Origin of the sequence: Pseudomonas sp., assembly GCF_046581935.1 — a bacterium.
In the GTDB taxonomy this organism is placed as follows: Bacteria; Pseudomonadota; Gammaproteobacteria; order Pseudomonadales; family Pseudomonadaceae; genus Aquipseudomonas.
On the sequence record NZ_JAYGFK010000023.1, the window covers coordinates 1 to 57671 of the forward strand.

Annotated in this window: 44 protein-coding genes and 3 pseudogenes (1 of these 47 running past the window's edge); 14 read left to right on the forward strand and 33 right to left on the reverse strand. The window is 56.0% G+C overall.

Going from position 1 to position 57671, the window contains the following annotated elements:
- Positions 1-832: 832 nt before the first annotated feature.
- Positions 833-946 (forward strand): annotated as a pseudogene (locus VCA57_RS19960) (helix-turn-helix transcriptional regulator); the annotation flags it as partial.
- Positions 947-1304: 358 nt separating this feature from the next.
- On the opposite strand, the gene VCA57_RS19965 reads toward VCA57_RS19960, so the two are convergent.
- From VCA57_RS19965 to VCA57_RS20015, 11 genes and pseudogenes are all read right to left on the reverse strand, one after another.
- A complete protein-coding gene (locus VCA57_RS19965; RefSeq protein ID WP_411186917.1) occupies positions 1305-1604 on the reverse strand; it encodes an antitoxin Xre/MbcA/ParS toxin-binding domain-containing protein in 300 nt (99 codons plus the stop codon).
- 239 nt (positions 1605-1843) lie between these two features.
- The gene (locus tag VCA57_RS19970; protein ID WP_411186919.1) at positions 1844-2047 is read right to left on the reverse strand and encodes a hypothetical protein; all 204 of its coding nucleotides are present in this window, start codon (positions 2045-2047) and stop codon (positions 1844-1846) included.
- Between the two features lie 168 nt (positions 2048-2215).
- Complete coding sequence (locus tag VCA57_RS19975) at positions 2216-7297, reverse strand: ATP-binding protein (protein WP_411186921.1); 5082 nt, start codon at positions 7295-7297, stop codon at positions 2216-2218.
- Between the two features lie 333 nt (positions 7298-7630).
- Positions 7631-8987: pseudogene (locus VCA57_RS19980) on the reverse strand (IS1182 family transposase).
- A gap of 232 nt (positions 8988-9219) precedes the next feature.
- A complete protein-coding gene (locus VCA57_RS19985; protein WP_411186923.1) occupies positions 9220-9960 on the reverse strand; it encodes an SDR family oxidoreductase in 741 nt (246 codons plus the stop codon).
- 21 nt (positions 9961-9981) lie between these two features.
- Complete coding sequence (locus tag VCA57_RS19990; protein WP_411186925.1) at positions 9982-11115, reverse strand: alkene reductase; 1134 nt, start codon at positions 11113-11115, stop codon at positions 9982-9984.
- Between the two features lie 40 nt (positions 11116-11155).
- Positions 11156-12624, reverse strand: a pseudogene (locus VCA57_RS19995) (NAD-dependent succinate-semialdehyde dehydrogenase).
- Positions 12625-12727: 103 nt separating this feature from the next.
- Positions 12728-13411: a type 1 glutamine amidotransferase domain-containing protein gene (locus VCA57_RS20000; RefSeq protein WP_411186927.1), complete on the reverse strand. Its 684-nt coding sequence runs from the start codon at positions 13409-13411 to the stop codon at positions 12728-12730.
- Positions 13412-13469: 58 nt separating this feature from the next.
- Positions 13470-13952, reverse strand: coding sequence for a hypothetical protein (locus tag VCA57_RS20005; RefSeq protein ID WP_411186929.1), 483 nt, complete (start codon positions 13950-13952; stop codon positions 13470-13472).
- A gap of 243 nt (positions 13953-14195) precedes the next feature.
- Positions 14196-14798, reverse strand: a complete 603-nt coding sequence (locus tag VCA57_RS20010; RefSeq protein ID WP_411186931.1) for a TetR/AcrR family transcriptional regulator — start codon at positions 14796-14798, stop codon at positions 14196-14198.
- A 259-nt stretch (positions 14799-15057) separates the two neighbouring features.
- A protein-coding gene (locus VCA57_RS20015; protein ID WP_411186933.1) for an IS3 family transposase occupies positions 15058-16199 on the reverse strand; the annotation gives its coding sequence in 2 pieces (ribosomal slippage) (positions 15058-15947 and positions 15947-16199; 1143 coding nt in all).
- Positions 16200-16338: 139 nt separating this feature from the next.
- Between VCA57_RS20015 and VCA57_RS20020 the strand changes: the two genes are divergently transcribed.
- Positions 16339-16968, forward strand: coding sequence for a hypothetical protein (locus VCA57_RS20020; protein WP_411186935.1), 630 nt, complete (start codon positions 16339-16341; stop codon positions 16966-16968).
- Positions 16969-17141: 173 nt separating this feature from the next.
- Here VCA57_RS20020 and VCA57_RS20025 read toward each other — a convergent pair whose 3' ends face one another.
- From VCA57_RS20025 to VCA57_RS20050, 6 genes are all read right to left on the reverse strand, one after another.
- Complete coding sequence (locus tag VCA57_RS20025; protein ID WP_411186937.1) at positions 17142-17789, reverse strand: peptidase M15; 648 nt, start codon at positions 17787-17789, stop codon at positions 17142-17144.
- A 35-nt stretch (positions 17790-17824) separates the two neighbouring features.
- Positions 17825-18400, reverse strand: a complete 576-nt coding sequence (locus tag VCA57_RS20030; protein ID WP_411187053.1) for an NADPH-dependent FMN reductase — start codon at positions 18398-18400, stop codon at positions 17825-17827.
- Positions 18393-19574, reverse strand: coding sequence for an acetyl-CoA C-acetyltransferase (locus tag VCA57_RS20035; protein WP_411186939.1), 1182 nt, complete (start codon positions 19572-19574; stop codon positions 18393-18395). The genes VCA57_RS20030 and VCA57_RS20035 overlap by 8 nt, the downstream gene beginning before the upstream one ends.
- 60 nt (positions 19575-19634) lie before the next feature.
- The gene (locus VCA57_RS20040; protein ID WP_411186941.1) at positions 19635-20150 is read right to left on the reverse strand and encodes a cupin domain-containing protein; all 516 of its coding nucleotides are present in this window, start codon (positions 20148-20150) and stop codon (positions 19635-19637) included.
- Positions 20151-20213: 63 nt separating this feature from the next.
- Positions 20214-21329 (reverse strand): alcohol dehydrogenase catalytic domain-containing protein, encoded by a 1116-nt coding sequence (locus VCA57_RS20045; RefSeq protein WP_411186943.1) that lies wholly within the window; start codon positions 21327-21329, stop codon positions 20214-20216.
- Positions 21330-21402: 73 nt separating this feature from the next.
- Positions 21403-21984, reverse strand: a complete 582-nt coding sequence (locus tag VCA57_RS20050; protein WP_411186945.1) for an amino acid synthesis family protein — start codon at positions 21982-21984, stop codon at positions 21403-21405.
- Between the two features lie 118 nt (positions 21985-22102).
- Between VCA57_RS20050 and VCA57_RS20055 the strand changes: the two genes are divergently transcribed.
- From VCA57_RS20055 to VCA57_RS20070, 4 genes are all read left to right on the forward strand, one after another.
- Positions 22103-22954 (forward strand): fumarylacetoacetate hydrolase family protein, encoded by an 852-nt coding sequence (locus tag VCA57_RS20055; RefSeq protein WP_411186947.1) that lies wholly within the window; start codon positions 22103-22105, stop codon positions 22952-22954.
- A gap of 41 nt (positions 22955-22995) precedes the next feature.
- Entirely contained in the window at positions 22996-23553 is a 558-nt protein-coding gene (locus VCA57_RS20060) for a VOC family protein (RefSeq protein WP_411186949.1), read from the forward strand.
- A gap of 63 nt (positions 23554-23616) precedes the next feature.
- Entirely contained in the window at positions 23617-25047 is a 1431-nt protein-coding gene (locus VCA57_RS20065) for an aldehyde dehydrogenase family protein (protein ID WP_411186951.1), read from the forward strand.
- A gap of 36 nt (positions 25048-25083) precedes the next feature.
- On the forward strand, positions 25084-26643 hold the full coding sequence (locus VCA57_RS20070) for a bifunctional 3-(3-hydroxy-phenyl)propionate/3-hydroxycinnamic acid hydroxylase (RefSeq protein WP_411186953.1): 1560 nt from the start codon (positions 25084-25086) through the stop codon (positions 26641-26643).
- 199 nt (positions 26644-26842) lie between these two features.
- Here VCA57_RS20070 and VCA57_RS20075 read toward each other — a convergent pair whose 3' ends face one another.
- Together VCA57_RS20075 and VCA57_RS20080 are read right to left on the reverse strand one after the other, a co-directional pair.
- Positions 26843-27604: a GntR family transcriptional regulator gene (locus tag VCA57_RS20075; protein WP_411186955.1), complete on the reverse strand. Its 762-nt coding sequence runs from the start codon at positions 27602-27604 to the stop codon at positions 26843-26845.
- A gap of 48 nt (positions 27605-27652) precedes the next feature.
- Complete coding sequence (locus tag VCA57_RS20080) at positions 27653-29569, reverse strand: methyl-accepting chemotaxis protein (RefSeq protein WP_411186957.1); 1917 nt, start codon at positions 29567-29569, stop codon at positions 27653-27655.
- A 153-nt stretch (positions 29570-29722) separates the two neighbouring features.
- Between VCA57_RS20080 and VCA57_RS20085 the strand changes: the two genes are divergently transcribed.
- From VCA57_RS20085 to VCA57_RS20110, 6 genes are all read left to right on the forward strand, one after another.
- Positions 29723-30145, forward strand: coding sequence for a GlcG/HbpS family heme-binding protein (locus VCA57_RS20085; protein ID WP_179527526.1), 423 nt, complete (start codon positions 29723-29725; stop codon positions 30143-30145).
- A gap of 92 nt (positions 30146-30237) precedes the next feature.
- Positions 30238-31869 (forward strand): DUF1302 domain-containing protein, encoded by a 1632-nt coding sequence (locus tag VCA57_RS20090; RefSeq protein WP_411186959.1) that lies wholly within the window; start codon positions 30238-30240, stop codon positions 31867-31869.
- 18 nt (positions 31870-31887) lie between these two features.
- Entirely contained in the window at positions 31888-33237 is a 1350-nt protein-coding gene (locus tag VCA57_RS20095) for a DUF1329 domain-containing protein (protein WP_411186961.1), read from the forward strand.
- Between the two features lie 57 nt (positions 33238-33294).
- On the forward strand, positions 33295-34395 hold the full coding sequence (locus VCA57_RS20100; protein ID WP_411186963.1) for a WD40/YVTN/BNR-like repeat-containing protein: 1101 nt from the start codon (positions 33295-33297) through the stop codon (positions 34393-34395).
- A complete protein-coding gene (locus tag VCA57_RS20105; protein WP_411186965.1) occupies positions 34385-36796 on the forward strand; it encodes an efflux RND transporter permease subunit in 2412 nt (803 codons plus the stop codon). The genes VCA57_RS20100 and VCA57_RS20105 overlap by 11 nt, the downstream gene beginning before the upstream one ends.
- A 68-nt stretch (positions 36797-36864) precedes the next feature.
- Positions 36865-38046, forward strand: a complete 1182-nt coding sequence (locus VCA57_RS20110) for an acyl-CoA dehydrogenase (RefSeq protein WP_411186967.1) — start codon at positions 36865-36867, stop codon at positions 38044-38046.
- A 146-nt stretch (positions 38047-38192) separates the two neighbouring features.
- Here the strand turns inward: VCA57_RS20110 and VCA57_RS20115 are convergent, their stop codons facing one another.
- Together VCA57_RS20115 and VCA57_RS20120 are read right to left on the reverse strand one after the other, a co-directional pair.
- A complete protein-coding gene (locus VCA57_RS20115) occupies positions 38193-39554 on the reverse strand; it encodes a sensor histidine kinase (RefSeq protein ID WP_411186969.1) in 1362 nt (453 codons plus the stop codon).
- Positions 39551-40225: a response regulator gene (locus tag VCA57_RS20120; protein ID WP_411186971.1), complete on the reverse strand. Its 675-nt coding sequence runs from the start codon at positions 40223-40225 to the stop codon at positions 39551-39553. Before VCA57_RS20120 ends, VCA57_RS20115 begins: the two co-directional genes overlap by 4 nt.
- Positions 40226-40350: 125 nt before the next feature.
- On the opposite strand from VCA57_RS20120, the gene VCA57_RS20125 reads away from it, so the two are divergent.
- The gene (locus VCA57_RS20125; protein ID WP_411186973.1) at positions 40351-40938 is read left to right on the forward strand and encodes an SDR family NAD(P)-dependent oxidoreductase; all 588 of its coding nucleotides are present in this window, start codon (positions 40351-40353) and stop codon (positions 40936-40938) included.
- Between the two features lie 321 nt (positions 40939-41259).
- Here VCA57_RS20125 and VCA57_RS20130 read toward each other — a convergent pair whose 3' ends face one another.
- The 7 genes from VCA57_RS20130 to VCA57_RS20160 all read right to left on the reverse strand — a co-directional run bounded on the left by VCA57_RS20130 (position 41260) and on the right by VCA57_RS20160 (position 49373).
- Positions 41260-42027: an SDR family oxidoreductase gene (locus VCA57_RS20130; RefSeq protein ID WP_411186975.1), complete on the reverse strand. Its 768-nt coding sequence runs from the start codon at positions 42025-42027 to the stop codon at positions 41260-41262.
- 102 nt (positions 42028-42129) lie between these two features.
- Entirely contained in the window at positions 42130-42915 is a 786-nt protein-coding gene (locus VCA57_RS20135; RefSeq protein WP_411186977.1) for a crotonase/enoyl-CoA hydratase family protein, read from the reverse strand.
- A gap of 25 nt (positions 42916-42940) precedes the next feature.
- Positions 42941-43807, reverse strand: a complete 867-nt coding sequence (locus tag VCA57_RS20140; protein ID WP_411186979.1) for a ThuA domain-containing protein — start codon at positions 43805-43807, stop codon at positions 42941-42943.
- Positions 43808-43828: 21 nt separating this feature from the next.
- On the reverse strand, positions 43829-45514 hold the full coding sequence (locus VCA57_RS20145) for a GMC oxidoreductase (RefSeq protein ID WP_411186981.1): 1686 nt from the start codon (positions 45512-45514) through the stop codon (positions 43829-43831).
- Positions 45515-45570: 56 nt separating this feature from the next.
- Complete coding sequence (locus VCA57_RS20150) at positions 45571-46176, reverse strand: gluconate 2-dehydrogenase subunit 3 family protein (protein ID WP_411186983.1); 606 nt, start codon at positions 46174-46176, stop codon at positions 45571-45573.
- 46 nt (positions 46177-46222) lie between these two features.
- Positions 46223-47566, reverse strand: a complete 1344-nt coding sequence (locus VCA57_RS20155) for a DUF1329 domain-containing protein (RefSeq protein ID WP_411186985.1) — start codon at positions 47564-47566, stop codon at positions 46223-46225.
- Between the two features lie 10 nt (positions 47567-47576).
- Entirely contained in the window at positions 47577-49373 is a 1797-nt protein-coding gene (locus VCA57_RS20160) for a DUF1302 domain-containing protein (RefSeq protein WP_411186987.1), read from the reverse strand.
- Between the two features lie 445 nt (positions 49374-49818).
- Between VCA57_RS20160 and VCA57_RS20165 the strand changes: the two genes are divergently transcribed.
- Entirely contained in the window at positions 49819-52254 is a 2436-nt protein-coding gene (locus VCA57_RS20165) for a LuxR C-terminal-related transcriptional regulator (RefSeq protein ID WP_411186989.1), read from the forward strand.
- A gap of 458 nt (positions 52255-52712) precedes the next feature.
- On the opposite strand, the gene VCA57_RS20170 is transcribed toward VCA57_RS20165, so the two are convergent.
- The 5 genes from VCA57_RS20170 to VCA57_RS20190 all read right to left on the reverse strand — a co-directional run.
- Entirely contained in the window at positions 52713-52904 is a 192-nt protein-coding gene (locus tag VCA57_RS20170; protein ID WP_411186991.1) for a hypothetical protein, read from the reverse strand.
- A 16-nt stretch (positions 52905-52920) separates the two neighbouring features.
- Positions 52921-53409, reverse strand: a complete 489-nt coding sequence (locus tag VCA57_RS20175; protein WP_411186993.1) for a protein kinase — start codon at positions 53407-53409, stop codon at positions 52921-52923.
- A complete protein-coding gene (locus tag VCA57_RS20180) occupies positions 53406-55391 on the reverse strand; it encodes an integrase (protein WP_411186995.1) in 1986 nt (661 codons plus the stop codon). The genes VCA57_RS20175 and VCA57_RS20180 overlap by 4 nt, the downstream gene beginning before the upstream one ends.
- Positions 55391-56866, reverse strand: a complete 1476-nt coding sequence (locus tag VCA57_RS20185; protein ID WP_411186997.1) for a tyrosine-type recombinase/integrase — start codon at positions 56864-56866, stop codon at positions 55391-55393. The genes VCA57_RS20180 and VCA57_RS20185 overlap by 1 nt, the downstream gene beginning before the upstream one ends.
- 97 nt (positions 56867-56963) lie before the next feature.
- A protein-coding gene (locus VCA57_RS20190; RefSeq protein WP_411186999.1) for a tyrosine-type recombinase/integrase crosses the window boundary here: on the reverse strand, positions 56964-57671 show its 3' portion. It continues 531 nt past the right edge of the window; only the last 708 of its 1239 coding nucleotides appear in the window; its start codon lies beyond the right edge, outside the window; it ends in the stop codon at positions 56964-56966.

Sequence of the window (57671 nt, forward strand, 5' to 3'; positions counted from 1 at the left end):
AGGAACAACTCTTTGCGGGTCTGCTTGCGCTTACCGGCGTACTCGGCGTCGGCGAAGGTCATCTGCTTCATCGGAAAACTCAGCGGGTGGAGTCTGGGTATTTTGCCAAAATCAGGAAGTCTTTTTCAGAGTTTCCCTAAGATTCCAAAAAAAGTCTTACAGCGGGTGCTTATGGCTCCGGTCAGCAAACCCAATATGGTTGCAACAGTTAATGTAATCATGCCTTCAGGTGGCAACATGCAGAGCTCCTTGAAATAACAAAAGCCTGGCCTTATTCATTCGGCCACGGAAATAAGAAAATAACGCCAGCAAGTGGTCGAAACCGCATAGGTGGCAAAACCACCCGTTCGTTCTAATTAATTCAACATCCGAACTCCCGAGTTTCACTCTGTAACACACCAGAACGTTGGTCGACTTCGGTGATGAGGTCCGGAGCAATCGTAAATTTGCTATATACTCATAGTATACTATGAGTATCAGGTTTCATGCTATCCAGATGCCCCCTTTGGGGGAGATCCTTGTGGAAGTGGCATTGGCGTTCGGTAGGGTTGTGCAGATTGCGTACCGCGGCAGGCCTCACCCAAGAGCAGCTCGCCTTTGAGGCCGAATTGCAGCGAAACTACGTCAACACTCTTGAGCATCTATAACCTTAAAAATTCCATTCTCAGCACCCAAACTAGAACTCCGTCCGAACGGGTTCTGATGGGGCTGTTGGGCCAGCCGAAACGATACCGCCTATATTCATAGCATACTATGAAGACCCGGCCGCATGCTATCCAGATAGTTCTCCCCTTTAGGGGAGATCCTTGTGGAAGTAGCATTGGCATTCGGAATGATCCTGCGCAGATTGCGCACCGCAGCGGGCCTCACTCAAGAGCAGCTCGCCCTTGAGGCCGACTTGCAGCGAAACTACGTCAGCATGATGGAGCGCGGAGTTAACCAACCCACAATCACAACCTTGATCAAGCTGTCTAAGCCACTACGATGCTCAGCCGCAGATATCGTCAATCAGGTAGAACTGCTTATCCAAAGTACTGATGGCGAGCAGTAGCGGTTTCCATAGCGAAAGGCTTACACGCATTGGCTGCGATATCCTCTGTTGAGGCTTCTCTATTGAATCTAACCTACAGGCATCAACTGAAGCGCAGGACGCGCTCAGGGTCACGGATGATCGACCATCGCCTGGGAGGCTGCTGACAGGATGTCGGTATGGTCTTGAACAAACCCGCTTCGGCGGGTTTTTTGTTCCTTTCTCAAAAGAGACCTGTTGATTATGGCGTCTCTTGGACTTCCGCTCCCAGCTGTTACGCTACACCGCCCCACTCAATTGCACGCAATACCCTGAGCACCTGTTGAGCGCCAATCTCAGTCTCGCAAAGAGAGACGGGCGTTTTCCCACCCAAGGCATTGTTAGCCGTGGTCATCCATGACGCGACAACGGCCTTGCCTTCGAAAACTTCTTCGGCTAAGACGACAACTTGGGCAAGACAGCCTGGTGCCGTCGCACTGATAGGATTCATCGAGTCGACAGCCCCCGGGATTTCGGGCTTCTTGATCAGCCCTCTGAGTGCTGTGACGCTTCGATCTTCGGCCGGCTTATCCACCGATGCGTTCTCCCTGGGCAACAGGGAAAAGATACGCCATGAATCGCCCCGTGTCCCCGGCGTTTTGCAAGGTAGTTTTGTCGCGTCAGCCGTGTTTTCAGCGCCGCTTGCTCTCTCTAGGGCGCCGACAGGGTGCCAATTTCGCGTTGCACCTGCCAGCGATGCGGGTGTTTATGGCGAGTTTGCTGGTACAGCGCATAACCCCTGATAATCCTCATCGCGGTGCTGCTGCGCCGGAGTTACGAAGCGGATATCAGATCCGCAAGGCGGATAGGATCTGAACCCATCCGCTGCGACCGGCAGCTAATGACCGATTCTGTTGAAAAGTCGGTTTCTGAGAGAGCTGCTTTTCGGCCGCTCAAAAATCGCTCGATTTCGGCGTTGCTACGTAAAAACCAATACAGCTCCGTCTTCTGAGCGAACCAGATTTCAACGTCGCTCACGCTCTTTCATGGGCAAAAATCGCGACGGGACTTTTTCAACAGAATCGACCAAGCATAGGCCGGGGATGTCTACCGGAGCGGGGGTAGTCCAAAAGCGGTCATCGGCTGTCTAGGAAATCCACGGCGGTTCACCTTTCAGCCAGTTCCTTGGCAAAAGGGCCTGGAGCGTCAGGTAGCCGGTGTTACGAAGTCGTCCCGCATTCTGAACGCTGCGGATGAGCCGCTTTCGACGAGCACGTCGAGCACATACAGAATTGCCTCGCGCAGGGTGGGATCACGCTTGAGTTCTAGCGGGCGTGAGTAGACATGCCGTTGGAGCAGGCTTTCGAGTATGAAAACGGTGTTGGACTCGCGCAGCATTTCGGCGTTATTTCCCAGTTTGAGCGCATTTGCGATGTGTACAAAAGCTGCTGGCATGGAGCGCTCGCCTATGTGGTAGAGAAAACGGGCGTAGCTGTCCAGTACGATCGAAACCGGTGGCAAAGCATTGAACAGCGAGTCGACGTTATGCGCGTAGCCTTCCAGACTCCGCCAGTGCCGGACATCGTCCTTCCAATACGCGGTCAGGAAGATCGTCGAGAGTACCTCGCTGCCGTATGGATGTTCCCCTTCCAGATGGGCAAGCCACTTGGAGTGCCTGATCCTCTCGGCAAACAGGTTCCACAATAACCAGTACTGCTTGGTGTTGGGATTGCGATCCTCGTTGCTGGTCAATCCTTGTATGACGCTATGGATTTCGCGCGGATGCCTGTCAACCGCATCCAAGATTGGCTGCAGGACTTGTGCCGCATCGACATCTGTCACATGCATGACAAACTCTTGCATACAGTAGGATATCGACTGTTCACTTTCAAAGTTTCGGTCACGCCGACCGTTAGAGCGGCCGTACTCGCGGTTCCAGCAGTCGACCAAGTATTCACTGGCCCGTCTGTACACAGCCACAGCAAGAGGTTCGTTGGGGGCCTGGCCGAGAATCACGAGGACTTTTGCGAACGCCTCAGCACCGAATGTCTCGGTGATTTCGAGCCGGATGTGCGCATCTTCGGCGATGGCTCCGTCAGTCCAGAAACGCTCACGAACCGCTGAGGCTGCGGCAGCGACGATTGCTTCCAGCGGGTTCCGCTTGTCGTGACGCTTCTTCTCTTCGCCTGTCCAATGACAATTGGAAATAGAGGCCTCTGTAGAAATAGCATTGACAGTGAGGAGGGCGAGAGCGGGATTTGCTGTCCAGAACTGGTCGTCAATGCCCCTGGTGGCATACCAACGGACTTCGTCAATCGGGTGGGTTATTGCAGTGATAAAGGCCAGGCGCACGCGCGGTGTTTGGCTTTGGGTCAGGGGCTTGTATAGAAGCAGCGGCACCACAAAAGCACACGGACGATCAGCCAGCATCGAGAACCTCTGCATCCGATTTATGGTTCCCCATGCGTCCGCGTGCCTGCAGATTTCCGAGCAGATGACATCAATGCACCAGTCCTGCTCTTGCGGTGACATCTCCTCCCAGTGATCACGGACGCAGACCGCAGCGACGAAGCCGGGGGCATTTCGGCAGCTGTCCGGGTATTCATTGGTGCGGTCCATCTCCTGCGCACCTGACAGTATCTCCCTCCATTGTGCCGGTTCAGCAGAGCCAAGTTTGTATTGGAAGATCTGGAGTCCCCAGTTGTAGATGCCTAGCCGGACATTCGTTTCTTCCGTGTCTTTTGCGCTCCCCTCAATGAATTGCTGTACTTCCGGGGCCGCGGGTTTGGGTTCCAGACTGATGTAGCTCTTCGTTGGCTTTTCGCTGTCCACTGTGGATGTCGCGCCCAATGCTGGCTGGGCTTCAGATACGACATACTGGCGCAAGTCCATCCGATGAAGGGCAAGTTGCCATATGAGGTCATCTTCTTTTCGCTTGTCCAATGCAGGCAGTGCAGCCAGGTGCTTGTCGATGATCGCGTGAACCCTTGGGGCAAGAGAGCCGAATTGCAGGTTTGCGATAGCTACTTCGAGGTCATGTTGTCGATGCGGTAGCTCGTTCGACTGCTTCCTTTCCTCTTCGTAGATTTTGTTCTCGGCGTTCAGGGTAGGGAACATTCCCGCAAGCATGGAAGTCTGGTGCTCGCTGGCCATGCGACTGCGGTCGATAAGGATGTAGTCTTCCACAGAAAGCAGTACCAGAAGAGCCTCTCCTGATTGGTGAGGATGAGCGGTTGCCACGCTTGCAACGACAGCTGCGAGTGCTGCGGAATCGCTGCGGTGCAGGATCGCAAGCAGCACGGTGTCCAATCCCTCAGGGTGGGATTTGGCATAGTCGAGCAGCCATTTCTCGAGAGCCATCAGCAGCGACTGCAGTACATAAGGGCTGACGCCCAAGCCTCGGTACATCCCCCAGAGCCGCGGGTTTACCCATTGTTTCCGCACTAGCCCATCTGCGAGCGTCAACTCGACTTCCCAAGCGGGTTCCAGTCGGTCACCAAGGCGTGGATGCGCGTACCACTCGGCACTGTGATTGAAGACTTGTACCAGGAAATCGAGGCCCTTTCCCGGATGGCGCGTGAGCAGGTTGACCCATGGTCCTCGGAACGCACTGGCAGGGAGAGAATGGCGGTTCAGGTATTCCTTGATGCCGAAGTAAAGCTCAATGTCGAGGGATGAACGGCCGAAGGGTTCCTCGCTCAGGTACTCCTCCGTGGCGAGAAAGTTATCTAGTGCGATGGAGATCAAAAGATCCGGCAGGTCGCGGGCCGCAGGTGCGCCGTCGAGACCCGCAAGAAGAATGTCGCGGAACTCTTCGGCGACGGGGTCGTGATTCCAGCCGTCCCTGATCTGTCCGCGCATAACAGCTTCGAAGCGAACAGGGTTGGCCTTCGGAATCTTGGCAATGACCTTGAGAACGCGTTTACGTGCATCGCCCCTTCTGTAGCTGTCAACGCGCGGGAGGAGCCAATGAGCAATCCCGGCGATCTGTTCGGCTCCGTCGATGTCCGGTGCCCACCAACTGACGCCGCGTACGGCATCCTCGATCAATGCAAGTAGCAGTGGAGAATCTTCCGACCCAAAACTGCCAATGTTGCGATGAACCAGCCCTGTAACGGTCGCCCAGACCACGCCGTCCGGCACGTTCAGGATCGAACTATGGCCGCGCACGCCGACAAGCCAGGCAGGCGATGTCATGCAGGCAACCCGCAGTAGGTGGATTACCCGCTTGAGTACGGCGCGGTCATTGGCGAGCAAATCAGCCTCGTGCCGCGCCAGAAATTCGGGGGCTGACGGTGCCTTCAGCAGCGAAACCAGCGTGTCGTCGCGGAATTGAGCGGGAACACCAGCTTGCGTGATAGCTGCTCGGAAGATCCGGTCTGCAGCGGGCGCATCGCGGTCGACCAGTTCGGCAACCCACTTCCGGTAAGAGCGACGCAGTGCGGGATGCGGACCAATCGCGGAGGACAGCACCTTGAATGCTGTTTCATCCGTGAGGTGCTGCTCCTCAATCCATTGGAGGATGGCCCAGTCTTCAAGTACGTCGTGCGCCGTCGCAACGAGCAGGGGTTTCCCGTCTGGAGACGCAACGAGGGAGTCCTGTTTGAGCAGAGTGATGACTGCAGGGTCGAGTCCAGAAGCGGATACATGATCTGAAAGGGCTCGCGCACGTCGTACAGCCAGCTCCTGCAAGGCCTCTTCGCGCAGACGCGGCATGCCGTTGGCGGGGTTGTGATCCGCACGTACGATCTGCCGCCAAAAAACAGCCCGGAAATCCCGCTCGCTCTCTGGAAGTGGACGTCCTGCATCCCAGGGAATCTGGCGTGCCTTGTCGATAAAGTAGGGGTTGCGCAGGATCTTGCGCAGAGCTGGATTGCCCAGCGGGATCGCCATTGATGGAAACGCTGTCTGGATCTCTTCTAGTTCGGAGTCGTCGAGTGCTGGTATCTCGATGACAGCATGATCAATTCCTGCAGGTAGAAGGAAACTGGCCTGTACCTGCTCCACGGAATAGTCGCGACAGGTCATGATGATACCGAGACCGTTGTCTCCCTGGGCAAGCGTCATCAGATCACTGAAAGCGTCGCGTGTGGGTTTTTCGAGCAGGCGTTCGACGCTCTCGATGACGAGGACCTTGCGATCCTGCGCTCCGAGAATGGCCTGTAGCTCTGCAGCGCGTACAGGAATCTGACTGTTGTGCAGGGTTTCATCAATGTGGGCGACGGCGAATTCCTCAACCCGGAAGCCAAAGGCGAAGAATTCGCGGGAAAGAAAAGACACTGCTTCCTTGCCAATGACTGACTTGCCACTACCAGCTGGCCCCGTGATCAGGACAACTTGCTTCGCTTCGAGGGCTTCAAGAACTTTCTGGATAATGCCAGCGCGCTGCAGGTGTAAAGTCGGCCCAATCGTTTTGCGGATTTTCCTCAGGACGAAATCCGTATGGTTTCGCAGGGCTGTCAGTACGTTTTTCTCGTGCGTTCCCACCTCGCTGTAGGAAAGAACAAGAGCATCTGGAAGGTCAGTGCGCTTCAGGCTTCGAGCGGCTGGATTGGCGTCGCTGGTAAAGGACAGAAGCCTGTTCCAGGCTGCAGTTGCGCTTGCGAGCGGATCCAAGTCAGTGGACTTGAGAGCGAGCAATGTCTTGATATGTGCTTCGGTCTGACGTGTCGATGTGTGCAGATCGAGGCTCAGGACGTGTAACACACACAGGAAGGGCCACAGATCTTCGGCAGTGATAGGCGTGTCTTCCAGTGCGCTGACAATCGTGCAGAGTTCGTTGCACTGGGAGACTGACTTCTTGGAGATGAATCCGCTTAAAGACAGTCGCCGCTGGAATTCTTTGCCATCAGCGGCCCCCCTGGCGCAGTCGAGCAACCCAGAGAAGTTTTCGAGGAGCGTGTTCGTACCACGTAGAGTGACGAGGACAAAGCGATCGTATTGGGAGTTGAACGGGGCGGCTTTCTTGAAGTCTTTCCAGAAATCTCCAACAGTCTTCTTGCACTCATCGTCGGCGGCACTAATCGTGAGGCTGCGCTTCACTTGCCCGACAAGTTGTGCCGGTGCTTCACCTTCCCGCTCGCAGACGACGAGGAAGTCATCTGTATTGAAACCGAGATGCTCTGTCTGGAAGTGAACCTCTGCAACACCTCTATCAGTCAGTATCGGTGGGATGCTGCGGACGAGTAGCTGCGCCAGCCAATACGCCTGAACATGCTGCTCGAAGTAAATGCCTGCGCCCCCGGTGGCAGCTGGGCTTGAAACTCGCTCCTGGTTTTGCCCATCCATACTGTCCACCTAAAATATTCACCGTCTTCCTAATCGGGGCGGCAGCTGCGTTCAAGGCTTGCCTTGATAACGACATCATGCGAGCGCTAACGCCGCCCACGCTACGTTTCGATCAAGAATAACAAGAATGTGGGAATATCATTAGTTGGGCGGGGTTCCTACTGAGAGTCCGCTTTTGGCCGATTCTGTTGAAAAAGTAGGTTCAGCGGCAGCCAGCCGGTCAGATTTGCCTGCTGCCGAAGTGGCTGCAAGCCACTTCAAGTTGCCTTTGGGCGTTTCACTGAGCGTCCTCGCTCAGGTTTGAGGGTTAATTTCTGCTCGCCACAGGCGTACCTATCCCGTGAGCGGTGGCCCTTGAGGTAGAAGTTTGGCCATGCGGCGCAGGTTCTGCACCATTGCAGCCAAGGTGAATTCGTCAGTGGCACCTGTTAGGCCACGCAGTCGTAAACGGTCGAGTTTCATGATCCGCTTGAGGTGGGCGAAAAGCATCTCCACCTTTTTTCGTTCGCAACGAGAGATGAGGTATTCCGGTGTCTTGGCGATACGCCGGGCCACATCGCGGGCGGCCTCATGGACGCTACGAACGATCTTCCGATTCGGCGTGTTGGGGCAGCACTTCGCTTTCAACGAGCAGGTAGCGCAGTCGGTTTGGCTGGAGCGGTAGATGATGGTGTTGGCCTTGGTCACCTGCGATCTTTGCTGGGTGAAGGCGCGCCATTCACTGCGTAGCGGTTTGCCGGCTGGGCAGCGATATTCATTGGCTTCTTGATTCCAGTGGAAGTCGTTACTGGAGAGGCTATCGTCCTTGCGCTCGGTCTTGTCCCATACCGGCACATGCGGCTCGATGTCCTTTTCTTCGACCATCCAAGCCAGCATCGGGGCAGTGCCATAGGCGGTATCGCCGATGAGGCGCTCTGGCGTGAGGTCGAACTGCGCTTCGACACGCTCGACCATCGTCCTGGTCGAGTTGACTTCGGCGGTACGGTGCGCCGGAGTCGCTGCCACATCCATGATCACACCGTGCTCAGTGTCGATCAGGTAATTCGTGGAGTAGGCAAGCCTGGCGCTGCTGTCCAACGGGACAGAGGATCGGTGAGCGAAATTTTCTTGGGAAGAGCTTCAGCCAGGGCCTCTTCATCAAGGGCTTCGAGGTACTCCCGTACAGCGCGGCTGCTGAGTTTTGGATCGCTCCAGTCGACCTCATCAACCGCCACGCCACGTTGGCGGCTAGCATCGGCCTTGATGATGCTGGCATCGACGGCGAAACCTTCACCCTTGACCAGACCGGCCGCCATGCAGCCGCAGCACCTCATTGAACAACCAACGGAACAGGCCACTGTCGCGGAAACGGCCGTGTCGGTTCTTCGAGAAGGTCGAGTGATTGGGTACTTCGTCTTCCAGACCCAGCCGGCAGAACCAGCGATAGGCCAGATTTAGATGCACCTCTTCACACAGCCGTCGCTCGGAGCGGATGCCATAGCAGTATGCCGACAACCAGCATGCGCACCATTAATTCCGGGTCTATCGAGGGACGCCCAATGGGGCTATAGAAGTCTGCCAGGTAGGTGCGCAGATCACTGAGATCCAGGCACTGATCAATGCTGCGCAGGAGATGTTGGGCCGGGACGTGATCTTCCAGGTTGAACGAGTAGAACAGGCGCTGCTGCCCTCCCGGTAACTGTCCCATCATGCTGTTCGCCTCCACGCTCGCTGACAAAGCAATTTTGCCAACAGCATGAGGAAGCAGCTAATTTTTCAACAGAATTGGCCGATTGCCGCCTATGGCGAAAGGCAAAACTCATCCAGACCCGACTACTAGAATGTATTCACGCGGGCTTCCCTAAAGGTTTTGCGAAATTTCGATTTAAACGCGGTTTGTCCCCTATTACCGGTATTTTCTTACTGAACAATGGGGGATGGCATCAGAAAGTCTGGTGAGTCGGTCGAAGCACGATTTCATTCACGTCCACATTGTCAGGCTGCTCGATCGCGAACGCGATGGCGCGCGCCACGGATGCAGCGGGAATCGCCTGCTTGTAGAAATCCAGCACGGTGTCTTTCGCGGTACCGGAGGTGCTGTGCTTGAGGTCGCTGTCGACCGCGCCAGGCGCGATGGACGTGACGCGAACTTTATCGCCCACCTCTTGGCGCAAGCCTTCTGAAATGGCACTGACGGCGAACTTGGTTCCTGAATACACCGTACCGCCCGGGGCGAAGACTTTGACCCCGGCCACCGAACTCAAATTGATGATGTGGCCGCTTTCCTGAGCAAGGAAGCGTGGCAGTGCCGACGCAATCCCGTAAAGCGTGCCCTTGAGGTTGACGTCAATCATGGCGTCCCACTCATCAGTATTAACTTCCGACATCGGTCGAATCGGCATCAGCCCGGCGTTGTTGATCAGTACGTCGAGCTTGCCGAAGTCCTTTACGACAGCGGCTACTACGGCCTCGACCTGGTGCTTGTCGGTGACATCAAGAGTGTAGGCTCTGGCGACCCCACCATTACCTACGATCTCGGCCACCACCGCCTCTAGTTTGTCTGCCCGACGCGCAGCAACGGCCACTCTGGAGCCTCGTGCTGCGAGCAATCGCGCTACTTCGGCGCCGATGCCAGTGCTACCGCCGGTGATCAACACCACTTTGCCTTCAATACCTTTATTCATGACAACACCTCTTGCTCAAGTTCAGATCCGGTGGGGGGTATAGCGTGGGTAATCGGTGAATCCTTGCTCGCCGCCGCCATAAAGTCCGGCAGCATTCAACGCGTTCAGCGGCCAGCCATTGGCAATACGAAGAGGCAAGTCAGGGTTGGCAATGAAAGGTCGACCAAACGCGACCAAGTCTGCATAACCGGACTCAATCAGACGAGACGCGCGATCTGCGGTGTACAACCCGGCGTAGATAATCCGGCCGCTGAATGTGCTTCTCACCTCGCGACGAAACGCCTCGGGCAGATCCGGGGCATTCGGCCAATCGGCTTCGGCTATCGACAGGTAAGCGATACCTTCCTGCTCAAGCACCTTGATCGCTTCGATATAGGTCTGGTGCGGGTCCTCTTCGACGAAACCGATATACACACGGTCTTCATCGGTACTGGTGAACAAGGGCGTGAAACGCACCCCGACGCGGTCCGGCCCGACCACCGCGCTGACGGCCTGCACCACCTCACGAAGGAAGCGCAGACGGTTGTGCAGCGAGCCGCCATATTCATCGGTTCGGTGGTTGGCGTGGGTCGAGATGAATTGGTTGACCAGGTAACCGTTAGCCGAGTGAATCTCGATACCATCGAATCCGGCGCTCAGTGCATTGCGCGCTGCCTGAGCATAGAGTTCGACCAACGCCTTGATCTCGTCCAGGTTCAGCTCACGCGGGGTCGAAGGCTCGATCAAAGTTCCGGTGCCAGCCCCCGTTTCGATAAAGGCTTTGACCTTTTGCGCCTGGATCGCGGACGGGGCGACCGGCGCGGCATTGTCCGGCTGCAATGCATTGTGGGAAACGCGACCGACGTGCCACAGCTGGGCGAAAATCACTCCTCCTTCAGCGTGTACGGCATCAGTCACAGTGCGCCAACCGTCGATCTGCGCCTGGCTGTAAATGCCCGGCGTCCATGCATAGCCCTTCCCACGGGGTTCTATCTGGGTGCCCTCACTAATGATCAAGCCGGCACTCGCCCGTTGTTGGTAGTAGCTGGCCATCAGGGCCGTAGGCACGTCACCGGGCTGACCACTGCGTTGGCGGGTCAGGGGCGGCATGACGATTCGATTCTGCAGAGTTACAGGGCCCAACGAGGTGGGTTCAAACAATGAGCGGTGTTCCATGAAAAGATTCCTTGCTGCGTGAGTCTGATAGCCGTTGCGATTACAAACCGCCGAGGCTGAGGTATTTGAGGTTGAGGTATTCATCCAGGCCATGGGTCGAGCCTTCGCGACCAATGCCGCTGTCCTTGACGCCACCGAAGGGCGCTTCAACCGTGGTGATGACTCCGGCGTTGATGCCGATCATGCCGCTCTGCAAGGCTCGGGAGACGCGGAAAGTGCGCGCCAGATCGCGAGTGAAGAAGTACGCTGCCAGGCCGAATTCCGAGGCGTTGGCAGCGTCGATAGCCTCTTGCTCAGTGCTGAAGCGAAACAGCGCGGCTACCGGGCCAAAGGTTTCTTCTTGTGCGATGAGCATGTCCGCTGCGGCGTCGGCGATTACGGTGGGCTCGTAGAAGGTAGCGCCCAGTGCATGGCGTTTGCCGCCCAGCAACACGCGCCCCCCCTTTGCTTGGGCGTCTAGCACGTGGGCTTCAACTTTGCTGACAGCGGCCTGATTGATCAGCGGCCCTTGCTCGACACCATCATCGAAACCATTGCCCACTTTGAGCTGGCGGACCCGTTCGGTCAGGCGCATGGCGAACTCGTCGTAGATGCCGTCCTGAACATAGAAACGGTTGGTACAGACGCAGGTCTGACCACTGTTGCGAAACTTGCCAGCGATGGCGTTTTCGACTGCCAGATCCAGATCGGCGTCGTCGAAAATAATGGTTGGCGCATTGCCTCCCAACTCCATCGATAACTTCTTCATGCTGTCGGCAGATTGTTTGTACAGCAGCTTGCCGACGCGGGTGGAGCCGGTGAAGGTGATCTTGCGCACCAAGTTGTTAGCCGAGAGTTCACCCCCAACCGCGGCCCCGTCGCCAGTGACCACATTGACCACACCAGCGGGGATGCCGACCTTCTGCGCCAGCACGCCATAGAGCAAGCCGGAAAACGGCGTGAACTCTGACGGTTTGATGACGATTGTGCAGCCGGCGGCCAGGGCCGGCCGATTTTGCGAGAGAGCATTGAGAAGGGAAAGTTCCAGGGCGATATCGCCCCCACCACGCCGACCGGCTCACGGGTTACTAGGATCTGCCGGTCATTCCAAGGCGAAGGGATGATCTCGCCATTGATGCGCCGGGCCTCCTCGGCAAACCATTGGATGTAGTCGGCGCCCAGTTTCATTTCGTTGCGGGCTTCGGCCAGTGGCTTGCCTTGTTCGAGGGTGAGCATGCTGGCGAGGATGTCAAGATTGTCGCGAACCAATTGCGCCATGCGGTTTAGCAAGGTGGCGCGTTCTGCCGCAGTGGTCAGTGACCATGAGCTGAAGGCAGCCTGCGCAGCGTCGATAGCCCGGCGTGTTTCAACGGCGCCGCTCCAGGGGATTTGGCCGATCTGAGTTTCGGTGGCAGGGTCGTTAACGCCGAGTGAGCTGGAGTCATCCGCTGATACCCATTGACCATCGATGTAGTTAGCTTCTTTCAGCCAGCCGGCGTCTTTGATTTGTTCCAGGTTGAACGTAGTCATGGTTTCTCCAGAAATGTCAGGGCGTAAACCGAAGTCCCTTGCCGCTGGCATCGGGACTATCAGATGTGTGGGAGACCTGCTAAGTCGCCCGCTAACGGCAGGCTCAGACGTCGTTCAGCAGATCGATCAAGACCCTCGCAGCCTCACTGGACGACCCTGGGTTCTGGCCAGTGATCAGCAGACCATCGCGGACAACGTAAGAAGACCAGTCAGCACCTTTGGAATAGAGGGCACCATTAGCCTTGAGCATGTCCTCGACCAAGAAGGGCACGACGTTGGTCAGGCCGACCGCCTCTTCCTCGGTGTTAGTGAAGCCAGCTACTTTTTTGCCCTGAACCAGCGGTGTGCCGTCAGGCTTTTTCACATGGCGCAATACGCCAGGCGCGTGGCAAACAAGGGCCACTGGCTTGTCTGCGGCCAGGAACGACTCAATCAACCGGATCGAGACTGGATCTTCAGCCAGGTCCCACAGCGGGCCATGGCCTCCTGGGAAAAAGACTGCATCGAAATCATCAGGTGAGACGCTGTCCAGTCGCACGGTTCTGGCGAGCACTGCGCTAGCGACAGAGTCAGCTTCGAAGCGGCGGGTCAAATCTGTCTGAAACGATGGTTCGTTGCTTTTTGGGTCGAGCGGTGGCTGTCCACCCTTCGGCGATGCGAGGACGATATCTGCCTTCGAGTCCAGAAAGGCGTAGTAAGGCGCCGCCAGTTCTTCGAGCCAGAAGCCGGTTTTACGGCCAGTGTTGCCAAGGGTGTCGTGAGAGGTCAGTACCATGAGAACTTTCATTTTGATTTTCCTTTTTCAGATTAGAGTGCAACGATTAATTAGACTGGTCGTCTAGAAATTAAGCAAATCGAAGATTAGTCGCCGCCTTGATGATCAAGTCCGCCACTTGCTGCGGATAAGCCTGCATCGCGACGTAGCCCTCCTGATCCTTGACCAACGATGATTGGCCCGGGCTCTGTGGGTAGCTCTTGATGGTATCGAGCACAGACTTGCCTTCGGCAGGAGCGTCGGCGGCCACGTACACGAGTGAGTGGCCGACCAACACTACTGGACCTGCGGCGCCTACGATGGCGCGATTAGTAGCGGTCACGTCGCCTTCCAAGTAGTCGAGCGAGTTCTGCACGGCGACGACTTTTAACCCAGTCTGTTGCAGCAGCGGGATCACCTTGTTCAAGGAGGAGCCGCCAGCAAAAGCTGCATGTACCAATACGACAGTCTTGCCTAGAGTGCTCGTTGTGACGTCTTGCGCAGAGGCGATGCTGACATGGGCAACGAATGCTAATGAGGATATGAATGCGGCCAGCTTGGTACGGGTTTCCATCAGTGCGCCCCTTACGTTGCGTTGAATTTGAGGCTACATTAACTTCTAATAGACCAGTCGTCTAGTCTTTATTGATATTTTTTGTGTCCCCGCGATTTCGAGGCTCTAAAGATTATGGGGATTGGACGTAAATGCCCTGAGTAATACCACCAGGCGAACGAGGTTTCTCGTCCGGTTTGCTGGCAAAGGATGTGACCAAAGGGAAATCAACGGAGTGAGCGGCGATCCAACGCTCGAGCCCGATCAGGCAAGGCTAAGAGCCTGGCGTGTCGTAGACATCGCTGTGGCGAAGGGCTGCATGCTTTTGCTTATTTTCACCATGACACTGGCGCCGACCCATAACTGATAGAGGCTCTGCGCGACAGCGTGAGGTTCATCGCAAACCTTCAGAGACCCCTCCTCTACCCCAGTTTGTATCGCCCGTGCCAAGCGGTCGATGATCCCAGACGTACCACGCTTGAGGACGGCTCGCATCGCTTCTGATAAATCGGCAACTTCCACGCCTAGCTTCACGGCCAGGCACTTGCCCTGACAATCTTCAAACGACTGAGTGTCCTCCCAGATTGCCCAGTACTTCGTCAGCCGCTGAGCCATGTTCAGTCTAGGCAGGGCAAGGACCTGATCGAGGTCGGCCAGATAGGTTGAAAAGTAATCCTCCAGCAATGCCTCGCCAAAAGCATCCTTGGAACTGAAGTAGTGATAGAAGGACCCTTTAGGCACACCGGCAGTGGCCAGGATTTCATTCAAGCCCACTGCTGAATACCCTTTTGCGGCCATGATACGCTGGCCCACATTAAGGATTTCCTGGCGGACGTCGGAGGTTTCGTGTGTCTTAGGTATGCTCATATCAGCTATGTTAATCCTCACTAGACGATCAGTCTACTAGGAGCTGGGGGGAGATAGATCATCAGGACGGGTATGGCGAGTGGTGGCGAGTGACAAGCACTGGCCTCGCCGGAACAGTGAATCGACACTGCTAGGGCCGGTTGCTGCCTTTCTAGAAGGGCTCCCTGGCAAAGTACCGCGCGGCTTTTTTTAAGATATCCCGCTCTTATTCAAGGCGGCGCATTGTTGTGGTCAACAAAATCCGGACACTGGTTTAGGTTCATCCGGCCACTGATTCGGCTTCCACTGGCGTTTTGTATCCGTTGTAGCTGTGTGGCCGTTGATGGTTGTAGTAGTCCGTCAGGTAACGCAGCACGTCTGCCTCAGCATGCCCTTGACTGGTATAGCCATGCGCCGGCATCCACTCTGTTTTAAGGCTCCTAAAAAACCTCTCCATCGGCGCGTTATCCCAGCAGTTGCCGCGACGGCTCATGCTCTGTTTGATCCGGTAACGCCACAGCATTTGGCGGAACTCGATGCTGGTGTAATGGCTGCCTTGGTCTGAGTGAAACATCAGTTGTGGCGGGCAACCACGCGACTCAAAAGCTACGCGTAGAGCGCGTGTTGTGAGCTGCGAGTCCGGTCGATTGGAGAGCGCCCAGCCCACGATACGGCGCGCATACAAATCAATAACCGCTGCCAGGTATATCCAACGATTACCCGCCCAGATGTAGGTTACGTCGCCACACCACACTTGGTTGGGGCCGCTCACAGTGAATTGACGATCCAGCTCATTAGTCGCGATGGCACTTTCACCATCGGCCCTACGATAGCGATGCTTGCGACATTGCGTACTGAACAATCGGGCCTCTTTCATCAGGCGACCCGCTAGAAAACGGCCCACCGCAACACCCTGTACCCGCAGCGCTGCGGATAGCGTTCGGGCTCCAGCTGAGCCGCGACTCTGAAGGTGAAACTCCGTGGCCAGCTGGCGTAATGCAATCCGCCGATGATCGACACGACGGCGTCGCTTACAGGCGTCGTAGACACTGCTGCGATGCACGCCAAAAACACGGCAAAGCTCGGCTCGTGGATATCGCTCGCCCAACGCCTCAATCAAGCTTACTGATCGAGGGAGTCCGACATTAAGAGAGCGGTAGCCTTTTTTAGGATTTCTTTCTCCCGCTCCAGGCGTCGAACCTGAGCCACCAGGTCTTGTATGCGCTTTTGCTCAGGAGTTATGGCCTTGCTGCGCGCAGGTGTTGTGCCTCCACGCTCACTGCGCAGTTGCTCTACCCATCGACGTAACGCCGTCGGGCCTACGCCCATCGATTTGCAGGCTTCAGGTATGGAATAGCCTTGATCCAAAACAAGGCCTGCTGCTTCAAGTTTGAAATCTGTACTGAATGATCTTCTGGTCACGTAAACACCTCATTGCTGGGCGAAGCTTAACGCCCTATCGGGGTGTCCAGAATCATTGAGCCACAACACAGTCACCTACGCCACATGGCCTCCATGCAGCTTCTACCTGCATGGGCCAAATAAATGAAAAGGAGTCCTCATGACCATATTCAGGAAGTCGCTCGTAGCTCTGGGGCTGATCAGCAGCCTCCCTGCCTTCGCAGAACAAGCGGAATACTTCGATTACACGCCCGCCATGAACGTTATGCTCTGTGACACCAAGATGGAGATCCCGACTCTGGGTCTGAGAAGGGCCGATGGCTCCTTGCCGACCCGCACCGTCTACGACTGTCGACCGTCGGGCAAGAACACGCCCAGCCAAAAGCAGATGGCATTCATCAACCGAGAAACGGGGGAGCGCTTTGTAAAGCACACCGCCGGCACTCTAAACATGCAGTGTGGAGAGCACGGATGCGCCCTTCAAAATGAGGTCGATGGATACACCCCCGGTGCGCTGCTTGGACAGGGACGCCAGGGAAACTACCTCATCGAAAATGGCTGGTATCTGGACTACGACGCTCAAGGCAATACCGTGGCCTATCGCAACGATGTCGGCCCCAAGAAAAACCAAGCGCCGTTCGGTAGCTCGAAGCCACGCCCGAAGAACTATGGAAAGGAAGCCTGCTATGAAGATGCGCTGGATGAGCTCGAACGCAGATTCGGCGTGCCGAACGAAGACTACTATCTAGAGCTTCAGATTCGCGAAGAATGCGGCCTGCCACTCCCATAACAGTCATTGGTATCTTCAGATCCCGCGGCGATTGGCGCGGGATCATTTTATTTTTTGTGCAGTGTTCAATTAAATGCAGTGCCACCGAGAAGATTTATTAACCAAGATTAGTTCTATGCATCCACAAACCATTACCACCCCCGGTTAGCCTGCAGCTAACAGCAGCGAAAAAATCAACTAAAACTTAAGACCCAGTCATTCACCAACTTACACCTCTTGATATAAGGTAGCGACTCCAAGCCATCTATAACAAGAGGCTCGAAATCATCCGCGTGTGGATTAATCACTCTTGTTCCAATATTTTTCTTAACATTAGGGTTAGCACTCCAGCGCAGATTGAACGCTGCTAAATGAGGAAACCAGAACTGGCTGGCATATGGAAGATTGTCATGAATCCACCATGCAAGGGGTGTCCAGTCACCGTAGCGCTCGTACCATGGCAGCAAAGCAGGCACAACGATACAGGCAGTGGCGCCTAGATATCCCTCTGTATCAGGATAATCCCAGATATGCGATGCAAAATTCTTCTCATTGTCGGCACAACTATACTGCCGATTATTAGCGGCTCCTTTTGCATTCACAACTGGAGAGCGATATGCAGACCGGACAGCAATGCGTCCAAATCGCGCCTGTAATGGTTCAAGTAGGTCTTCACATAATTTCTGACCTGCTTCGATTGCTCTTTCAGGGTAGTCAGGAATGTTAGGTATTCCCTCTATCTGGCTAATCTCCGAGTAGAGAAAATCTCGCATGAAAAAATTCTTGGATAACCGTACCCGCCCAAGTTCCTCTAGAGCCCTAACGGTCGTAGGCTTGTTCATTCATCTCGCTCCAGACGACAATCATGTCGCAAAAACTAGACACGCAGAATCGCTGCTCGAAGCTCCAGTAGACCATTCTCAAGAAACTGCCGCGCAGCTGTATCGACAAGGCGCCCCTGCTCAATCTTCGTACCAACACTGCCAATCACGATCTGTGGGTAACGAACCAGTTCTGCGGGGATTGCCCAAAGTGTCTCGTTGAGTTGTTGTTGAGCGCGAACACCCCCCGTGAAAGCAGGAGAGGCAGTGAACGTAAGGACTGGCTTGCCTTTGAGAACCGACTTGCCATGCGGACGAGATAGCCAGTCGAGCGCATTCTTGAGAACCCCCGACATGCCATGGTTGTACTCCGGTGAGCCGATCACCACCCCATCCGCCTCGAGGACAGCTTGGCGAAATCTACGAACCGGCTCTGGAGCTTTAGTGCTCTCCCCGTCCAGATCCTCGTTATACAGAGGAATATCGGACAACCCGTGCACTATCAACGGGCTGTTCTGTGGGCATAATTCCTCGGCGATCGTACGGAGGATCAGGTCGTGGGTAGAGTTACTCCTCAAGCTTCCTGAAAGCCCCAGAAGTCGTATCATTCTCATGTTGTCCCCCTTAATCACGTTCAAGGGCGAGAGCGACGCCTTGACCACCACCAATACACAGCGTGGCGAGACCACGCCGAGCCTCACGCCTGCTCATTTCGTGCAGTAGCGATACCAAGATTCGGCAACCCGACGCCCCCAATGGATGGCCCAGTGCAATAGCACCGCCATTCACATTGACCTTGCCAGTATCCCAGCCCAGCTCTCGCCCCACCGCCAGGGTCTGAACGGCGAACGCTTCGTTCGCTTCGATGAGATCTAACTGATCCAGGTGCCAACCGGCCTTCTGCAGGCACAGGTCAGTCGCAAATACCGGCCCGATCCCCATTACCGATGGTTCGACTCCTACGCTCGCAAAGGCTCTAACAGTTGCCAGCACAGGCAGCCCATAGGCTCGTGCACGATCGGCACTCATGACCATTACCGCAGCAGCACCATCATTGAGTGGCGAAGCGTTTCCAGCAGTGATTGAGCCGTCTTTGTTAAAGACTGGTCGGAGTTTGCCCAGGCCTTCGCGGGTAGGCTCGGTAGGCGCAAGCTCATCATCGGCGAACAGCAGGGATTCCCCTTTTCGCCCTGGGACACTCACGGGAATGATCTCGGCATCAAACCGGCCAGCTAGCCTGGCATTAGCCGCCCGCCTATGAGAGGAGAGTGCATAATCGTCTTGCTGCTCACGAGTGATCCCATACTGCTCGGCGAGATTCTCTGCCGTCATTCCCATGTGATAATCATTGAAGGCATCCCACAAACCATCGTGGATCATGCTGTCACGGAGTTCGCCATGCCCCATGCGTAACCCTTGCCGCACACGCTCCAGCAGATAAGGCGCAGCACTCATATTTTCCTGCCCTCCCGCCAACACGACTTCTGCATCGCCACTTCGAATGGCCTGAACGGCTAGGTGAACGGCCTTTAAGCCCGAGCCACATACCTTATTGAGTGTAAAGGCTGGCACGGTAAACGGCAGGCCCGCCGCTACCGCACTCTGACGAGCCGGGTTTTGTCCCGCCGCTGCGGTCAGAACCTGGCCCATGATGACTTCATCGACATCTTCTACCGGCACTTTGGAACGTTCCAGCAAGGCTCTTAAAGCCACGGATCCCAAGGTAATGGCCGGTACTTGAGACAGCATTCCGCCAAACCGTCCGATAGGCGTACGGACAGCGGCAACAATCACGACATCTGTCATGGCAGTTCTCTAAACGACCCTGCCCCATCAGTAGACGGTGCTCGACAGGGCTCTTGATGATCAATCGGCGGGACGGCCCACCATGAAAAAGACAACCTTGGCGACTTGCTGCGAGCGATTGCGCCAGGCGTGCCGGGTGGCGTTCTGGATAATGACATCACCACTGCGCAGCAGCTTTTCTTGGCCGTCATCGAGCTCCAACCAGAGCTCGCCTTCCAGCAAGATGCCGTAGTCGACAGTTGGCGTTCGGTGCATGCCCGGCTGGTCAGGTTCGAAGCACTGAAACAGCCCTGGCAGAGCGTCGATGAGTTCACCCAACGCGCGCTCAGGATTGAGAGGAGCGGCCATCACAGCATCAGGTGGAAAGCTGACCATTAACAGCGAACTCTCCCCTGGTTCCGGGATGAGAGAGCTGCGAACCAAGGTCGGATCGGCCTCCGTACCGCTGCACCAGACCTGCACCATTCCATGTCCCGGTATATCCTGAAAATCCGTGTGCCGGGGGGCCAGACCATCCGACAGGAAAACTGACCGACCCGACTCATCATGGCCGGTCACCACTCTTCTCACTTGCATGCTCGACACCCTTCGTGGGCAGATGGAAATGTCGGGCAGGACTCAGTCCCACCCGACGTGGGCTCAGGGCGCTATGACGTAGTTGCTGAAGCCACCATTGCGATTCTCGATACCACCAATGGCCTGGTTGACCTGATCGAGCGGGAAGACGTTGTGCTCGAAGAACGACAGGTTCAGTGCTCCAGACTCCACCATGTCTGCCATTTCCTGGCCTTGGCCCGTAGTGAACCAGGCTGACCCACTGACGTTGATGTCGTTATCCATGATCCAGTGCAAGTCCAGCGGCACATCGCCAGCAACAGCACCGATGTTCACAAGGTGACCGGAACGGTTAAGCGAGCGCAAGGCATCGACCAGTGGTTCGAAGGAGGCTCCAGGGCCAAGCGCATCAATCACAGCATCCACACCCTCGCCCCGAGTAACATCTTTTGCCCACTGAGCGATCGGGCCGTTACCCAGGTTATGGATCTCGATGCGGCCGGGTGCTGCCAGCGCCTTTACCTTCTGGAATAAAGACTCGTTGCGCGCTGTACCGAGAATCTTGCGCGCGCCCATGGCTAGTGCCAGGGCAACTGCACCGAGCCCCAGAGTGCCACTGATACCATTGATGAGCACCGTACTACCGGGGCCGACGCCGGCCTTTTTCAGCGCCCGATAAGCAGTCCCCAGGTAGCCCAGCCGAGCTGCGGTTTCGAAATTCATGTTGTCCGGCAGTTTCACCAGGCTGTATTGAGGGGCAGGCATGTATTCGCATAGACCTCCGTAGGGGTAATGCTCGAACATCTGCGGACTACGTGCAGTGAAACCAAAGTAGCCGTTGAAGGTATAGGCGCTACAGCCAGTGGTGTTGCCGGCACGACAGGCACGGCAAGAACCACAGTAGCGTGCCGGGTTTACGTAAACGCGATCACCGGGCTTGAAGTCGTAGACCTGCTCACCCACCTGCTCAATCACTCCGGCCGGGTCAAGACCGAAGATGGCTGGGAGCTTCGGCAGGGGCAGATGAGGGAACCAAGTAGTCCAGTTGGTCAGGATGTTATGCAGGTTCGGCACAATACCGCATGCCTTAACCCTCACCAGTACTTCAGTGGGTCGGATAGCAGGAACAGAAACCTGTTCGATCTCCATCGGTTTGCCACCCTCGTACATCCGCGCGGCACGCATCATCTTGGTAGTCATGCTGTTTCTCCAACTATTGTTCTTGTTTTTGCTGACCGCCCTTGCCTCTGGCGCGGGCGGGTAAATCTGCAGATCAGCGCAAGCCGTCTTCACCTTTGACGTCTGCGGCAGCGAGCCCACCAAGGCGCGCATGAATGCGCCCGCCGCTCGCCATGGCCAGCGCGAAGGCGATCTCGTTGCGGCGCGGGCCGTCCCACAGCGTCACCTCGGCGGAACCGAAATGGCTACGTACATAAGCCGCATGAATATGCCCCAGAGGCATAATCAGCCGACATCCCGGCCCACCGATGGTCTTGGCGGACGGCACGATGGCCTTGGGCTCACCGAGGAGCGCGCGCATCGCCCAACCACCGGCTTCATGCCATACAGCACCATGCTCCAGCTCACCGTCCTCACCGACGATGGCAGCCTTGCCATAGGCCTGCACCTTGTCCGCGCCTCCTAGAGCATCGACCAGGCGCTGGGAAAGATCTGTCCCCAGCACACGCAACTCCTGCATGAACGGCAGCAGATCCTCTTCGTAACGCCCGGCGTAGGGGTTTTCGATTACCGCAGTGGCCACCGCGACCCTCAGCGGTTGGGCAGCTACCGGGCCACGTTCATGAAGGGTGTCTTCGATATCCAGCTTGAATTTGCGGACTTTAACCAATGCCATTGCTCGCTCTCCTACTGAACGCCGGAAATATTTTTATTGGCGTGTTTGCATTATGCACCTTGCACTTTATTGTGCAAGAAATTATGTTTTATGCACAAAACAACAGAGAGACCACACCATGAAACTCGTTTCCTTCCTTCACAATGGCCGAGCCGGGTTCGGTGCTGTCATCAGTGAGCGGGTCATCGACCTGAGCAACCACTTCACTGACACCCCCGATCTGGCGAGCTTGCTCGCCTCCCCTGACAAGCTTGCCCAAGCCCGCGAGCTGGTGACGAAGTCGACCGGAGAATATGCGCTCACCGACGTAACCCTGAGTCCGGTCATCCCTGCGCCAGGTAAGGTCATCTGCGTAGGTATCAATTACGTCGCTCACGCCGAAGAAGCGGGCCGCAAGGTCGGCGAGTACCCGGTGATATTCCAGCGCTTCGCCGAAACCCTGCAGGCACATGGCGCACCGTTGGTTCGCCCGAAAGTGTCGCAAGAGTTCGACTTCGAAGCCGAGTTGGCGGTAGTGATAGGCAAGGGTGGCTCGCATATCGCACCAGAGGACGCCATGGATCATGTTGCAGGCTATACCTGCTTCAATGACGCCAGCGTGCGTGACTGGCAGTTCCATACTCACCAGTACGGTATGGGCAAGACCTTCCGATTCACCGGTGCCCTGGGGCCATGGCTGGTGACTGCAGACGAGATTACCGACTATCGCGAGTTGGAGGTTCGCGGCATTCTCAATGGCGAGCAGTTGCAGCAGGGCAACCTTTCCGAATTGGCATTCGACATCCCGCACCTCATTTCCTATGTCTCCCAGGCACTGGACTGGAATCCCGGCGACATTCTCGCCACCGGAACCCCCAGCGGTATCGGCTTCAAACGCAATCCGCCGATTTTCCTCAAGCCTGGGGATGTATTCGAAGTGACGATCAGCCAGATCGGCACCTTGAGTAACCCGGTTATCGACGAAGCCTGAGCCATCCATCCTCGAACAAGCACAAGATTAGGAATCCGCACATGGCTACCCTGCCCCGCATCAACTTCACCCACACCGGTACCTTCTGCAGCGACTTGGACAACATGGTCGAGTTCTACTGCAGCAAACTGGGCTTCGTCATCAGCGACAAGGGCGTTGCCTCCACCGGCCACCGCCTGTTCTTCATGACCCAAAATCCTGAGATCCACCACCAATTGGTGCTGTTCGACGGCAAGCCAACCGATCTACCTTTCAACCCGATCAACCAGTTGTCGTTCCTGCTCGACAGCCTGGAAGACCTAAGAACCTACTACGCCTTCGCAAAAGCCAATGGCCTTGGCCCGATTGATCAGGTCGATCACGGCAACGCCTGGTCGCTGTATTTCAAGGATCCAGAAGGTAATCCCATCGAGATGTACGTGGACTCCCCCTTCTACACCAACCAGCCATGCCGCGAACCGCTCGATCTTGAACAGAGCAGCGAACAGATTCTCGCCATCACCGAAGCCATGTGCCGTCACCGGCCGGGTTTCCAGACCCGCGAGCAATGGATCGAGTCGACCCGCCAGCGCATCGCCGAGCAGCGCGTTAGCTGGTAGGCCGTCCCGCCCGGCCCTGGAGCCCGCTCCGGGGCCGCACGTCATAGTGGCTAGAGAATCTTCATGCACAAGAACTTCATCGACGGCGTCTGGTGCGAAGGCCAGGCAGTACGCGAAAATTTCAGCCCTTCCGATGCGACCGACCTCGTCGGCCTATATGCCCAGGCAGACGCCCAGGATACCCGGCGCGCCATTACCGCAGCCGAACAGGCGCAACCCATTTGGGCAGCCTACAGCCCGCAGCGACGCGCCGACGCGCTCGACCTGATCGGCAGCGAAATTCTCGCCAGACGCGAAGAGTTGGGCCACCTGCTCGCTCGCGAAGAAGGCAAGGTGCTGACCGAAGCCATCGCCGAGGCCGGCCGTGCCGGGCAGATCTTCAAGTTTTTCGCCGGGGAAGCCCTGCGTGTCAGCGGCGAGCATTTGGACTCGGTGCGCACCGGTATCGAGGTCGACGTGTTGCGTCAGTCTGTCGGGGTAGTCGGCATCATCACCCCGTGGAACTTTCCTATCGCCATTCCGGCCTGGAAGATCGCCCCGGCCCTGGCCTACGGCAACGCCGTACTGTTCAAGCCCGCCGACCTGGTTCCCGGTAGCGCCTGGGCACTGGCCGAGATCATCAGCCGCGCCGGTCTGCCACCGGGTACATTCAACCTGCTGATGGGCCGAGGCAGTGTGATCGGTCAAGCCCTGGCCGATGCACCGGCCGTTCGGGCAATCAGCTTCACCGGCTCTACGGCCACAGGCCGCCGCCTGATGGAAAGCGCCGGCCCGCGTTTCGCCAGATTACAGCTGGAGATGGGAGGCAAGAATCCACTGGTTGTGCTGGCCGACGCCAACCTTGAACAGGCCGTGGAATGCGCAGTGCAGGGTGCTTACTTTTCTACCGGCCAGCGCTGTACCGCCTCCTCGCGCTTCATCGTAGAAAAGGCTATTCACCAGCGTTTCGTCGATGCTGTGACGACTCGCTTGGATAGCCTTCGTGTCGGTCATGCACTATCACCGGACAGCCATATCGGACCAGTAGCCGATGCTGCACAGCTGCAGCAGAACCTGGACTACATAGCCATAGGCCTCACCGAAGGCGCCGTCCTGGCACACGGCGGTCAGTTGCTGAAACGCGACAAAGAAGGCCATTACATGAGTCCTGCGCTGTTCCTCGAAGCGAGCTCTGACATGCGTATCGCCCAAGAGGAAATCTTCGGGCCGGTAGCCTGCGTCATTGCCGTGGACGACTACGAAGCGGCACTACAAGTAGCCAACGATAGTCCCTTCGGCCTTTCTGCCGGTATCTGCACCACTTCACTCAAACACGCTACGCACTTCAAGCGCCATGTACAAAGCGGCATGGTGATGGTCAACACCCCCACCGCCGGAGTCGACTATCACGTCCCCTTCGGAGGCACAAAAGCCTCCAGTCACGGCCCTCGCGAACAGGGGCGTCATGCCATCGATTTCTTTACCACCCTGAAGACCGCCTATACCCAGGCGTGAGCTAGGCGCACCAGACAACAACAAGAGGACAACGCTATGGATTACGACCTGATTATCGTGGGCATGGGGCCTGTGGGAGCAACCGCTGCAAGTCTTGCTGGCCAGTGGGGGTTGCGCACCCTTGTGCTGGACAAGAGCGAGACCGTCTACCAGAACCCTCGCGCGATGGGCTTCGATCATGAGGTAATGCGCACCTTTGACAACCTCGGTCTTGCAGACGATATCGCTGCGCATGTGATGCCCTATCGAGCATCACACTACCTCAATAGCGAAGGTACGTTGATCCGGCGCATAGATGCGGCAAAGCCCCCTTATGCCCTGGGCTGGGCACCTAACTATGTGTTCTCACAACCGCCAGTGGAACGGGCCCTACGTGCTCGCCTGCAATGCTCTGAGTCAGTCGAGATTCTACTTGGCCAAGAAGTCACCGCAATTGAGCAAAGCGAGCAAAGCTCGCTGGTGCACATCCGTGGCAAAGACGGAATCGACTTTAAGGCCCGTGCCGCCTACGTGCTGGCCTGTGATGGCGGCACGAGCCCAATACGCACCAACCTACAACTGAATATGGAAGACCTGGCCTTCGACGAACCATGGCTGGTGGTCGACGTTCTGCTTAAGGAAGGAGCGGGCGCTACGCTGCCCGAGACAAATGTGCAGTACTGCGAGCCGAGCAGGCCCAGCACCTTCGTAGTTGGGCCCGGCCGCCATCGCCGCTGGGAGTTCATGATCAAAGACGACGAAACCCCGACCGACATCGTCCATCCCGAATCGATCCAGCGCCTGATATCACGATGGCTGCCTGCCGAAGACTACGAGATCTGGCGTGCCTCGACCTATCGCTTCCATGCCCTGATCCTCGAACGCTGGCGCGTTGGCAACATCTTCTTCCTCGGCGACGCGGCTCATATGACGCCGCCCTTCCTCGCTCAAGGCATGTGCCAGGGCATTCGCGATGCCATGAACCTTATCTGGAAGCTAGCGCTGGTACGCCGTGGTCTCTCGTCTTCCTCCCTGCTAGACAGCTACCAGCCGGAACGCGCGCCACACGTACGACGCACGACCGAAGTCGCCAAGGAATTCGGACAAACGATCTGCGAACGTGACACAGCCAGAGCAGCAGAGCGCGATATTCGCCTGCTGGAGAGCTTGAAAGCATCCCCAGCAGGCACCATTCGCCAGTCGCTCATTCCAGGCCTGAAGAGCGGCTTCATCGACTCTCGCGCCCCCGCGGGCGAGCTGTTCCCACAACCCCGGGTAACCGACCATCATGGTAGCGAAAACCTCCTCGACCGATTCACCGGGCAGAGCTTGCGCTTGGTGATCGGCGAAGACTTCGCTCAAACCGAAGAGTTGCTCGCCGCATTGGACGACAAGCCTGATTGGCGTGGCCTACCGGTACGGGTAGTTCAACTGACCGAGAACCCCAAGCAGGAAAATCAGTATCGCGAACACGACGCCCTACTCGAGCAATGGATGGCCCTGCGCAACTGCCAAGTACTACTGGTACGCCCCGACCACTACGTCTACGGAGGTGCCAATAATTTACAGGGCGCCTTGGATTTGATCACACACTGCCTAGACCGCTTGAAAAGCTGACGATTGAGCGTTACACGGCCCGCGCAGTGCCACGCTGCTATGCGGGCCGTGCTTTTTCTTTGCAAAGCCCGAAATAGTGCTCCTAGCTGTATCGAACAACAAATACCACAGCAACAAACACGGCCACTCAAGAGGTGCCCCGTGTCCCTATCCAAACAGCAAAAGGCTCTGTACGCCGCCACCCGCGGCGTTGCATCCCTTATTGCAAGGTCGAATGCTGCTGCAGTAATACGTCTGTCACATGAGACAACGTTCCGCCGATATGCTTGTCAAGGAGAGCCACTGCACCATCGACATCTCGCGCCAGGGCAGCGTCCATCAATTTCTGATGCTCATTACCCTTATGACGCTCTACCTTACGGTGTAGCGCTGAGAAGCGTCGGTAACGTTCGGCCTGATCGAATAGCGAGTCGATCAGGCGCAGCAACATAGGCGATGGGCAAGCCGAGAACAGTGCGAAATGAAAGGCCTTATGCCGTTCCGACCAGCCATCGTCCAGCGCCACTGAAATGCTATTCAGCCGTTTCTCGACGACTCCCAATCGATGGAAGGCCCCCAGTACGGTTGCCTCCCAGGCATCGTCACCATGGCGGATCGCCTCGGCCAGCGCCTCACACTCCAACAGGCGGCGCAAGTGGGTGATCTGACGAAAATCTTCGACCGATAGACCGGCGACACGGAACCCCTTGTTCTCGCTCGCTTCAACGATTCCTTCCTGGGCAAGGCGATTGAGCGCTTCACGAATAGGCGAACTGCTCAAGCCATAGACCTGGGAAAGCTCGGACACTTTGAGCTTTTCTCCAGGCGCCATTTCACAGCAAATGATCGACTTCTTCATTTGCTGTAAGGCAACTTCGATCAGGGAACCACTTTGAGGGCTGGACATGGGATAGGTATCCGGAAATTCTGCATTCCTTGAAATTTTATGCACAAAGAAAGATTTGTGCAATTTATCTAACATCAAGAGCAGCCAACACTTGGAATAGAGCGCACCACACGCGGCAATCGGTCAGCTCAAGCGAAAATATTCCAGCGCCTGGCGCAACTGCCCGGCCAAACGTTCCAGCTCACGGCTAGCGCTACGCAGTCGTTCACTACGTTTGCGCTCCTGCTCGGCCGACTCACGCACGCTGTCCATGCGATGGCTGACTTCTCCAGCCATATGACTTTGTTCATGAGTAGCGTCGGCGATCTCCCGATTCATCGCGTCGATGGTCAATACATCCCGGCTCACACCGGCCAGCGCCAGCCCTGCTAGTGCCGAGTGTTCACGGGCGCGCCGAGACTCCTCACCAGCCCGCTCGATACGGCGAAGCCCTTCCTTACTATCACGCTGCAGCGACTCGATCATACCGGCGATCTCGGTGGCCGCAGTCTGGGTGCGATTGGCCAAAGTACGCACCTCGTCGGCAACCACCGAAAACCCGCGCCCCAACTCTCCTGCCCTGGCGGCCTCAATGGCCGCATTGAGAGCCAGTAGGTTCGTTTGCTCAGCCAATCCTTGAATGACCTCCAGCACACGCCCGATGCTGATGCTCTGCACATCCAAAGCCTGCATGCCCTGGCTGGCTAGACGCACCTGCTCGTCCAGCAAATCTACCTGGCGAACTACGGCTCCAACATCCTCGCTGCCGGACTCACTGCCGCGTCGGGCAGAGCCCGCTGCCATAGCCGCTTGCTCGGTACGGCTGGCAACATCTCCTAGGCTTGAATTCATCCGCAGCATGGCCCCAAGAACGCGCTCTGTCTCTGCCGACTGTACTTCTGCTCCTTGTGCCTGCTCCTCGGTAACCTGGGCCAAGTCATGGGCAGCCCTACTCAAACTCAATGAGCCCTGCTCAATACGACTTACGATGCCATGCAGGCTCTCGCGCATACGTCGCATCGCCTCCAGCACAAGGCCCAACTCATCGCCGCGCTGCCCCTCAATGATAATGTCCAAACGACCAGCTGCGACCTGTTCAACCACAGCAGCAGTGGCGCGTAACGGGCGGATAATCTGGCGGCGAATCAGCAACGCAGCAGCGATCCCCAATGTCAGAACCAGCAAGCTCATCGTCGCCAGCCAGACATAGGCATCACGCTGTAGGTGATTCTGGCGTGCTGCGATCTGCTGCCGGGCAGTATCGGAGACTTGCAGCATCCGCTCAGCGCTAACGTCCAGTTCATGCTCAGCCTCGCGACTGGCGATGACGCTTGCGCGGTATTGCTCGAAAGCTGCGCGATACAACTCTAGAGACTCCAAAGCCTCGTCGAGCAGCTCCCTCTGCTGTACCTGAGCTCCACCAGCCAAGGCCTGAGTCGAAGAGCGGAGGTCGCTCAGAAGAAGAGTCCATTGATCATAGCGGGTATCTTCGAAGGACAAACCGTAATCCCACTCGGCGGTGCGAAGCGCCAGCAACTTACGCATCAATGCCGTCGCACTTTCGGTAAGCGCCAACGCTGCCTGCATGTCGCCATGTTGCTGCGTCAGCGATTCAATCAAGTCCTGTTCCACACTTTCGAAACCGACCCGAGCGTTTTCGGCTTCACGGCTCATGGCTTGTCGAGTCTCGATCAGTCGCTCACGCGCGCCGGCCAAGCGGACAAACTGTTCACGATAACGCTGGCTAACCTCATCCAGCGTCTGTCGCCACTCCTCGATACCACTTAGGTGCTCCTCCAGCATCCGGCTGCGACGTAACACATCTTCATATGCCGCACGACCTCCATCCAACCGATAGCTCTTCTCGGCGATACGAGTATCGAGAATGCCGGCATGCATGCTGGCAATGGCCTCCAGACTCGAGCCACCACGCAACACTGCATGTAGGTTCCAGGCAGCCGACGCTGCCAGCAATACGCTAAATCCACATAGCAGGCTGAAACCAAGCGCCAGCAGAGCGCCAATAGACAGGCGCGAGAACACTGTAGGTAGGGTTTTCATCTTGTTGTTTCCCTATGTCGATGGATCGGTCGCCGCCCGTTCGAGCCCCGTTTTTTTCCTTGACTTCTTTTCGGTAAGCGGCCTATTTTTGTGCACAAAGCACCTTATAAAGCAAAATATAAAAATAATGCACAAAAATAAGAGAGCCTACTGATGCACGAACGACTCACTCTCGACGCTCAGGAAATCGAGGAAATACTCGATGCAGCCACCACCGAAGCGCTGCGCAACGACTGGGTAGTGTCCATCGCATTGGTTGATGACGGGGGGCACTTACTAGCCTTTCGCCGGCTATCTGGCGCCACTCCATCTTCGGCACAGATCGCCATCGACAAGGCGCGTAGCGCTGCCCTGACGCGCCGCCCCACTCGTTTCTTCGCCGACATGATCAGTGCTGGCCAACCTGGTGCTGCCTCTCTGCATGGGGTGATTCCAATGCCAGGAGGCCTGCCTGTACTGCAAGACGGTCATTGTCTGGGCGGCATCGCTGCCAGCGGCGTTAGAGCTGACTTCGACGAACAGATCGCGTGCGCAGGCATTGCCGCACTCGCCCTCCCCGAGCAACACCGCACCTGAATCAAGGAGCACCAACAGAACTGCCGATACGAGCATCCGTAAGTACGGATGGAACCACCTGTAACAACAACAAGAATGCAGAAGAGGTATCCATGAACAAGCAACGCCACTCAGCTGTACCCGCATCCCTACGCAATGCCAGTGCCCTTGGCATCGCCATGGCCATGTGTTCGGCCAACGTACTGGCCTTCCAGTTCGACACTGGTATCGAAGGCCTATCCACCAGCTGGGATAACACCATCAAGTACAGCAACGCCTGGCGCCTGAACGAGCGAGCGGACAACATCACCGCGTCTTCCCCCAACCCCAACAGAGATGATGGTGACCGCAATTTCAGCACCGGGTTGATCTCTAATCGCTTCGACCTGCTATCCGAGCTGGATATCAAATACCAGAACGTTGGGGCGCGGATCAGTGGCGCGGCCTGGTATGACACGGTGTACAACAAGAGTAATGACAACAACTCACCAGGCACCGCCAATCCGGTGAGTGTGGATTACAACGAATTCACCAATAAGACCCGCGACCTGCACGGTCGTGATGCCGAACTGTTGGACGCGTTTGTGTACGGAGCCCGCGACATCGGGTCGACCCGCCTGTCTGTTCGTCTAGGTCAGTTCAACCAGATCTACGGTGAAAGCCTTTTCTTTGGCGCCAACGGTATTGCCAGCGCACAAGGCCACGTGGATCTGGTCAAGCTGCAGTCGGTGCCTGGCTCGCAGTTCAAGGAAATCCTCCTGCCCACCGAGCAGGCCTCCTTCAACTGGCAGTTGACCGACACAGTCAGCATTGGCGCCTATTACCAGTTCGAATGGAACAGGACACGCCTGCCAAGCTCAGGTAGCTACTTCAGCACAGGTGACTTTATCGGCGATGGTGCTGAACGGATGTTCTTTGCTGGCGCACCTTTACTTCGTGGCGACGATATCGAAGCCCGTGATTCAGGCCAATTTGGCGGCCAGGTGCGCTTCGCACTGAGCGACTGGGAGTTCGGCCTGTACGCGGCTCGTTATCACGAAAAGACACCTATCTGGTACTTCCGTCCTGGCTTCCTCGGGGGGGACAACAGTTTCATCAACGTTTACCCGGAAGATGTCAAAGTATTCGGTGCCAGTTTCAGCACCACCGTCGGCGAAGCCAACGTCGCAGGTGAAATCTCGATGCGTGTCGACACACCGCTGGCTCCCATTGGGGGCGTAGTGGTAACCGGCGATATGACCGCAGATAACAACAGCAATGCGCTCTACCCGGTTGGCGACTCGCTGCATGCGCAGATATCGATGATCAATGTCTACGGAGGTTCAGCACTCTGGGATGGTGCATCTCTGGCTGGTGAGGTGGCCTTCAACCGTCGCCTCAAGGTCAAGCAGAACTCCCAAAACCTCGATCCCAACACCACGCGTGATGCCTATTCACTGCGTTTCACCTTTGAACCGCAGTACTTCCAGGTGCTGCCAGGTGTCGACGTACAAGTGCCCATTACGGTCGGCTACACCCCCTATGGCCGCTCTTCAGTAACCCCACAGGCATTCGCACCAGAACACGGAGGCGACTTCACCGTAGCGCTCAAGGCTGACTACCAGAAGCAATGGTACGCCTCGCTCAGCTACACCAATTTCTTTGGCGATGGGGGGCCGGTTATCGATGGCAACAACATCTACACATTTGAGCAATCGCTCAAAGACAGGGACTTCATTGCCTTCTCGATCCAGCGCACTTTCTGATCCACGGAGAACAACAAGATGAAAAGACAAGTTCTGCTGTTGACTGCCCTTGCCGCCAGCCTGCTCGCAGGTCAGTCACTCGCTGCTGTGACGCCTCAAGAGGCTGAAGCATTGAAATCCACGCTTACACCACTAGGCGCCGAACGCGCAGGTAACGCCGACGGCAGCATTCCAGCCTGGACTGGCGGACTGACAACTGATCTAGCGGGTGCCAAATTTGGCGATGTGCCAGCAGACCCTTTTCCCGGTGAAAAACCTCTGCTGCGTATTACTGCGGCCAACGCCGACCAGTACGCCGACAAGCTAAGCGAAGGCACCCAGGCCTTGCTGCAGAAGTACCCAAACAGCTTCCACCTGGATGTCTACCCCACTCACCGTACAGCTGCCGCACCACAGTGGGTGTATGACAACACCATGACCAACGCCACGCGCTGCCAACTGACCGAGAACGGTTTGTCAGTACAAGGCTGCTACGGTGGTATCCCGTTCCCGATTCCGCAGAACGGCAACGAACTGATCTGGAACTTTCTACTACGGGTTGAGGCCGAGTCCATCGAAATGGGCTACCGCAACACCATCGGTAACGCCGATGGCTCGCGAACCATGGCCAGCCGCGGCGTGGAAAACTGGCAGTACCCTTACTACTACCAGGATGGCAGTGCGGAAAAATGGCCAGGTCGCTACGTACTACTGCGCTTCCTCACCAACGAACCTCCGTTCAAGGCTGGTGAATCGCTGGTCACCCACGACAGCATAAACGCCGCCAATCCACGTGATGCCTGGCAGTACCTGGTCGGCCAGCGAAGAGTGCGCAAGGCTCCTACCGTCGGCTACGACACGCCGGACTTCGTTGCGTCAGGCGCCAACTACTTCGATGAAGTGCATGGTTTCATCGGCCATCCGGATCGCTACGAGTGGAAGCTGATTGGCAAGAAGGAAATGTACATCCCTTACAACCTCAACAACTTCCACTCGCTCAAGCCAGACGAGGTCAACACCAAGGACGTGCTCAACCCCGAGAAAATGCGCTGGGAGTTGCACCGCGTCTGGGAAGTGGAAGCCACGGTCGCACCAGGCAAACGCCATGCGGTACCGAAGCGCCGCTTCTATATCGACGAGGACAGCTGGACCATCGCTCTAGCTGACGGCTACGACGCTCAGGGCAAGCTGTGGCGGGTAAACCAAGCCTTGCCGTTCGTGGTTCCGAAGATCCCTGCCGTGGTGGTCAAGCCAGTAGTCATCTACAACCTGCAGGCCGGCACCTACAGCGTGGTGCAAGGACTCAACGGCGAGCGCTACTCGGTGGTGCCACGCAAGCCGGAGAACTTCTTCACCGGCAATGCGGTCGCGTCGGACTCCGTCCGCTGACCAGTAAGTAGTAAAGGTGGGCACTCGCTGCCCACCCTCCGCTCGAGGTAATTACAGATGCAAAGATTCAGACCCGGCCTCCTGGCCTTGGTGCTATGCCTCGGCGCAGCCGCTAGTGCCAACGAGCAGGCGGTACCAACCGATCCGCTGCAGCAGCCGGCCCTGCACAGCACGATGGCGCAACGCGCCTTGATCCTCGATGTCACCCAGGCTGGTGATGCACTAGTCGCCGTTGGCGAGCGCGGCTTCATCCTCCGCTCGAGAGATAAGGGCCAATCCTGGCAACAGGTAGAGGTACCGGTCAGTGTCACCCTGACGCGCGTTGATTTTCCCACTCCAGATAAAGGCTGGGCCATCGGTCACGCCGGTACGATCCTGCACAGCGATGACGCCGGGCTCAGCTGGAAGGTACAGCTGGATGGCCGACAAGCCGCCCGCCTGGTGCTGGAAGAAGCCGAACAACGGCTGGCCGCGCAACCGGGCCAGGCAGCTGAACGGCGCCTGCGCGATGCGCAGAACCTGATGTCCGACGGGCCTGACAAACCCTTCCTGGCCGTGCACTTCAGCGACGAAAAGCGTGGCCTAGCGGTCGGCGCCTACGGCCTGGCCTTCGCCACCGATGATGGCGGCGCTACCTGGCAACCGGTCGACGAGCACCTGGACAACCCCGGCGCACTGCATCTGTACGCCATCGAGTCACTGGGCACCGACTTATTCATTGCAGGCGAACAGGGCCTGCTATTGCGCTCGCGCGATGGCGGTGCCAGCTTCCAGACACTGGATTCCCCAGCCAGCGGCACGCTGTTCGGTCTGGTAGCCAGCGGCCGGAATAGCCTGCTCGCGTATGGCCTGCGCGGCAAGGCCTATCTCTCCGAGGACGGCGGAGACAGCTGGCAGGCCGTGCCCAATCCGCAGCCCATTACCATTACCGCCGGCACCCGGCTGGACGATGGCCGCGTTCTACTGCTCGACGAGTCCGGCCGATTACTCGCCAGCCGCGACCCGCTCCAGGGCTTCAGCACCACAACACTGGACGAACCGACCTACCTGACAGGCCTGACCGAACTGGTCGACGGTCAGCTCGTACTCAGTGGCGCACGTGGCCTGTCGCGCCTGAATCTAGATGCCTTGAACCGGAGCGCCACCCGTGAACAGTAAAGCCACCACCCTGCAGAACGGCAGCGAAAACTCCATCGGCCTGTTCGACGCCCACTCCGGCAGCCTGCCCGAACGCCTGCTGTTCAAGTACCGTCAAGTGGTGATCGGCCTCTGCCTACTGATCAGCACAGTGCTCGCCTGGCAGGCGCAGGATCTGCGCCTGAGCGCGGCGTTCGAAAAGATGATCCCGATCGACCATCCGTACATCGAGAACTACTTCCAGTACCGCGGCCAGCTCGGCGAAGGCGGCAACACCCTGCGCATCGCGTTGCGCGCCAAGACCGGCAACGTCTACGACGCCAAGTACCTAGAAACCCTGAAACAGCTCAACGATGAGTTGTTCCTGCTACCTGGTGTTGATCGTCCCTACATGAAATCGTTGTGGACGCCAGCCACCCGCTGGATCGGAGTGACCGAGGAAGGCTTCGACGGTGGCCCGGTGATCCCCGAGGACTATGACGGTTCGCCAGCCAGCGTCGAGCAGGTGCGGCAGAACGTCGAGCGCTCCGGCGAGATCGGTCGCTTGGTGGCGCCCAACCTGCGCTCCACCGTGATCACCCTGCCGCTACAGGACGCCGCCACCGCTGGCTCCGACCACGGGCCGCTGGACTACCGGGCACTGTCGCAAACGCTCGACGAACTGCGCGAGCGCTACAGTAACGACAGTACCGACGTGGCCATCACCGGCTTTGCCAAGGTGGTCGGCGATCTGATGGAAGGCTTGGCGCTGATGCAACTGTTCTTCGCCGGCACGCTGCTGATCTGCGCCTTGGTGCTGTACTGGTACACCCGTTGCGTGCGTAGCACCCTGCTGGTGCTGCTTTGCTCGGTGGTCGCCGTAGTCTGGCTGCTAGGCCTACTGGCGACGCTCGGCTACGACCTCGACCCCTACTCGATCCTGGTGCCCTTCCTGATCTTCGCCATCGGCCTGTCCCACGGTGCGCAGAAGATGAACGGCATCATGCAGGACATCGGCCGTGGAGCCGACAAGCTCACCGCAGCGCGGTTGACCTTCCGCCGTCTGTTCCTCACCGGCGCCATGGCCCTACTGGCCGACGCGGTGGGCTTCGCAGTACTGATGATCATCAACATCCCGGTGATCCAGGATCTGGCCGTCACTGCCACCATCGGCGTACTGGTGCTGGTGCTGACCAACCTAGTGCTGCTGCCGGTGCTGCTCTCCTACACCGGCGTCAGCAAGACCGCCGCACGCCGTGAGGCCGAAGCCGAACAGCGCGCCACCAGCGATCTACTGCACGAACGTCATGCCCTGTGGGCCTTCCTCGACCGCTTCACCCAGCCCGGCCGCTGGAGCAAAGGAGCATTGATCGTTGGCGCTGCGCTGGCGTTTGCTGGTTTTGCCGTAAGCCTCAACCTCAAGGTCGGCGACCTCGACCCCGGTGCGCCCGAACTGCGCCCCGAGTCGCGCTACAACCAGGACAACGCCTTCATGGTCGGAAACTACGCGGCCAGCAGCGACAAGTACGTAGTGATGGTCAAGACGCCGGAATATTACTGCGCTAACTACGAGACGTTGGTGAAAGTCGATGCCCTGGAAGCCCGCCTGCAACAACTGCCCGGCGTAGTCTCCACCACCTCTCTGGCCGCCCTGAGCAAACAGGCCGCCGCGGGCATGAACGAAGGCAGCCTGACTTGGTACGAGATCCCACGTAACCAGGGCCTACTCAACGCAATCATTACCCGCGCGCCACGCGAGCTGTTCAACCAGAACTGCGACCTGCTGACCCTCAACGTGTTCCTCGCCGACCACAAGGCCGACACCCTGGCCCGCGTGGCCAGCACTGTGGAAGCCTTCGCCGCGACCAACGACACCGATGATCTGAAGTTCATGTCCGCCGCTGGCAACGCCGGCATCGAGGCTGCCACCAACATTGTGGTGAGGAAGGCCAACGTGCAGATGCTGCTGATGGTCTACATCGCAGTCAGCCTGCTGTGCTACATCACCTTCCGTTCCTGGCGTGCAGTGGTCTGCACGGTGCTGCCGCTGATGCTCACCTCGATTCTTTGCGAGGCGCTGATGGTCGGCCTGGGGATAGGCCTGAAGGTTGCCACGCTGCCGGTGATCGCCCTCGGCGTGGGCATCGGTGTGGACTACTCGCTGTACATCCTGAGCGTGACCCTGGCCAACCTGCGCCAGGGCATCGCCCTGTCACGCGCCTATTACCTGGCATTGCTGTCCACCGGCAAGGTGGTGGTACTGACCGGCGTAACGCTGGGCATTGCGGTCGCCACCTGGGCCTTCTCACCGATCAAGTTCCAGGCCGACATGGGCATCCTGCTGGCCTTCATGTTCATCTGGAACATGCTCGGCGCATTGATCCTCACTCCCGCCCTGGCCCGCGTACTGCTGGCGCGCAATGGCCGGCAGGTAACAGCCTGAACGAGACCGACAACCACACCGGCAGAACTTCTGCCCAACACCCAAATCACCTTTTCAAGGTTTAGCAAATGACCAACAAGGCTAGTTTCAACTGGATCGACCCGCTGCTGCTCGACCAGCAACTGACCGAAGAAGAGCGCATGGTGCGCGATAGCGCCGAGCAGTTCGCCGCAGACAAGCTCACCCCGCGTGTGCTCGAAGCCTTCCGCCATGAGCACACCGATCCGGCGATCTTCCGCGAGATGGGCGAAACCGGCCTGCTGGGCGCCACGATCCCCGAAGCCTACGGTGGCAGCGGCCTAAACTACGTGTGCTACGGCCTGATTGCCCGTGAGGTCGAACGCGTCGACTCCGGCTACCGCTCGATGATGAGCGTGCAGTCATCGCTGGTGATGGTGCCGATCAACGAGTTCGGAAACGAAGCGACCAAACAGAAGTATCTGCCCAAACTGTCCAGCGGCGAGTACATCGGTTGCTTTGGCCTAACCGAGCCGAACCACGGCTCTGACCCGGGCTCTCTGATCACCCGGGCGAAGAAGGTCGAAGGCGGCTATCGCCTGACCGGCAGCAAGATGTGGATCACCAATAGCCCGATCGCCGATATCTTCGTGGTCTGGGCCAAGGACGATGCCGGTGAGATCCGCGGCTTCGTCCTAGAGAAAGGCTGGGAAGGTCTCTCCGCTCCGGCGATTCACGGCAAGGTTGGTTTGCGCGCTTCGATCACCGGCGAGATCGTCATGGACAACGTGTTCTGCCCCGAAGAGAACGCCTTTCCGGATGTGCGCGGCCTGCGTGGCCCGTTCACCTGCCTGAACTCCGCGCGCTACGGCATTAGTTGGGGCGCTCTCGGTGCCGCCGAAGCCTGCTGGCACACCGCACGTCAGTACGTGCTCGACCGTAATCAATTCGGTCGCCCACTGGCGGCCAACCAACTGATCCAGAAGAAGCTGGCCGATATGCAGACCGAGATCACCCTGGCTCTGCAGGGCTGTCTGCGCCTCGGCCGGATGAAGGACGAGGGCACCGCTGCCGTGGAAATCACCTCGATTATGAAGCGCAACAGTTGCGGCAAGGCTCTGGACATCGCTCGAATGGCTCGTGACATGCTGGGCGGCAACGGCATCAGCGACGAGTTTGGTGTAGCACGGCACCTAGTCAATTTAGAAGTGGTCAACACCTATGAGGGAACTCATGACGTTCACGCTTTGATCTTGGGCAGGGCGCAGACCGGCCTCCAAGCCTTCTTGTAAAATTACTGGCAACCCAGGGCTTATAGCCCTGGGATGTTATTGTGCCGCTACCCTTAGCTTAAAACATACTTCTGCGAACTGGTCTGTATAGGTACTGGTATCCGCTCAACTTTCTTCGTAGTGGGGTAAGCTTTGGCTATTGCAGCTCAGCCGTGCCAACGTGAATCGCGCTCAGGCAATAAGGGCAACTGCACAGAGAATAACGCGCCGCCTGCTGGCGCATCAGCTACGGTAATTCGCCCTTTGTGCGCCCGGACAATCTCCTGTGCCAGGTGCAAACCCAGCCCGTGGCCGGGCTTATCAGTAGCGCCGCGGTAGAACGGCTGGAAAATATGTTCGCGGTCCTCGGGGGTAACACCCAAACCTTGGTCCGCCACGGCCACCGTTCCATTTGCATCCACCATTACACTGATGGTGCCCTTACCGCCCCCATGCAAGAGTGCGTTCTGAACCAAATTGGTGATGACACGGCTCAGCGAACTGGCTTGGCCAAGAACCCATACCGGATGGTCCGGGGCGTTAAGCACCAGATCGTCGCATCGGGGCAGCACTATCGGTGCTAATTCAGACACTACCTCCCGCACCAGAGTAACGAGGTCTACAGGTGCGAAGTCGACCTCCGGCGATTGCAGTCGCTGTAAGTCAAGCAACTGCTCGGCCACGTTAGCCAGGCGTGCCAGGTCGAGCAAAAGTACCGACTTTAAAGGGTGCGCCGGCATGCCGTCGATGCGTGCCATCAACACGGCAATGGGCATTCTTAATTCATGGGCGGCATCGCGTAGAAACCGGTCGCGCGCATGGTAGGCCTTCCCCAGTCGATCCATTGTGGCGTTGAACGCGGACACTAGCGGACGAATCTCACGTGGCACCGTATCCTCTGCCAAGTGTGCATCGAGATTTGAAATATCTAACTCTGACGCGTCTTTGGCGAGTTTGCGTACGCTACGGGTCGCGTGAAGCACCACGATGGGTGTGGCCAGCAGGGTGAACAAAATCAGCGGTATCAGGAAGTACGGACTGAGAAACCCAGTAGCTTGAAAAACAAAGGTGTTGAAGTTCGACGTTGCAGCGCCGCCGGCCATGATGTGGACACTGTGATTCTGGATCGACTTGACCTCGATGCGCACCGTCAGATCATCTCTACCCGGCAACGCGCGTACATGGGTGGGGCCGAGCAATGGGAGATTCTTTTCCAGATCAAGGAACGCTGGGGGCACTACACCCAGGTACGCCCGATTGTTTTTTTCGTCTGCGATGACAACCCATAAACCGGGGTTCGCGGCTTGCAGCTCGCGTAGGGCAGCAATGGGATTTAACCGCAAAGCATCAGTCTGCACCGACGTGGAGTCGACCACTGCCTCTATGGTGGCGTCGTCGATGAACCCGTAGTTTTCGTCGATGATGTGATACAGCATGCCGGCAATCGAAGTCACCAGCACCACCGCCTGAATTAGGCACAGCGACCAGAGCAGTCGGCCTATCAGAGAGGTATTGCGCAACGCTCTCATTGGGCTTCCTTGAGCAAATAACCGACCCCACGAATCATCATGATCTCTACCCCTGCATCCGCATCTTTCAGAGCGCGGCGCAGTTTCGATACATGGGCGTCGAGGGCGTTCGATTGGATCTCGTCCTCCAGTCCGTACACCGCCTCATGCAGACTCTCGCGCTGCACGGTTCGACCTTGGCGATACACCAGCGCTTCTAGGATAAGCATTTGCCGCCTGGGTAGGAGCAGCGGCTGCCCATCGACAATTGCTTCCCGCGCAGAGAAGTCGAAGGTCAAGGCAGCAAGGGTGGCGCAGGGCAACGCCACCGTAGATGGACGCCGAGCTATAGCGCGGATACGCGCCAACAGCTCGTCCACCGCCACAGGCTTCACCATGTAGTCGTCAGCCCCTCCGTTTAATCCGTCGACGCGTTCGGCCACCTCACCACGCGCGGTGAGCAGAATGATCGGGAGTGCCGGTGAAAGGTGCCGAGCTGTGGCAATAAACCCAACACCATCACCGTCCGGCAGGCCGCGATCCAGCACGAGGAGGTCGTGAACGCTCAACTTTAAAGCGGAGCCTGCGTTGGCCAACGTATGGACGATATCGACTACCAAGCCGTGACGCCCCAATGCGCCCTGGAGGGCTTGAGCCAGAGATAGATCATCTTCGACTAGAAGGATGCGCAACGCGGCCTCTCAGAACGGTGCTAACGAGGCGACATAGTAACGGATGGTAAAAAAACGCGACGCAATGTTCAGGCAACGTACGGCGGTAATGATGCAGCGCAACAGATCTTTCATGGGAATGCTTTATGAAACCAGCCATTGTGGTGTTTGGTGCGCAAACCAGCCGAGGGGCTCTCGTTGCCCGCCAGTATGGGAATGACGGTTACGACGTGGTGCTAGTCGCGGAACATGCCGAATCCCTGTCGGCCTTGATCACCATTCTGACCAGCGAAGGCGTGTATCCGCAGACGTTCATTGGCCCCCTGACTTCGCCTGAGCAGGCTGCCGAACTGATCAGAACAATCCGCGTCACGATTGGCCCTATTGATGCGCTGTTTTATAGCTCACCATCACAGCCTGAGAGGTACTTGGATGAAGTCGAAAGGCCGTTTGATCTCACCTTGGCGTCCATTGTTCGCGAGGTGCTGCCACAGATGCGCGCCCGTAGAGCGGGGACCTTGCTGGTTGCGCCGAGCCTTTATGCAGAGCACGACTCCAGGCTGTCAGCGACACACCGCTACCTGCAATTCCTCCAACGGGGATTAGTGAACGACGGCGTCCACATCAGCACGCTCACAGTAGGCTCCCTCTTCTGCCAAGAGCATGTTCTGCCGCTGGGGTTGATACCAGAGGATGACGCGTCACGGCATACCAGCAACTCTTCCTTTCTCTGACCCTGGGATACTGTATGAGCGTTCGAGCCTAAGCCCGCGTCTTCGCAAATCGACTTACCCAGCCGCATTAAATCGTGTAAAAACATGCCGCAAAAAAAGCCAGCACTACGGCTGGCAATGGGAAATCGATAGCAGAAACACCAGGCGTAGAGCGCAAGCGGTAGAAAAAGCCAAGTCGATGGGCATACTCTGAGCAAGTGGAGTCCCGATCCGCCGACAAACGAAAACAGCACTCTACTGCCTGAAAAGACTTAGGAGGCATTTCAAAGGAGTGGCCGCTTCTGGGTCAATAGCGGTTATTAAACACATACTTTAGTGAGCTCAGGATAAGTAACCACCATCTACGTTCAGCGACACACCGGTTGTGTAGCTGGAAGCGCTGCTGGCGAGATATAGCACTGCACCGGCCATTTCACTCGGTTCAGCCACTCGTTTCGCTGGAATACGCTGCAACAGCTTATTACGTATGTTGTCGTCCTTTACCAGTGCAGATGCAAATTTGGTGTCAGTAGCCCCTGGCAAAAGCGCGTTGCAGCGAATGTCAAATTGCGCGCACTCTTTCGCAAATACTTTGGTCATGCTGATCACGGCTGCTTTGGTCATCGAATAGATGCCTTGGAATTCCCCAGGAGAGACGCCATTGACCGAGGCCACGTTGATGATGCTTCCACCACCATTTTCCTTCATCAACTTGCCTCCTTCGATTGACATGAAGAAGTAGCCGCGAATATTCACATCGACTGTCTTCTGGAAAGCACCCAGATCAGTATCCAATACGTTGCAGAACTGCGGATTGGTGGCCGCATTGTTGACTAGGATATCGAGGCGACCGAACTGTTCGCGAATAGAGGTGAAGACGCTCTGAATCTGTTCCATCTCACCTATATGGCAAGCGACAGCTGTGGCCTTACCACCATCAGTGGTGATGGCGTCTGCGACTTTCTGGCAGTCGTCTATCTTGCGGCTTGACACAATCACATGGGCGCCTTGCTGGGCGAGCAGCTTGGCGATAGCTTCTCCGATACCCCGGCTAGCGCCAGATACGAATGCAATCTTGCCATCTAGATCGAACAGGTGAGTTTTAGACATTCTGGTTACCGTGAACTATGAGTTGAAAATGACCGTAGATGAGAGCAAATAACGTAATGAGTGCCTCTCACAGACATTTTGCCTTCCACCGCCTGATGGGTATTACTGCCCCGTGAAGCTTGCATCCCTTCGCTCAAGGAAGGACTGAACGCCCTCTTTGAAGTCGTTGCTCTTGATCAATGGCAGGAGGTCGGGAATGAGCCGATCCATAGCAACTTGTTCGCCCTGACTAATAGAAAGACGGCTGCTATTAAGTGTGGCCGAGACTCCAAGCGGAGCCTGACTTGAGATGCGCTCAGCAATCTTTAGCGCTTCCTCGAACTGCTGACCAACGGGGCAAATAGCCTGAACCAATCCCATCCGATAAGCCTCGTTCGCATCAAACTCATCACCCGTAAGCAGGTAACGCATCGTGTTGCCCCACCCGATGTTCTGCACAAAACGAACTGTCGCCCCACCCACGGCATAAAGGCCGCGCTGAACCTCAATTTGCCCAAAGCGGCAGTTGTCTGCTGCCACTCGGACATCAGCAGCCAGCATCAACTCCAGCGCCAGGGTGTAGCAGACGCCCTGCGTGGCCACGACGACCGGCTTGCGAACACGACGAGACGGATCAAGGCCAAAGGGATCGCAAGCGCCTTCCGGTAGCGCTGGAAAGCTACCTTTGGCGAACTGAACAGCCCACTGCTCCAGCTCCAACCCTGCGGTGAAATGTTTCCCTTCGCCATAGAGCAAGCCGCAGCGCAAAGTGGGGTCTGCATCCAGAACCCCATAAGCCACAGCCAATTCAACATAGAGATCAATGTCCATCGCGTTCATCTTTTCAGGACGATTGAACCCGATGCAGAGAACATTGCCGCGCCGCTCAACTTTGATCTTATCGACCATCAGAAACCCACCCGCAGCCTAACCGTTAATTTGCAGTCGATGACTTGCAAGGCGCGCCGGACTTTCCGCTTGCCCACACAATCGCCTGCTCCACCACTCTTGAATAATTGGCATCACTGTAGATTTCAGCGTAGTGCCCTAGCGCGGAATAGAACGCGCGACCTTTGCCCAGGCAATGCTTCCACATCATGGGATGATCCTTACCCATGCTGATGTCCACTCCGACCATCTTGGGTGAATAGCTGGCCTCGTCGATGCTCAGTAGAACCTCGACTCCAGGGCGCGGACTCTTATCGAACGAGTACCACTCATCCGCCATGACCCAGGTGTGTGGCAGGTGGGCCACAATCGGATCTGCTGGTGCATCGACGGTCAGCGTTGCGGATTGCTTCTGCGGAAACATCGGGTGCCCCTTGAACTGCGCCTTGATCACATCGCTCACGTACCAAGACCAGGCGTATTCAGGATCGCCTCCAGAGGCATGCAGGCCTACATAACCGCCACCGCTCCTGAGGTAACTCTCGAAAGCTTGGCGCTGTGCCTCGGTCAAGACGTCGCCGGACACGTTATTCCAGACGATAACGTCGAACTTGCTTAGGTCAGCGGCATTATGAATAGCGGCGTTTTCTGTTTGATAAATGTGCCAGCCATTCGCCTGCGCAAGCCGAGCAAGCAAATCGTTGGCCGCAGGAATCGCATCCTTGTGAATGAAGCCATTGGTCTTGTCGAAGACCAGAATAGCGGGCGATTCGACACTCACGTTTTGCGGCGGGTCCTGATCATAGACAGGGTCACGGAATAACCCTTGGGACCGTAGGAAGAAGTAGATAAAGATGCCAAGCAGCATCACAACTGCGAGCAATACAAGCAGCGTACGACGGACGATTTTCATTAAAAATACCCAGTTGTGAAGTCAGATCCGACCGGCCTTGAACTCAGTCACGGCGTGATCCACTGCCCTTGCCGTCAGCGCCATCAGCGTGAGCGATGGGTTTACGCAGGCCGCAGAGGTCATACAGGAGCCATCGGTAACGAAGAGATTGGGAACCTCATGGCTCTGATTCCACTTGTTCAAGAAAGAGTCTTTTGGGTTGCGGCCCATACGAGCAGTACCCATTTCATGAACACTGGCTCCTGGAGGTGTACCGGAGAAGTCCTGGATCATCACAGCCCCGGCATCGGCAAGCATCTGATGGGCTTCGGATACGATGTCCTTGACCATGGCCTTTTCATTGTCTCTGTAGACGTAATCGAAGCAGGCCAACGGGATGCCATACGAGTCAGTCAACGTGGGGTGCAGAAACATCTTGTTCTCATAGTTCGGCAGAACCTCGCCGAAGCCGGCCACGTACATGAGCCAAGGGCCGGGGCCTTTCATTGCCTCTTTGAACTTTGCCCCGAAGCCAGGAATCACGCCGAACTTTGAGTTCCAGCCCAGACGCTGTGCAGCAGCCTGGTAGCCATAGCCACGCAGATACGGCTCTTCGCCGTTGGTAAGGTTTTTAAACCGGGGAATGTAGATCTGGTTGGGCCGATATCCGTATGGGTATTTCTCCAGATAGCCAGGCATCACTCCCAATGCACCATTACCGTAGGTGTGATCCATAAGGTAGCGCCCCAGCACACCACTGGTATTGCCCAAACCTTCGGGGAAGGTTTCGCTTTTGGAATTCAGCAGGATCTGCGTGCTGCCGATGGTAGAGCCGCAGAGAAAAATCATCTTCGCAGAGAACTTCAGTTTTTCTCGGGTGTTCGCATCGATCACGCGAACCGACGACGCTCGCTTGGTCGCGTGATCGTACTCGATGCTTTCTACAACACTGTCGCAACGCAGCGTCATATTCCCGGTAGCTTGGGCAGCCGGAAGCGTCGAGACGATGCTGTTGAAATACGCCTTGAAGGTGCAACCACGCTCGCATTTAAAACAGTAAGTGCAGGCCCCGCGGTTGTTCTTCGCCTCGGTCTGGATAGCCATCCGGCCCATCGTTACGCAACGGGAACCGCCGTAAGTCTCCTTGACCTTCTGCGCGAAAACCTTCTCCACATGGTTCATCTCCATGGGCGGCTGGAACTCACCATCAGGGAGCTGCGCCAGGCCTTCTTTTTGTCCGCTGACGCCAATGAATTTCTCTACATAGCTGTACCAGTCCTTCAGATCGTCGTAGCGGATCGGCCAGTCGCAGCCATGGCCATCTTTTTTGTTGGCTTCGAAATCTAGGTCGCTGAACCGATAAACGTGACGCCCCCAAACAAGGGATTTACCACCAAGCACACCAGGGCGAATCCACACGAAGGGCTTCTCTGGGTTGAAAGCGTAAGGATTCGCTTTGTCGTTGTTGAAGAAGTGGCGCGTGGTTTCGTCGAATGCATAGATTTTGCTCTGAACTGGATACTCAGTGTCATACAGCTCACGCAAAGGTTTACCACCGAATGGAATCTTCCACGGCGGCTGAAACATGCCTTTGTAGTCGACATCGTGCTTGATCTCTTTGCCGCGCTCCAGCACAAGAACCTTGAGACCTTTTTCGCAGAGTTCCTTGGCAGCCCAGCCGCCAGTGATACCCGAGCCGATGACGATTGCATCAAAATCAGTCTGCATAAAACACCATTAAAAAATTGCCATCAGGCGAGTGGCTTATTGGTGCAGCCGGTCGATCACCAGATGTACTGGCGACCGCCGCTGTCTTTTAGATCGGCCTCACCGCTGTATCTGCCCGGTACAGGCAGGTACTGCATTTCGGTGTTGGAAGCCGCCTCAGAGGTGTAGTAACCAACCACCACCAACTCTTTGAGCTTGGCGAAGAAAGGCGCTTCTTGATCGATAGCGCCCTTACCCATCACAGAGGCTGGCGTGATGGGCTGCGGATGAGCCTTCGCGTACTCCATTGCGATGGCCTCGAAGCTCTGCAAGCAAGCCACTTGCTGCGCCTGCTCGCTTTTGATGAAGTCGCGGCCAAACGCTTTCAAGCAGTACTCATCGAGTGCTGCTAGCCCTTCGAGAAAAATGCTTCGCTCACGAGGGGCATACCAGTCAGAGACCACGCTCTCGACAAAGTCAGGGACCTTCGCATCCACCGCGCCAGGAGTATCTGTGCGAGGGATGATCAGGTCCGATAGGACCGAGCAAAGCCGGGCCTGATGAGAGTTGAGTGGAAAGGAAAGCAGTTGCTTATCGCCCCCCGCCAACGCATTGACCAACCCACTGGCGGTAAGACCACCAAGTAGCACGCATGTATTTGCCAGAAACTGCCGACGTAGCATTATTAGATCCCCAGTACTGTCAGAAATTGAGTGACAAAGGAGTGCGTTAACGCACTCCGGCCTGCCTCAAGCGTGCGGGGGTAAACTCTTTCAGATCAGGCTTCACGTCGAAGTTGACTGGCGTTTCTTCCTGCGCAAGAGCATTGATCGTGTAGCGGCCAGAGATGAGGTCGTACTGCGCTTCACCTGAGGTCCAGACGATCTGATGGTCGTAGTAGTTGATGATGTAGGTTTCTGCGAGACGCCACAGGGCACCTCGGCTATCACGACTTTCGGCGACCAGAATCTGGTAGGAGTCCTCGTCGAAGTAGAAGTCACGCTGGGAATAGATGTGCCGCACACCCGGCTTCAACTTGGCCCGTACATGCCAAACACGGTGCAGTTCGTAACGGGTGAGATCCGGGTTGATGTGGGTCTTCTGGATGATGTCCTTGTAGGTATTGGTACGCGAGGCGAACCGATAGCTGTTGTACGGAACGTACATCTCTTTCTTGCCCACGATCTCCCAAGTGAAGCGATCCGGTGCACCGTTAAACATGTCCACATCGTCCACCGTCATGAGACCGCCGGCGGTCGGGGTGTCATAACCGACCGTGGGGGATCGCCGAACTCGACGCTGCCCCGGTGTGTATGCCCAAGACTGGCGTGGAGCGATCGTCTGGTTGACGGTGTCCTGAATCAGGCGCACCCCACCCGCATCACGCGGTGGTGCCAGGGTCTCCTGAAGGTAGTAGAAGAGCATGTTGCCTTCTTGGGAGCCGTCATTGCGGAAGTCGCGGTTGAACAGGTAGAGGTCCCGGTTTTTGCCGATTGTGTAGCTACCTCCTCCCTGGATATTGGCCCCGGCATTGGTTCGCTGGACCGCGTTGCCACGGTAGCGCAGCAGGTGATTCCAGAGGACCTCCAAACCAGATTTTGGCAGCGGGAACGGAGTGGCAACCTTCACTTCCGTTACGCCGTTGCCATCTTCGGTCAGCTTGGTGTGTTCAGCGTTTACCTTGGCGGCGTCATACACAGACTGTGGAAAAGATGCGGACCGGTGAGTTGGATAGACGTTCATCTTCCAGGTATCGGGATGCCGGTGCAGCATGGCCAACTGGCCCTCGCTAATCTTGTCCTTGTAGCTCTCCGCATTGGCTGCGGTGATAGTCAGCAGGGGCTTGTCTGCTGCGTAGGGGTCCTTGTAGCCCGTTGCCGGGTCGAAGGCATCCTTGGTCATTGGCAGACCACCATCCCAAGCAGGAATCGAACCATCGGCATTTCCGGCCTTTTCTGCACCGACCGGAGTTAGGTCTTGGCCCAAACGGGATAAATCAGAAGCCGCCAATACGTGACCACACGAGATTAACGCCAGTGCAGCAACTAGATGAATTTTATAGAAAGCAGTCATTACTACACCCTCAGAAACTGTACTTGACGTTGAAACTCAGGAAGTCACGGTCGCGGTTGTAGCGCCCACCGCCATTGAACGCGGTGTAGCTGATACCGGCACCGATCACCTCTTTGTAAGTGGCATCCACCTTCGCGGTGTAGGCACGCTCGCCTTTGTTGTTGGCACCGTTGCGCCCGTTGATGGCGCTGTACACGCTTACACCTGGAGAAACGGTGAACTGTCCCAGGATGTCGTTGTAGGTCAGCGAACCAGAGGTGGTGGCCCCCCAGGAACTGTTGGTCATACCGCCTGGAAGATCGGGGTTATCGAATGTCTGTCCAGGCAGGCTTCCGTAGATGCGGTTGGCACTCGCCTCGGCAACGATGCTTCCCACGTCCGCACCCAGCACGCCGCTGGGGAGCAGGTAGATGGCGGAAAGAGTGGCTTGCGCCCGATCCCTTTCGACATAGCCAGGGATGTAAGTCCCCTCAGGCAACCCACCCACCACAGCCGGAGAAATCACGGCACGAGAGGTGTACTTGCTGACAATTGAGTCAGGGCGATAACTCAATTCCCCAGCAACGGCCAAACCATCAAGCAGCCCACCATTAATAGTGGTGTTAAAGCTGAAGCCATAGAGATCACGCTTACCCAGATACTCCGCAAAGTAGGTGGCTCGATTGGCAAACGGAATAGCACCCACACCTGGCACCGCCACGATTGCACCTGCCGTGGCACTGACTACCGGTGTCTGCGTGCTGTAACGAAGGTAATAAAGCCCGAAGTCTGTCTGGTTCAACTCCGGAGCCGTCCAACGCAGGCTCAACCCATATTGAGCATCGTCATCAGGCTCAACGTCGTTCGCGCGCGGAACAAACGTCGTCATGAGCAGGGATTCAGCGAGCGGACGCATGCCCGCCGGTACACTATTGAGATAGGCGCGCACTTCGTCGGGACTATCGAATGCAGTCGCGCCCCCCAGCAGGCCGGTGATCGACTCCTGAATGGCCGCGACAGGCAGATAGTCGCAGTCATCGTCTCCGATTACGTCGGAGGTCGAAAAGAAGGTCCCGCAGGCATCGAGTTTCGCGGCCTCCCAAGAAGAGCCCGGTTGCCAGTAGCCCTCAAGCGCCACATTTTCGGTCAGCTCGAAGGAGAACGACCCCATCAGGGTTGGCAGGAAGGCTTCCTTGATTTCCGATCCCGGAGCACGAAGAGCACTCACGTCATAGGGGTTGGTCGCCGAAATACCGCCTTGGGCGAACATCGACTCCCCCCAGTTGATTACTTGGCGGCCTAGGCGAGCCGTGAACCGGCGATCTCCGATATCCCAGCCGCCATACACGAACGCATCGAGTAACTCAGCACCTGAGCCGGCAAGATCTTGACCATCATTACTGAGTTCACGCTGACGACGAGAATCATCCTTCAGCTCTAAGTCATAAAATGCGCGGCCACGCATGAATACGCCGTAATCATCCTGAAAACGAAGGTTCAGGTCAGACACGACCTTGGCCACTTCCGACACCAGATCGCCTTTGCGAAAGTTCAGGTCGCCATCGTCGGAAACGATTGGCCCATTATCGACACTGCCACCATTGGAGCTGGCAATCAGCTTTTTGGATGGTGCCTGCATTCGATAGGTGGCACCGTAGGAGACGGTCGTGTCGAGCGAGCCAGACAGTGTTTCATTTTCAAACTGAAAGGCGAACGCTGATCCGCATGGAGCCAAGCTCAGAGCCAGGGCACCAAGAGCCAAGCGTGGCCGGGAATAGCCATAGATAGCCGCACGAACAGCACGGCGTAGCGTGGGTAGTTTTTGCATCCGATGTCTCACTTGTTGTTATTGTTGAGCGCAACCCACTTGCTTACGAAAGCAAAACTGGTCGTTGCAGACGCACACGTTCAAACAGCATGAGCCCTCGGTGCAGGTCGGACTCACTGGTCGGTTGAACACTACGTCTCGGGCATGCCTGATTGCATTCATCTCAAAGCACCAAATTCTTGCAGCAAAAATAACTGACTGTTTTAAAAAGATTTTCCAATTTCTAAAGCGCTATACATGAGGCCGTAGTGCTTTTTTGTAATAACGTTAGTGCTTTTGGGTGAATGGCATATGGAGTTGCCAGGCCTCATATTAGGGCTGAGGAAATGAGCGGTCTCTTCTCCACGAACAAGACGAATTTATGATTCATGCTGCCTCTCCCTTGAGCGATTTCACTGCCCAGCTTCCGCGAAAACCACGAAGCCACATCGTGCGCACGTCTCTCATGAGCAAGGTGCTTTCACGAGACGTCCGACTACGCTTGCTACGCGCTGCGGCTGGCAGCGGGAAAACCACGCTGATGGCTGACTGCGCCCGGTCTCGGTCTGGAGAGAAGTTCGTCTGGATTCCGCTTCATGGAGCCACACTGGGTAATCAGGAGTTTCTTCAACTACTCATGCAAGCGATGGGGCTAGCTGCGCCTGAGGGTATTAGTGAAACGCAGGCAGCGAAGGCATTACTGTCAGTTTCAGAGCCTATATGGCTGATGCTTGATGACTATCCTCACCACCCCACACCGGAGTTGGACGCGCTGCTGGGGCGACTCCTAAATCTGCACACCCCGACGATTCAGTGGTGGATTACGAGCCGTCGACGTATCGCCATCAGCATTGCAAAGCTGCTTATTGCGGATGAGTTACTTGAGCTCAATGGTGTGGATCTTGCGCTCACCCAGGCTGAGCTGCCGGCGTTGTTGGGCGAAGGAGCAGATCTGAACGCTTTCGAAAGTGTCTACCGGGATACTCAGGGCTGGTTTGCTGCCGCCTCCATTTGGCTTGCCGCTCAACAAAGTCAACGAAGCCATCTGAGTAGCAACTACCATCTCGAATCACTTCTTCGAGACTACGTTGAGATTGAGGTACTTGGTACTCTACACGGCGAGCTTCGACAGCAACTGGCAGTATTGGCAGCGGCCTCTGCATTCGATGAAGCACTCTGCTCACACCTACTCAATCCGCCCAATAGCTACGCGTGGTTTCGAGATCTTGAGAGTCAGGGTGCGCTTCTCTATCCCGTCGCCGAACACCCCGGATGGTTTCGGCTTATGCCAACCGTTGCTACCATTCTGGCTCGTGAGCTAAGCACTGAAAGCACCCAGCGCATTCATCTCCTGGCGTGTGACTGGCTGGCTCATCACGAGCAATATCGCTTCGCAATCGATCACGCGCTTGCCGCTGGAGAGCATCGTCGGGCGACGACCTTACTTGAGCAACTGGCTGATAGGCGCCTCCTGCATGGATTTCAATCCACACAGGTCTTTGAGTGGTTCAACGACCTTCCCAGTAGCCTTACCCACAGCAGCAGCGAGCTGGTTCTGCTCAATGCATTCGCGTTCGGCGTTACGTTTCAGGTTGAGAAAGCAACTGCCTGCCTGGAAAGCCTTAACAGATTTCTGCCTGCTGCAAGCGCTGAGCAGCACCAAAGAACGTTGGGACGAGCCCAGGCATTGCTAGGGCTTCTGGCTCATGCCTCAGGTGATCGCGCGGGTGCTCAGCGCCACTGCAAGGAAGCTATCGCAGTTGTGCCTGTCAAAGACTGGGCGATCCAATTGCTTTGCCGAACTACCCTGATCAACCACGCACTGTTCGCTGGCGAGCTTGAGACCGCTGATGATCTTATGGTCTCTGCCCGGCAGCTCTTGAAGCTGTTCGACAGTGAGCTGCCATCGGTCGCTCTGGATAATTACCAGGCTGACATCATGATGGTGAGGGGCAGGCTGGTTGAGGCGGAGTCGTTGCTTGAGCGCAACCTTCTACTCATTTCAAACACAATCTTTTCTGAGCGCGGCTGGGTTGGTCGACTGCATCTGAAGCTTGGTCAAATCCAAATGCGCCTAGGGAAGGTTTCGCTCGCTGAAGAGCACCTCTGGGCCGGCTTTCGCATCATGCACAGCACCTTGGAGCCAGCGGCTTACCAAGCGCTATTGGCGCTGGCTGATCTCGCACTGCTGGACGATGAAGTCGGTAAAGCCAATGGCCTGGTGGACAAAGCATCCAAGTTGGTAGCCAGTAGAAAGATGGAGCCGTCGAGCTACATGGCATGCCTAGAGCTAGCGCAAGCCAAAGTGCTGATCCGCCGAAGTGAGCCTGCACGCGCACTTCTGCTGCTTGAGCGTATTCAACAAAGACATACGTCGGGAGAGGCGAGTCAGCCGCTATCTACGATGGAGCTTTTGCTGGAATGCGACGGACTGGTAGCGGAGGTTGGAGCCTCAGGTTATGCGGAGGCGAGCAGCAGTCTTCAAGCGGCCATCAACAAAGCCACCTTCCATGGCTATCATGTCAGCGCGACTGATTTGATCTTCAAGCTTGCTCTCATTTCCTATCGGGCAGGTGACAGAGAGAGTGCCAGGCAGTACCTCCTGCAGGGGCTCGAAGCTGCTGCACCAATGCAGCACCATCTGCCGATGGAGTACTTGGAGAGAAACTATCCAGACCTGTGCTCATTGGTTGAGCGCAAGAGTCGGCATGACCTGCTATCAGAGAGAGAAACTGAAGTCTTGCGCTTGGTTGAGTCCTGCTTATCGAACGCCGAGATCGGACAACGGCTTTTCATTTCGATGTTCACCGTGAAAAGCCACATTCAGCGAATCTGCGGCAAGCTCGGTGTCAGGCGCAGGGCTCAGGCAGTGGCCAAGGCTAGATCCCTAGGCATTCTCTAATGCCTACGCAGCCTTCAGTAAACTGGCTGAGTGGTCTGTCCCGCTTGATTGAAGGGACACCCATTAAATGGCCACTTTCCGCGTGCCACGACCACCTTTGAAAATTTTCTCGACTCCCAGTTTGGGGCCTCAGAAAAGTGGCCATGCACACTTTTTACCGTGCCATCAGCCAGGCAGAAAATATTTTTGGGGTCAGTCTGCACCTGCAAAGCGAGAGAACGGTACAGGGCTTCTGAGCACTAGATTGTAGGTAACGGCCCCAGCATACATCCTCAGCGCAAACGCTCACCGAGGATGCTGCTGCCAGGACAGTATCCGTGCTGACTACTTCCGTACAGGCTGTCCTCTGCGCAGGCACTTCGCGCCCTTCGGTCGCAGACTCAATCGCTGAAACCGCTTCACCAGATAGCTCATCGCATGATGCACGTTATCGCGTGCCTGCTCGTCACGACGGTGGATCATCCCGATACCGCATTGTAGCCAACCATGCCGGTGCCTCGCGTCTTCATTGAGCGGACCTCGGGATCGGTCAGGGAGATCTGTTTATCCGTTGTTTCGTTGAGCTGAACCTCGATTTCCTTGAGCTCCTGCAGGTTAGTTTTCAAGATCGCGGTCCTGCCGGGGAGGCGTCCAGCTTTGACCTGCTCCACGGCAGATTCCTGACCGTCAATCAGCGTCCAACGTCCCCACAGACGGAATAGGATTATCGAGCTGCTTGAGGATGCTCTCGGTAGCCCGCAAATTAGGAAGCCCTTCCCGCCCCCCTCCTGGAGTGTCGATACTGCTCATCTGAGCGCCGAATCTTGCCCTTATGTTGTAGGCAATTTGCTGCCATCTCAGCAGCCATTTCGCTTCTCGATCTTTATATGCCTGGAGCTCCCTCTCAAGCTGCTCGACCTTGAGCACCAGATCACCAGCATCCCGCACTGCGTTTTTTTGTTTGGAAGCCAAACCGCCAGCAAGGGATGCTTTGGCAGCATCAAACGCAACCTTGATTTCGAGACGAGCATTCAATGCTTGGCGCGTAAACCCAAACTGGTCTTCCAGGGTCTTCCATCGCAGGCCAGAGCCGAACTCACCTAAAGCCCAGCGATCCAGCTCTTTCACGATAGCTTTGACATCCCCCGCGCCCATCCTCTTGGCAAATTTGCTCATGGCTGCGCTCCAAGTGCTTTCGCTTTGATGGCTTCAGCGTCCATCTCAAAATCACCGAGCATGGCGGTGAGGGTCTCGATTTTCTTCTGTGAATGGGCCATCCATTGGTGGCTCTCGCCCTGTCTATTGGATTGGGACTTCGTAATCGCATTCTCGTACTGAACCACTTCGATCTCGAAAGCACGCACTACACCTGCTTTCTTACCATCGTTGTCTTTCTCCCAAGAGAAATCCGAACATTTAGCATGGCATTCGAGGTGGTTTGGGCAAGGGGACTGAGAGAGGTTGCGCGTACACATACCGGTCCCAAGTTCATGGATCCCGGTAATCTTAGCCTTGAGATAAGCCTCTTTGTACTCAACGGGGAGCTGGATGTAGTTATCGGCGACCACTCCGCCAATCTTGCCCTCCCGAATTTTTTCTTGATAAATCAATGCTCTTTTTTCACGTGACGTGTGCTGATAAGCCTTCGTGTCATTTGCATACTTCCGACCAAACCATTTAGTTTGGACGTAGTCGCTCATACCACCGTCATTCAGGAGAGTATTAATAGTGTGTCTAAAATCGTGACTTGAGAAGTCTGGTTTGACGTTGCCTCCGCCGTACTCGGAAGTAAGCGACTCAAGTTGGTCTCGCATGAATGTCGTGAACATTGAGTGGGTTACTGGTGTGACCACACACACAGAAACTCCCCCGGAGGACATACCCGCGTATCGCACAAAGAACAAATCTTCTTGGTGATAGACCTGACCGCTTGTTGCGATCCGGACAGGATCATTCAGTCGTGGATCAAACATGCTCTGGCAGTACGAAATTAAGCCCTGCTTAGTGGTGAAACGGGATGGTTTAGCAGGACGTATGCCTTGAACTGTCAGCTTGTCTGGATCTGGAAACGTGAGGCCATTCGTTGTAAGCCAGCCTGCTGGGCGTAAAACGTTGAAGCTAAAGCCCAAGGCTTCTAAGTCCGCAATGTAGAACCTGTGGTCTACAGCATAAGGCTCGATCCAACGTAAATCAGGACCACCAACAATGCGCATCTCCTGGGCTGTGGACCTAGCCGCCTGCGTAATATCCGTTAGCTCAGTGATTACGTCCTCAATAATCGAAACAGCATCCGTAGGAAGCCATGCCTTGTCAATGGGATGAGCGTTATCGCCTTTGCTTGTTTTCATTAGAAAATAACGTAGGTATCTCCTACCTTCAGAGTCAGCCCCGACCTCCTGAACCGGCAACGTCGCAATTTCGCTGAAACGCCTCCCAATACACGCCAACAACACGAGCATCAGGATGTACATTCGGTACTTATGACTACTCGGTACATTTTGGTACAGCAAGCCAATAAGCTTGAAAACCTCTAGATCGATGACTCGGTCCCCGGTGGTCCGCTCAAGGTTCTCAGGTGCATCTAACCGCTTGTGTTTTACGCCACCAGCGTTGGCGGGACGCTTCATCCCTGAGTATTTGAACTCGAACCTAACATTGCAAAGCTGATTCGCATCGCAATGTGCTGCGAACTCATTTATAGCTTTATGTAGGTTGTAAGCAGTTGACTCTTTGTAATGCGTTGATATTAACCTGCAAGCGGCGTCTAAATCCTCGGGCATAAGCTTGGAAAGCGCACGTTCTCTCCCTACACAGTGACTGATGTAACTTATTGCTGTTACGAAAGTTTGATGATTTGGAAGCTTCTGGTTCGCCCTGTGAGCGCGAAGACAAAAAAGCGTCTTCGCAACTGTTGCCCAATCGCCTTTAAGATCTTGCGCTCCAATATTGGGGGCGTGTTTAAAGTAAATACTAGGCGTCCCTGACCGCTTGGCTGACATGATAGTCAGCGGGCCAGCTGTGAACATCCAGCTTGGATCTTCCCAAACTACTTTTTCAAAGCCCAGCATCCCTAACATTTTTGCTCTATCTATCAGCGTGCTCAAGTTTACCGCACGATCTACTTCAAGTTTGCTTAAAAAAGCGGCTACTTTCGCCATTATGCAGCACCCGCTTTAACTTCTTTGCACTTCTCAACAACTTGAGCTACAGCGAAGATGATTTCGTCGAGCTGACCTGCTATTCGCTTATCCGCCGACCTGAATTTTTCCTCGCGTTCATTTATCAGATGCAGCAAAACGGCTTCATGATCGGCGTCAAGGTAAGCCTGAAATTTAGGGCATTTGTAACAGGAATAAGGCGGATGTAAGGCGCAGAGTGAGTGTTTACCACACACACCCAAGTCGATATCTGGAGCATCCTCAATATATACGAACGGAATATGCTTACCTACCTCATCTTCATTTACGACTTTCTGACCAGGCATGATGAAATCACCTTTGAAGAAACGGAGCATTTGCGCGTAAGGTCCAATTAACGCCTTATCGAGCGACTCAACGATATTGCCTGCAAGATCAAAATAAACCTGCACATGTTGGAGATCGGTATGATCAAGGATTTGGGCAAGCTGCCGTTGCGTTGCCCCATCTTTAACTAAGTTTGTTGCCAACGTGTAACGAAGGCGCCTAGGGCTAAGATGTACCAACATCCCAGTCAAAGGAGAGACTATACTATGCCTTAGTACGAAACTTTGAAGCAGCGTTGCAAAGTAACCAGACTCGTAATTGAAATATGCATCGCACTGGCCTGATGCGGCAGCTGCAGTATTGACGTTATGATTGAAAAATAGTGGCCTGTCAAAACCCTCAGGATCAATCCCCATCCAATCGAACGGTTCAATATCACGATTGGCGGCGATTAAGTCTTGGATGTAAGGTGCAAACTCAACAGGGAGTTGTACTTCCACGAAGTCATCCCGAGGGTTCAGCAGTCGTTTTTTGATTCTTGGATATCTTATTACCCAGCACGGCTCATCCAGCCCCGGAGCTACGTTGATCAGATCGCTCTCTCGCAGCCACGACAGGTTCGCCGGATTTCTACCGTGAGCAATGAACAATGCCAGTGCGGCCCGCTGCTCGAACTCTGTGATACTGGCACAAGTCGTAGCGTGAAGAGAATTGTAGAGTGGCTGCAACTCATAGATACGATGCAGTGGGCCGGCATCTACGTCTTCGTTTTTAACCGCCTCACCCTTGGGCCCTCCGGGTATTTTGAGAGCTTCCAACACGCTGCCATATTCGGCATTGAAGCCTACCTCACTTAGGTACTGACACCCCCAGAGATACCACGACTTAACACGCGAGACTTGATAGAGCTTATGGTCCTGCCTGGTTGTCGATATCATCCTCTCGTAATAGCTAACCAGCTCCACCTCAAAATCGGAAACCTCTTCCCGATTGAACTCAGGATAAGGCAACAGAAGAAACCTATGACAATCTACCCAAATGCTGTAAGCATAGCTCGCCGAAGTGGTTCTAATCACATATATACAGTAACGCATCAGCGCATACCGAAATCTCAAATTATGTATGCGCCCGAACTTAAGAGTTGCATATTTGCCACTGGTTGTTGGCATGTGCCACTGCAAACCACTCGTATCAACTACATGCCCCTCTCTGCTTATAACAGATTTAGGTATGGCCTCCCACAGCTCAATCTCATGAGGCGACTGCCTAGACGCTTGACTCATAACTGGAATACCCCAAGAAACTTTCCATCAATGTATCATGATATTTAGATTGAACAGCAGTGGCCTGGCGAATAATTTCTCCACTGATATACACCTCTTGAGAACGCACACTACTATCCCCCCTTAGGTACGCCAAAACCTGTTTACGCTCATCTTCAGGAACGCCACGCTCAGCCATTTCACGCTCAGTTCGACTGGAGTACGTATGCCGAAGGGCTTTAGGAGTTAGATTTGAAGGCAACACTTTCTTGAACTTCTCACGGATGATCTGAAAATAATTAGATACGCTGTTTCCATGCAATGGGTCGCCCTCATCTGAAACGATCAAATAGTTATGATCCTTCCCAAAACGCTCCATAACGTTTTCGCGATGAACCTCAATGTATTCTTCAATAAGACGTATGAGGGTAGGCGCTTGCATTATCAGGTCTCGGCCGTTTCGCTTGATCCTAGGCTGAGGGCTTCGCATATCATTCGGGTCAGCAACACGCCTTAAAACACGCAGAGCAGTGACGCCCCCGAACTCGACATCTTCTACCCTAAGAGTTAGGACTTCCGCTGGCCTAAGACCAAATGTCAGCATAATCATCACAATAATGAAGTTCCTAAACCTTACATGTTCGTTTAATCCATATGCTTCTGGATTTCTAAAATCTACGCACCAAATAAGAGCCGTTACTTGATGATCGCG

What these genes read in the sequence shown, in the direction of transcription:
- VCA57_RS19975 (WP_411186921.1), bottom strand. Translation starts at nt 7,297, where the DNA reads ATGGATGGGCAAAACCAGGAGCGAGTTTCAAGCCCAGCTGCCACCGGG.
- VCA57_RS19985 (WP_411186923.1), bottom strand. Translation starts at nt 9,960, where the DNA reads ATGAATAAAGGTATTGAAGGCAAAGTGGTGTTGATCACCGGCGGTAGC.
- VCA57_RS19990 (WP_411186925.1), bottom strand. Translation starts at nt 11,115, where the DNA reads ATGGAACACCGCTCATTGTTTGAACCCACCTCGTTGGGCCCTGTAACT.
- VCA57_RS20000 (WP_411186927.1), bottom strand. Translation starts at nt 13,411, where the DNA reads ATGAAAGTTCTCATGGTACTGACCTCTCACGACACCCTTGGCAACACT.
- VCA57_RS20005 (WP_411186929.1), bottom strand. Translation starts at nt 13,952, where the DNA reads ATGGAAACCCGTACCAAGCTGGCCGCATTCATATCCTCATTAGCATTC.
- VCA57_RS20010 (WP_411186931.1), bottom strand. Translation starts at nt 14,798, where the DNA reads ATGAGCATACCTAAGACACACGAAACCTCCGACGTCCGCCAGGAAATC.
- VCA57_RS20020 (WP_411186935.1), top strand. Translation starts at nt 16,339, where the DNA reads ATGACCATATTCAGGAAGTCGCTCGTAGCTCTGGGGCTGATCAGCAGC.
- VCA57_RS20025 (WP_411186937.1), bottom strand. Translation starts at nt 17,789, where the DNA reads ATGAACAAGCCTACGACCGTTAGGGCTCTAGAGGAACTTGGGCGGGTA.
- VCA57_RS20035 (WP_411186939.1), bottom strand. Translation starts at nt 19,574, where the DNA reads ATGACAGATGTCGTGATTGTTGCCGCTGTCCGTACGCCTATCGGACGG.
- VCA57_RS20040 (WP_411186941.1), bottom strand. Translation starts at nt 20,150, where the DNA reads ATGCAAGTGAGAAGAGTGGTGACCGGCCATGATGAGTCGGGTCGGTCA.
- VCA57_RS20045 (WP_411186943.1), bottom strand. Translation starts at nt 21,329, where the DNA reads ATGACTACCAAGATGATGCGTGCCGCGCGGATGTACGAGGGTGGCAAA.
- VCA57_RS20050 (WP_411186945.1), bottom strand. Translation starts at nt 21,984, where the DNA reads ATGGCATTGGTTAAAGTCCGCAAATTCAAGCTGGATATCGAAGACACC.
- VCA57_RS20055 (WP_411186947.1), top strand. Translation starts at nt 22,103, where the DNA reads ATGAAACTCGTTTCCTTCCTTCACAATGGCCGAGCCGGGTTCGGTGCT.
- VCA57_RS20060 (WP_411186949.1), top strand. Translation starts at nt 22,996, where the DNA reads ATGGCTACCCTGCCCCGCATCAACTTCACCCACACCGGTACCTTCTGC.
- VCA57_RS20065 (WP_411186951.1), top strand. Translation starts at nt 23,617, where the DNA reads ATGCACAAGAACTTCATCGACGGCGTCTGGTGCGAAGGCCAGGCAGTA.
- VCA57_RS20070 (WP_411186953.1), top strand. Translation starts at nt 25,084, where the DNA reads ATGGATTACGACCTGATTATCGTGGGCATGGGGCCTGTGGGAGCAACC.
- VCA57_RS20075 (WP_411186955.1), bottom strand. Translation starts at nt 27,604, where the DNA reads ATGTTAGATAAATTGCACAAATCTTTCTTTGTGCATAAAATTTCAAGG.
- VCA57_RS20080 (WP_411186957.1), bottom strand. Translation starts at nt 29,569, where the DNA reads ATGAAAACCCTACCTACAGTGTTCTCGCGCCTGTCTATTGGCGCTCTG.
- VCA57_RS20085 (WP_179527526.1), top strand. Translation starts at nt 29,723, where the DNA reads ATGCACGAACGACTCACTCTCGACGCTCAGGAAATCGAGGAAATACTC.
- VCA57_RS20090 (WP_411186959.1), top strand. Translation starts at nt 30,238, where the DNA reads ATGAACAAGCAACGCCACTCAGCTGTACCCGCATCCCTACGCAATGCC.
- VCA57_RS20095 (WP_411186961.1), top strand. Translation starts at nt 31,888, where the DNA reads ATGAAAAGACAAGTTCTGCTGTTGACTGCCCTTGCCGCCAGCCTGCTC.
- VCA57_RS20100 (WP_411186963.1), top strand. Translation starts at nt 33,295, where the DNA reads ATGCAAAGATTCAGACCCGGCCTCCTGGCCTTGGTGCTATGCCTCGGC.
- VCA57_RS20110 (WP_411186967.1), top strand. Translation starts at nt 36,865, where the DNA reads ATGACCAACAAGGCTAGTTTCAACTGGATCGACCCGCTGCTGCTCGAC.
- VCA57_RS20115 (WP_411186969.1), bottom strand. Translation starts at nt 39,554, where the DNA reads ATGAGAGCGTTGCGCAATACCTCTCTGATAGGCCGACTGCTCTGGTCG.
- VCA57_RS20125 (WP_411186973.1), top strand. Translation starts at nt 40,351, where the DNA reads ATGAAACCAGCCATTGTGGTGTTTGGTGCGCAAACCAGCCGAGGGGCT.
- VCA57_RS20130 (WP_411186975.1), bottom strand. Translation starts at nt 42,027, where the DNA reads ATGTCTAAAACTCACCTGTTCGATCTAGATGGCAAGATTGCATTCGTA.
- VCA57_RS20135 (WP_411186977.1), bottom strand. Translation starts at nt 42,915, where the DNA reads ATGGTCGATAAGATCAAAGTTGAGCGGCGCGGCAATGTTCTCTGCATC.
- VCA57_RS20140 (WP_411186979.1), bottom strand. Translation starts at nt 43,807, where the DNA reads ATGAAAATCGTCCGTCGTACGCTGCTTGTATTGCTCGCAGTTGTGATG.
- VCA57_RS20145 (WP_411186981.1), bottom strand. Translation starts at nt 45,514, where the DNA reads ATGCAGACTGATTTTGATGCAATCGTCATCGGCTCGGGTATCACTGGC.
- VCA57_RS20150 (WP_411186983.1), bottom strand. Translation starts at nt 46,176, where the DNA reads ATGCTACGTCGGCAGTTTCTGGCAAATACATGCGTGCTACTTGGTGGT.
- VCA57_RS20155 (WP_411186985.1), bottom strand. Translation starts at nt 47,566, where the DNA reads ATGACTGCTTTCTATAAAATTCATCTAGTTGCTGCACTGGCGTTAATC.
- VCA57_RS20160 (WP_411186987.1), bottom strand. Translation starts at nt 49,373, where the DNA reads ATGCAAAAACTACCCACGCTACGCCGTGCTGTTCGTGCGGCTATCTAT.
- VCA57_RS20165 (WP_411186989.1), top strand. Translation starts at nt 49,819, where the DNA reads ATGAGCAAGGTGCTTTCACGAGACGTCCGACTACGCTTGCTACGCGCT.
- VCA57_RS20175 (WP_411186993.1), bottom strand. Translation starts at nt 53,409, where the DNA reads ATGAGCAAATTTGCCAAGAGGATGGGCGCGGGGGATGTCAAAGCTATC.
- VCA57_RS20180 (WP_411186995.1), bottom strand. Translation starts at nt 55,391, where the DNA reads ATGGCGAAAGTAGCCGCTTTTTTAAGCAAACTTGAAGTAGATCGTGCG.
- VCA57_RS20185 (WP_411186997.1), bottom strand. Translation starts at nt 56,866, where the DNA reads ATGCCAACAACCAGTGGCAAATATGCAACTCTTAAGTTCGGGCGCATA.